We start from the raw sequence: 57671 nt of genomic DNA, 5'->3' as shown, positions 1-57671 counted from the left end.
GACAGGTTGTGAATCTGGCGGATTTTGCGCATGTCTATCGCGGCCGCGAAGCCAACCCGAACCTGATCCTGCGCCATGACGGCGTCGAAGCCTTCAGCCTTGGGGTTGCCGGGTTGTCTACCGAGAACATCGTCGAAGTGGGCCATGCGGTTGACGCGCGGATCGACACCCTCAAGGCGTCCATCCCACTGGGTGTGACCATCGCGCCGATCTATCAGCAGCATGTGGTGGTCGAAGAGGCGTCGAACGCCTTTCTGGTCAATCTTGCCATGTCAGTCAGCATCGTGATCGTGGTTCTGGCGATCTTTATGGGCTGGCGCGCGTCGGTTGTGGTTGGCGCGACGCTGTTGCTTACCGTGGTCGGCACCCTGTTCTTCATGGCGCTGGGATCGATTGAAATGGAGCGCATCTCGCTCGGCGCACTGATCATTGCGATGGGGATGCTGGTCGACAACGCCATCGTGGTGGCCGAGGGCATGCAGATCAACATGCAGCGCGGCCAAAACTCCCGCAACGCGGCCACGGATGCCGCCAGCAAGACCCAGATTCCGTTGCTTGGCGCGACGGTGATCGGCATCATGGCCTTTGCCGGGATCGGGCTTAGCCCGGATGCCACGGGCGAGTTTTTATTCTCGCTCTTTGCGGTGATCGCCATCTCGTTGCTGCTATCTTGGGTGTTGGCCATCACCGTGACCCCGCTTCTGGGCCACTATTTCTTTCGCCAAGGCGCGGATGGTGGCAGCGGCGGCTATGATGGGGCGATTTTCCGGGCCTATGCCGGGGTTTTGCGGGTCAGTCTGCGCCTGCGCTGGCTGGTGTTGGCGTTGTTGGTCGGCACCACTGTGGTGTGTTATGGTCTGTTCGGCCAAATCAAGCAGCAGTTCTTTCCCGACAGCAATACGCCCTTGTATTTCGTCAATTACAAATTGCCACAAGGCGCGGGCATTCATCAGACATCCGCGGACCTGAAGGTCTTGGAGGACTGGCTGGTCGACCGGGACGACGTGGTGTCCGTCACCTCATATTCCGGCATGGGTGCGTCCCGCTTCATGTTGACCTATGAAAGCGAAGATCCCAATCCCAGCTATGGCCATCTGATCGTCCGCGTGGCGTCGCTTGATGTCATGGAGGGGGAAATGAACGCACTTGAGGCCTTCGCGGAACAAGCCGTGCCGCAGGGCGAATTCCGCGCCAAGCGCTTGGCCTTTGGTCCTGGTGGCGGCGCGCCGATTGAAGTGCGCTTTTCTGGGCCTGACCCGGCCGTGTTGCGGGATCTGTCGGATGAGGCGGTCGAACGGATGCGCGCCGCATCGCCGAATATCATCGCGCCGCGTCTGGATTGGCGCGAGAAGGAATTGGTGCTGCGCCCAAATTATGCCGATGACCGGGCCCAAGAGGCGGGCATCTCCCGCAGCCAAATTACGGAAACGTTGCAGTTCGCTACCGATGGCACGGTAGCCGGGGTGTTCCGTGAAGGCGACCGTCAGATCCCCATCGTGTTGCGCACAGCGCCGGACGCGGGGGTCTCTTTGATCGACCATGTGATCTATTCCGAAAGCGGCGACAGCTTTGTGCCGATGGAACAGGTCACCGATGGGTTCCGGTTTGAAGCGCAGGACACGCTGTTGCTGCGGCGGGATCGGGCCAATGTAATCACGGTCGGCGCCGATATTCCCCGGGGCGTGACCGCGACCGAGGTTCTGGCCGAGGTACAAGCCACAATTGAAGCGATGGACATTCCCGAAGGGTATGCCATGGCGTGGGGGGGTGAATATGAAAGCTCGTCCGATGCGCAAGCATCACTGGGCAAGCAATTGCCGCTTAGCCTGATTATCATGGTCCTGATTTCAGTCCTGCTGTTCAACGCGCTGCGCCAACCGATCATCATCTGGCTTTTGGTGCCGATGTCGGTCAACGGGGTCAGCCTTGCGCTGTTGGGGGCGGGATTGCCGTTTACCTTCACCGCGCTTCTGGGGCTGCTGTCCTTGTCGGGCATGCTGATCAAGAACGGGATCGTGCTGGTTGAAGAAATCGATCTAACGCGTGAGGCAAACCCGGACATGCCGTTCGAAGAAGCCATCGTTTCTGCCTCGACCTCGCGGCTGCGGCCAGTGTTCTTGGCGGCGGCAACGACAATTCTGGGGATGCTGCCGTTGTTGTCGGATGCGTTTTTTCAGTCCATGGCGGCGACGATCATGGGCGGGTTGGCGTTTGCCTCAATCCTGACCATGATCGCAGCGCCTGTGCTGTATTACATGTTCTTCAAACGCACCGCGTTGCGAGAGCAGGCCGCTTTGGTCGCGCCGGTCTGACCAACGACCGGCCTGGCCAAGGCCTGCCTCAAACAGAAAACGCCCCCCACCTGGGACCAGATGGGGGGCGTGATATATGCCGGTTGAGGGATCTCGCACGTGAACAGGCTGCCGTCCGGCTGGATTAACCGCCGCGTATTTTCCGCCTGATCACTCACGCACAGGGCCGGATTGATCGACCCGGATCAATCCTTCAAGGGAATAGCCCATGCCCTGCGCACGTGCTGCCAGCGCGTCGAAGGTCTCGGGGCTGATCACTTTATCCCGTGTCAAAATCCACAGATAACGCCCACTCGGCTCGCCAACGATCGACCACGCATAGTCCTCGGCGTGATCCAAAATCCAGTAATCGCCTTTGAACGGGCCAAAGAAACTGACCTTAAGCTTGGTACTGTCGCCCGGATCGGCCAGCGTGGCGACACCTTCAGTAACCTTTGGTTTTCCGTCTTTGACGCAGCTGTTCAGGACCGAGATTTTGCCATCGTCGCGCAACGCGTATTCTGCGGACACATCCGAACAGCCGCGCTCGAACGAATGATCGAACCGGGCCTGTTCGTACCACGCCCCAAGATAACGATCCAAATCGACGGGGGTGCGAGGCTCTGGAACCGTGGTATTTGAGACGGGCGGCGACTGAAATGCGGCACAAGCCGACAGAAATCCTGCAGTCAGCAGAGCAGCAAAAGGTATTAAACGCATCGGGTCATCTTTCTGAACCACGTCAAGGCTCTGAAGAAACGCGGTACAGGGGAAACTGGTTCCCCCTGAGTGTGTGCCTCGCGCATCATTGGACTGCGGCTTTTGTCAGGCCGCCAAGATCGGGGCAAATGCCTTGCGACCTTCCAGATCCATCACCGCCAATTGGTCGTCATTCAGCCAAGGCTCGGTGGCCCGCAGCCATGCCGGACGCGCCGTGAGCGCCGCCCACCACTGGGTCATGTTGGGGCAGGTGTCGGTCCACAGTTGCGACAAGCCAACACATTGGGTGCGGTACACATAGGCCGCGACAGCGATGTCCGCCAATGAGTACTGTTCACCGGCCAACCACGGGCCTTTGGTTTCCGTCAGTTCAGCTTCGATATCTTCTGCCATCTGGCGTAGGATGGCCAGCGCGGCACCAACCCGGGGTGAGTTGACACCGTTATCGACCAGATCGCGCCGTTTCGCCGCCGCGTCGGGATCGGGCATTCTGGCATAAATGGCGTCGCGGTCTGCTGGCGTTTTCGCCAACATCGGCAGACGACCAAATGAAGCGAAACTGACAGTATTGGCTGCCGCGTGCATGGCTAGGCCTCGCAGGCACCACTGACGGGCGCGGGCGGCCCGATAGGGATCGGACGGGATCAGACTTGGTCCGGCACTTTGCCCGGCCACATAATCGATGATGATGCTGGATTCGACAAGGACGCGGCCCGCATCGATCAAGGTTGGCACGACCCCGGCGCGATTGAGCGTCATGTATTCGGGGTCATGCTGGTCGCCGCGGCCAAGGTTCAGTTCGACACCTTCCCAAGGCAGCTCGGCTTCCTCAAGGGCCAGACGTGCCTTGATAGAACACACGGAATTTCCGGCATGGTACAGCTTAAGCATCGGTTTTACCTTCAATTTGAAAATGTCAGGGACGGGAATAAAATCACCGTCAACAAGGCGACGCCCATGGTCAAGGCGAAGGGCAGGGCGCCAAGGAAGATTGTCTTCAGTCCGATCGTCCGATCTTCGAGCGAGCCTTTGATCACGAAACAGGCGATGCCAAGGGGCGGGGTCAACAGACCGATTTCAACCCCGAGCACCGTCACAATTCCCAGCCAGACCAGATTGACATCGTAGCTGAGGAACGCCGGGATGAACAACGGAACCAGCAGCAGAATGATCGATGTGGAATCCAAAATGGTGCCGAGGAAGATCATCAAGGCGACGTAGATCAGCAGCACCATGGTAAAGCTGGCCTCCATCCCGGTCAGCTCTTGGGCGAGCAAAGACGGGATGCCAAGCACGCCTAACATTCTGGAATACATGCTGGCCGCAATGATCAAGAACAGGATCGACGCGGTGATCCGGCCAGTATCTGAGGCCAGGCGCCACAGTACGGGCCACGACAGTTTGCCTTTGACCGCCGCAATCACCATGGCAGCGAATGCGCCCGCTGCACCGGCTTCGGTTGGGGTAAAGACGCCGCCGTAAATTCCGCCCAGAACCAGCGTGATCAGCACCACGGTTGGCGCCAGCAATGTGAGGGATTTTATAAGCCCCAAGCCCACCGCATCATCGGGAACGACGGCGCGGCCGGTGAAGCCGGGGGCGAAGCGGCACAAGGCCAAGATCAGCACGCAGTAGAGAATGGCCAACACGATCCCGGGCAGTATTCCGGCGGTGAACATATCGGCAATCGAAACTTCGGCGATCAAGCCGTAAACGATCAGCAACACCGAGGGCGGGATCAACATGCCTAAGACCGACGACCCGGCCACCACGCCCACGGAGAATTTGGCTGTATGCCCATAGCGCATCATCTCTGGCACGGCGATCCGGGTGAAAATCGCGGCCGAGGCAATCGAGATGCCGGTAATCGCCGCGAAGACGGCATTTGCGGCGACGGTGGCAATGCCCAATCCGCCATTCAGTTTTCGGAACGCAGAATTGGCGACTGTGTAGATGTCTTTGCCCAATCCCGCCTCGTTGACGAACATTCCCATCAGCACGAACAGCGGCACCACCCCAAAGGAATAGGACGCAATCGCATCCTTCGTGACCAGCGTGGACAGCGACAGGGCCACCAACACATTCCCTTTGTAAAACCACAAGGCAACGAACGACACCGAGGCCAATGCGATCGCGACATGCATCCCCAGATAGATCAATGCGATCATCACGATCAGGGAAATGGAACCAAGTTCAAGTCCGCTCATCAGTGGTCTCCGCAATGAGTAAAGTCTGTCCGAGCGCCGCCGCATAGCTGCGGGCAAGGTAGTTGAGACATCCAAGCACCGCGCCCACGACGATGCACAGCAGCGCGGGCCAGATCGGGGCGGTGAACAGGCCGGGATTGCCGGTGAACAGGTTGCGGTCCACCGCGTTGGTGAACTTGAACCACATGCCATAAGCAATCACCGCCATCACCGCCGCGCCCACCAATGAAAAGGCGGTGTCGATGATACGCCCCAGCATCGGGTTGCGTGCCGCGAGGCTGTAGAACAAGCCGTCAGATCGGATGAAGGCCTCGGTTTTGATGGCGTTGGGGATTTGCAGAAACACCAACCCCACAATTGCCAGTTCGACCAATTCAGGCACACCAGCAATCGGGGCTGAAAAGGCGCTTCGCATGAAGATGTCGCTACAAATCAAGAGCATCTGGGCGACGACCAGCGTAGTGCCAGCCGCTGCGCAGATCCTGTTCGCATAGGTCAGGATCATTTCAAACTCCGGGTTCCGGCACCGCCCGGCGGTGCCGCCGTTGCTATTGGGCTGCCCAATCGCGCAAGACCGGCTGGTCTGCGGCGCGCATCGCGGCGATATAGGCTGCAAGGATCTCACCACCCGGCGCACCGGTGGCCGTCACTTCTTCGGCCCATTCCTGCGCGATGTTGTCCATGCCCCGCGCCCATGCCGCACGGTCGTCGTCGGACACGTTGATGATCGTTGCACCCGCCGCGTCGATTGCATCCAGCGCCCGCTCGGCTTCGGCCATCGAATAATTCGCCAGCCCCTTGCGATAAACCTCTGCCGCGGCGTTCATCGCGGTCTGGACTTCTTCGGGCAGGCCGTCCCACATTTGCAGGTTCATCGTCAGCGCCATGGAGTTGACGCCGCCGAAGTCCACTTTGACCACGGTTGGCGCGGCTTCATAGATCTTGAAGGATTCAGCCGCAGTCGCCCAGACGATTGTGCCGTCAAAGATCCCGGTTGCGATGCCATTATAGAAATCGGCCAGCGTCGAGGACACGCCGATTGCGCCAACACTTTCAACATAGCGCAGGTTCATACCGGCCCCGCCCAGCTTCAGCCCGGCAAGGCTTTCCGTTCCGGTATAGTCGCCCTTGAGGAAAATCTGATAGTTATCGACCGCCGCCAGACTGGTCAGCATGTGTTGGTTGTTGTCGGCCCACACCTGCTGCATCGCGGGAAAGGTTTGCGCCAGATCGTTCACGGTGGCGGAAATCAGGTCAATATCGGTCGACACAAACGGCGTTGCATAGGCAATGTCATATACCCGCAGGCGGTCGGGGTGGAACACAGTCTGGACCACGCCAATATCGGCTAGCCCGCTTTCGATTGCTTCAAGCTCGCCTTTCGGTGAGACGATCGCGCCGCCCCATCCATAGGTCCAGTCGATCTTGTAGTTGCCTGTTTCGGCGAGATTTTTGTCAACCTCAGGCACGAATATCTCTTCGAACTTGCCGACCCATGTGGCCGTTGTTGGATAGCCGGAAACGGTCGTAAGCCGGATTGTTTCTTGCGCCGCCACTGCCGTGAAGCTGGCAAGGGCCAAGGATAACGTCGCTGTAAATACCGCGCGTGTCATTCTGTTTCTCCTCCCATGTTAGTATGGAGCAGACTATTTTGCTAATTGCAAAAAATCAAGAAAAACCGTAATACGGATCAAGTGTACTGCATGGCGGTACGTTGTTGCAGCGTTGAGGAGGGAAGTCATGGTCTGGCGGAATGCAGTGAACGTCTTGGGATCAGAAGCACAGGGGCTGGTATTCGATGCCGTTGACGCACCCGCAAACCAAGTGTCCGCGTTGACCGATAGTGGCGCGTGCCGGATGGTGGCGTGGTCGGTATCGGGGTTTCAAAAGGTCGGGGTGCTGTCGAATGCGGCCACCGGGCGCGCGTGGCGGATGGCCAGTGACGAAGGCCCGAACCTGCACGGATGGGACGCCGCACCGCCGCCTTTGGGCTTTTTGTCGGTCGGGTTTGCCCTGTCGTTCGCCGAAGAAATTCAGGCATTGGCCCGGCTGCGTGGAATTGATCTGGGCCGGTTCGGGATCAGCGTCGACAATTTCTATTCCGTTGACGGGAAAATGCGCGACAAGACCATGCATGGCGGTGCCTTGCCGTTTACCGTCACGGTCACGCCGGGCCAGAACACCGGCCAGACTTTGGACAACGCCAGCCTGATGGCATTGGTCAGTGACGCGGTTCATGTCGCCTCGGTCGCGGGGGCGGTGCGCGAGCAATGGCAGGGACAGTTTCGCGGCTATCTGAACCAGCGTCCTTTGGCGCTGTCGCACCCGGCGCCGGTGTCTGCGCCGGTCGCAGACCCGCGCCCGATTTGTGAGGCGCAGGGGGCCGGGCGCCCGGTGTCGCACATTCTGACCGCCGGCAATTGGTCGCGGGCGTCCACAACCGGCCACCCCTTGCACGTCTCGGCGGGCGGAATGGTGGTGCCGGACGCGCCGCTTGACCTGTATCAAGAATTGCGTGCGCCCTGTGGCAGTGGATGGCGGTTCCTTGCCGGCGGGGCCGACGCGCCTGATGCTGCGTCTTATGTGTCCGCTGGGATCGGATTTTGCTTCATGACGCAGCTTGAGATCCTTGCCGGTTTACTTGATGTCGATCTCAACTCTGTCCGCTTGGTTCAGGACACGCGGTTCGGCCAAGGCGGCGCATCCTCGGGGACAGGCCAGCCTGCCACGTTTGCCCCGGTAGAAACCCATATTTTCGTGGAATCGGACACGGCTAGCCCCGAACAGGTGGTTGAATTGATCGACTTGGCAGAACGAGCATGCTATCTGCATGCGCTGTGCCGGACCGCGCTGAAACCGCTGGTGCGCATTTCAGAAACGCAAATCGAAACGAGCTAATGCCATCCGATAAGCCAGAAAAAGTGTCGCGCGGGATCGGCTCGGTCGAGACGGGTGGCGCCATCCTGCAGGCGCTATCCCGGCATGGACGGGCGATCAAACTGACGGAACTGGCCGGATTGGCCGGTCTATCGGCGGGACGCCTGCATCCCTATCTCGTCAGCCTGCGCAACACCGGTCTGGTGGAACAGACGCCCGATGGCAGCTATCAGCTTGGTCCCTTCGCGCTTGAGATCGGATTGGTGCGCTTGCGCCATCTGAACCCGGTCCGAGAGGCGATCCCGCGGGTTGCGGCCCTGTCGCAGGCCCTTGGGCTGAATATCTCGGTCGCGGTGTTCGCGCCGCACGGGCCGACCATTGTTTATATTCAGGAACACATGGATATTTTGCATTTCAATATCCGTGTCGGCGGCGTTTATTACATGACGATGACCGCCACTGGCATTCTGTTTTCCGCACTTTTACCGGCCTCGATGACCTCTGATCTGATTGAAGCAGAATTTGCCAGCCAAGAGACAGGCGGGCGGCAGGATTGGTTCCGGGTCGACCGCGACACCTTTGTGCAGGAAACCGCCTTGGCCAAGCACCAAGGCTATGCGGTGACGATCGACATGCCGGTCCCCGGGATCACGGCGATTTCAGCGCCGGTTTACGATTACACAGGCCGGGTTCAGCTGTGTATTGCCGCAATCGGCCCGCGGGCATTGGTCGATGTGCGCAGCGATGGTCCTGTGGTTGCCGCCCTGTGCGCGTTCACGGCCAAGCTGTCGCACGATCTTGGGTTTATCGTTGGCGCCTGACCCGATGGGGGCTGTGGTGGTGCCAGCCTCATAAACCATCAGCCGGGGAGAGGGATGAAGTCGTCTCGATCATCCACGGGCAGATCGAACAGGCCGGTCCCCCAACGTCCGGCGCGCCAGTCGTCTTTGGCGGCCTCGATCTTCTCTTTGCTGGACGCGACAAAATTCCACCAGATATGCCGGGGGCCGTTCAATGTGGCGCCGCCAAGGGCCATCAGGCGGGCGCCCTGATCTCCGGCGGCGACGGTAATTTTGTCACCGGGGCGGAACACCATCATCTGTCCCGCGCCGAACTCCTGTCCGGCGATCGAAACCGAGCCTTGGGTGATGTACAGGCCGCGGTCCTCGTGATCATCGGGCAGCGGCATCCGTGCGCCCGCGGCCAGCACAACATCCAGATAGAATGTCTCTGAAAACAGTGTCGCCGGCGCGGTCTCGCCATAGGCGGTGCCAAGGATCAAGCGGGCATTGACCCCGTCGGCCTCAATTTCAGGTAGTGCGTCCTTGGCGTGGTGTTCGAACATCGGTTCCATGTCTTCGATGCCGTCCGGCAAGGCCAGCCAAGTCTGGATGCCGAACAGGCCGTGCGGGCCGCGCCGCCCCGCCTCGGACGTGCGTTCGGAATGAGACACCCCCTTGCCGGCCACCATCCAGTTCAGCGCTCCGGGTCGGATGATCTGATCCGTGCCAATGCTGTCGCGATGGTGAAAGTCCCCCTGATAGAGGTAGGTCACCGTGCCCAGCCCGATATGGGGGTGTGGCCGCACGTCAATGCCCTGTCCGGTCAGAAATTCGGCCGGACCGGCCTGATCAAAGAATATAAACGGCCCCACCATCTGTCGCTTGGGGGCGGGCAGCGCGCGCTTCACCTCGAACCCGCCAAGGTCGCGGGCACGTGGGATGATCAAGGTCTCAATGGCGTCAACGCCGATGTCGTCAGGGCAACCGGGGGTGAGTGCAGGGTTCCAGCTCATGGCATGTTCCTTCCTTGGCTGCATCAACTATGCCATTGCAGCGCAAATCCCGATAGAGCCAAGACGTTCAGCAGGACGGAACCGGATGTTCACCTGAGGTGAGCCTGCGCGACTTGTCGGATTGCGCCGCCCCCACCTGCAGTCGCGCACCCATCTTAAAGACATGGACCTGCCCGGGCCGTCCGGCTGAGATGCCGTCGCTTCTGCTCGCGCGTCAGGCTTTGGCAGACCCAAAGGCGAAAATGTGTTGGGCATCCCGCATCGCCAGACCCAGCCGGCCGCATCCTTGGCGGCAGGCTGGGTCCACCTTCGACGGAGGAAACGCGCGTCCCTTAAGTGAGGGCGGGCGTGCCGAGAAACGCCTCGATCAGCGGGGCAATGGGCAGGCCGGGGGCGAGGTATTGTGCCCCCGGAAGCGGGCGCGCATCTGGAACCTGCGGGTGATAGATCACCTGCATTTTCGCCGCATGTCCGGCAGTGGCGCCGGTGCGGCTGTCTTCGATCACAATGCAATCGCCGGGCGCGACGCCCAGTCTTTGCGCGGCAAGCAAATATCCGTCCGGGGCTGGTTTGCCGTTGGCCACATCGCCGCGGGTGACCACGGTGGTCAGCAGCGTGTCGAGACCCGTTGCGCGCAGGCAAAAGGTGACCTCGTCGGCAGTGGAATTCGACACCAGCGCCATGGGGACGCCCCGCGCAGCCAGTTGTTCCGCCAGCGCGGCGGTTTCAAGCCGGGTGATGGCGCGGGCGTGGCGTTCGAAGTGGCGGTGCTTGAGGTCGGTCCACTGCGTCAGTGTCATCGCCGTCTCTGTGGTCCTACGAAGCGCGGCAAAGACCGTATCGCCGCTGGCGCCCAGCAACTCGGCATGCAGGCCCTCGGGGACCGTGAGCCCTGCTTCGGTCAGGGCGCTGAAAAATGCCGCTTCATGTGCCGGTTCGCTGTCGATCAGCGTGCCGTCCATGTCCCAAAGGATCGCGCGAAGGGGGTGTGTCATGGCTGGGTGTCCAGTTCGGAAGAGAAGGTCATTGGCGGTCTGGTACAGCGCTTGGCGGATCGGTGCCATGCGATTGAACGCCCCGGTGCTCCACGGCGTCGATCATCGGTTTTTCGGGGCCTCGCTGCTGCTGGTTGCGCGGGAGGCCATCCTTGCTTTATGGATCGCAGGTTGAAGGCGCGTGCTTTGCCCCCGGAGCTAGGGTTCAACCCCGCCGACCTGTTGCAGACCCTCTACAATGGCCGTGACAATCTGATCCGTCGGATGGAATTTCTGAAGCGTGGCGGCGGGATCGCGGGCCAGCAAAGGCCAGGCTTGCGCCATTGCCGCAAACGCGTCGCTGGCCGCAGTGTTGTCGCCAAGCTTTGCATGGCTGATCGCCGCCAGTGCCAGACCTATGGCGGATCCAAACTTGGCCGAACGGTCCGCAGCCGCCAAGGCCCCGGCATAGTTTCCATTGAGATAGGCGTGAACAGCGATCAGGTGAAAATACCATCCGGGCGGGTTGGCGCTGCGGTCAATCGCTCGGGTCAGCAGAGGGATGCCGTCGTCCCAATTTCCACGCACCGAAAGTTGCCAGCCAAGTTGGGCAAGCGTTGCAGGGTCGTTCGGGTTCAAGGCCAGCGCCCGGCGTTGGAACTGTTCAGACTGGGCAAACTCTCCGGTTGAGAAGGTGATGGCGGAAAGGGCGCTGAGGCCACGGATGTTGTTCGGGTCTAGCTTGAGCGCGCGCTCGGCGGACGCATAGGCCGCACGCATCCGGGCTGGGTTGTCGGCAGGCGGTACCATTTCCTGACGGACAGCGTCGAGTTCGATCCAGCCGAGCATCGCCCAAGCGTCGGCGTAATCGGGGTCATTGGCGACGGCATCCAGCAAGCAGGCTCGGGCCGGTTCATACAAGACATCCTCGAATGTACGGCGGTATTCATAGCCGCGCAGCACACAGAAATAACTGTCCAGACTGGGGGTGCCCATCTTGGACAACCGATCGAAAGTGGCCTCATTCACCACACCAAAAGTTTCGCCGAGAACGGTTGCGACTGTCGATGACAGATCGCTGCGCAGCTTGAACAGATCGTTTGGACTTGGCACCCGATCATAACTGCCGCTCCAGACGATACTTCCTGAGGTGGCATCGACCAGTTGCGCCACAAGGCGGACTCTGCTTGGGCCGGTGTGGATGCTGCCGCGCAACACGAAGGCGACCCCGATGTTGCGTCCAAGCGTGACCGGGTCGGCGTCCGGGTCCTGTCCAAAACTGTCTTGCGCCGAATACAGCCGAAAATCGGGCGAGCGCATCAGGTCATAGATCAGGTCTTGGGTGATCGCGTTCGCAAGCAGCTTGGTATCATCGCTGCCATCCAGTTTTTCAAAGGGCAAAACGATGATCGCAGAGCCGTGCGGTTCGGCCAAAGTCGGTGGGTCTTCCCGCAGAGAAAGCCACGTGACCGTCGCCAGCCCGAGGCCCAGAATGAGGGTTAGGGCTGCAATTCGGGTGCTGGGTTTGCGCCAGATGCGGGCGGGTGGTGGGGCAGGTTCGGGCAGGTCCTGCACCGGTGCTGTGGGCGGCTCGGTGCGCGGCGCAGGGTCGGCTAGTGGCGCGGGCACCGGCGTGGGGGACGGATCCTTTGGCTCGGCCGTGGTCTCGGGCATCCACCAGACGAAATCTGCAACATAAGCCCCTTTTGGGATCGTGATCCGCACCGGATCCTGCATGCCGACATCGACGTAATAGGTGTCGAGCGACCGGCGCAAGCGCCCGGCCTCAAGCCGGACAACGGGATCGGATGCGGGATCGAAACTCTCGTCCCGGCCCAAGACGGCCAGCGCGACAGAATACCCTTTGATTTGATGCCCGCGTCCGGCGAGCGTCTCTTCGACAAGATAGCGCAGCAGATCGCGCCGCCGCTGGCTGCCGCTCAGCGCCGCACTGTTCAGGATGCGGTCCAACTGCGCGCGCACGTCTGCTGCCGCAGGCCCGGCGGTGGGCAGCGGGGCGCCTTGGTCGGACTGGTTGTTTAAGTTGGTCACCGAAGCCCCATCCCGGCGCAGCGCCGCTTGGGGTTCTGATTAGGCGACGAGCGCATGCAAAGTAAAGCACTCTCGCCCCGATGCTGCGGCAGGCTAGGGGTCTGTCCAGAGACACGCACAAGTATCTGAACTGTTGCGCAGACAAAAGACCGTCACCGGTGGGCCCCTGCGGGCGTTGATTGGGGCCGCGCCAAGGCACTGCCGCTTAATTCACATATGGGGTGAACCGCCAGAGGTCAGGCCTCTGGGGGGGGGCACATGATGCTGTGAAACGCGTGGAACCATCGCCCGAGCCGCGTGTTGACTATCCAATCCGACGCAACGCCCGATGCTGGGAGAAAAGCAATGGCCGACGACGATCCTTCGGTGCCGCAAAAGCGCCCTAATCGCCCAACCGATTTCTATGGCAACCCCAGTTATGAATTTGATCACCCCGGCAAGGATCTGCCGCCACGTCCGATTGGCGTGCGCGGCGCCCCGCAGCCGGACCGCCGCGCCGGACCGGAGCAACCCGATCTCGGGCCCAAGGATCGCGCCGCGCCGTCGCCGCAAAGTTACTACATCCATGACGCAGTCGGACCGGCGAAGTTACGCCACGCGCCCACCGATCCAGATGACGGCGTCCCAGATGACGGCGGACCCGATGACGGCCGCGATCCGCCGGAGGGCGGCAAGACAGTTTGACCACCCCAGATCACTCAATTCGCAAACGAGGGTCCCATGCCTGACACATCCAAGACCGAAACGCCCAAGCCCAAGAAGGCGGCGTCCAATTCCAAATCCCAGCGCGCCACGCAACCGGCGACGGATGTTCCGTTCCCTGAGCAGGGCCACGGCGGTGAAGTTCACCAACAAGCGGAGAACCAATCTGAACGCCTGACCACAGCGCAAGGCGTGACAATCTCCGACAACCAGAACACCCTGAAGGCCGGTGCGTCTGGTCCCGCGCTGCTTGAAGATTTCGTGATGCGCGAGAAGATCTTCCATTTCGATCACGAGCGGATCCCCGAACGGGTCGTGCATGCCCGCGGCTATGGCGCACATGGCGTCTTTGAATGCACCAAGGCGATCCCGGAACTGACAATGGCCGCGCCGTTTCAAGAGGTTGGCAAGACTACAGAGGTGTTTACCCGGTTCTCGACGGTGGCGGGATCGAAGGGTTCGGCGGACTTGGCCCGCGACGTCCGGGGCTTTGCGGTGAAATTCTACACTAACCAAGGCAATTGGGATTTGGTTGGCAACAACATGCCGGTTTTCTTTATTCAAGATGCGATGAAGTTTCCTGATTTGGTCCATGCGGTCAAGCCAGAGCCTGACACCGGTTTTCCCCAAGCCCAGTCCGCACATGATAATTTCTGGGACTTCATCTCGCTCACGCCAGAGTCGATGCACATGGTGATGTGGACCATGTCTGACCGCGCGATCCCACGGTCATTTTCGACGATGGAAGGCTTTGGCGTCCATACGTTCCGCTTTATCAACAGCGAGGGGAAATCGACCTTCGTGAAGTTTCATTGGAAGCCAAAGCTGGGCCTGCAATCGAAGGTCTGGAATGAGGCGCTGAAGACAAACGGTGCCGATCCCGACCGGCATCGCCGGATCATGTGGGAAGAGATCGACACCGGCAATGCCCCTCGCTGGGATCTGGCGGTGCAGACCTTCGATCAGGAGTTCGCGGACAGCTTTGATTTCGACGTGCTGGATCCGACGAAGTTAATCCCCGAGGAAGTGATCAAGCCCGAGATCATTGGCACCATGACCCTGAACCGCAACGTCGATAATTTTTTCGCCGAGACCGAACAGGTGGCATTCTGCACTCAGAACGTCGTGCCCGGCATCGATTTTACTGACGATCCGCTGTTGCAGGGCCGAAACTTTTCTTATCTCGACACCCAGATCAAGCGGCTTGGCAGTCCGAATTTTACAAAAATTCCGGTCAATCGCCCAAAAGGTTGTCCCGTTCACAACTATCAGCAGGACGGCCACATGCAGACCTCGGCTCGCGCCGGGCGGGTGAATTATGAACCCAATGGCTGGGAGGAAGGCCCGCGCGAACATCCGCTAGAGGGCTATGTCAGTTATCGTCAACCCATCGAGGGCGATAAGCAGCGGTTGCGGCCAGAAAGCTTTGCCGACCATTACAGTCAAGCGCGGCAATTCTATATCAGCCAGACCGAGGTCGAGCAGCAGCACATCCAAGCGGCACTGGTCTTTGAACTGTCCAAATGTGAAATGCTGGGGATTCGGCGGCGCATCGTGTCCCACTTGTTGAATATCGATCAAACTTTGGCAGAAGGGGTCGCTGACGGGCTTGGCATTGAGGACTTGCCAAAGGCCGCGCCAGCGGCGCAACAACCGCGGACTGATCTGGACCCATCGCCGGCGTTAAGTATTGTGAAAAACGGCCCCGACAGCTTTGCCGGGCGCACGCTTGGCGTGTTGGCCAGCGACGGTGCCGATGCGGCGACACTAACAGCGCTAAAGGATGCTGCGGCCGCTGAAGGGGTCATGATCAAGCTGATTGCGCCAAAGATTGGCGGCTTTACCGACAGCAACGGCGACAAGCACCCTGCCGATGAAAAGGTCGATGGAGGCCCGTCGGTGTTGTTCGATGCTGTGGCCATCATCTTGGGCGATGCGACCAGCAAGGCCGTTGCCGCGATGCCGCCAGCGCAGGATTTTCTGAAGGATGCGTTTGTGCACTGCAAATTCATCGCGACGGCGGCCCCGTCGGCGCGATTGGTGGAGGCGTGCGGGCTGACCGATAAACTTGACGACGGGTGCGTGTCGCTGACGGATAAAGCCTCGGCCGCAGCGTTTATCAAGCGCTGTGCGGACCTTCGATACTGGGACCGCGAAGCCGCGCTGTGGCCTGCCTAGAAGGTCGCGGGTTTGGGGCCGGCCCAGCCGGTGGTTTTAGAGAGCCCTAGGCCGCTCCGAGACGGGACATAGACGCCAAGCACTATGCATGGCGTCTATGCCGTTGCCGGAGGATCGATCGGGACCGCGCCCGTGCTCTTCAACCCTGAACTCAGGACGTTTCATGGACATCACTGCCTTCTTTGGTCTCGAGCCGTATCACATCCTGCTCACCGTCAGCGGAGCAGCACTTGTGGCCGCTTATTGGTTGCCGCGCTTGGCAAGCAACGAAAAACCCGCCGCGCCACCCTTATTGATCCTCTTTGGCATGTTGATATTCTGGCTGGTGCCAAATTTGCCCCGCGTTCCTGACCCGCGCGAAATGGCCCGGCCTTGGGAACTGGTCAGTGAGTTGACAGTGATCGTTGCGTTGTTTGCGGCCGGCCTTAGGATTGATCGGATCGGGCCGTGGGATAAATGGGTGCCAACGGCGCGGCTGTTGTTGATCGCCATGCCATTGACCATCGCGGGCGTCGCGGTTCTTGGCGCGACGTGGGCGGGCTTCACGGTCGCCGGGGCGATCCTACTCGGCGCTGTATTGGCCCCAACTGACCCGGTGCTTGCAAGCGACGTGCAGGTCGGGCCGCCACACGAAGGCGGGGAAGAGCTCGTTCGCTTTACCCTCACCAACGAATCCGGTTTGAACGACGGTCTGGCCTTCCCGTTCGTCTATCTCGGGTTGCTTGTCGCCGCGCAGGGCTTGCACCCCGGCGTCTGGGGGATGGAGTGGCTTTTGGTTGATGTCCTCTATCGGATCGTAGTCGGCACCGCGATGGGGGCGGCTGGCGGCTGGGTTCTTGGCCAGGTGCTGTTTGTGGTCCCGCGCGACTCTGCGCTAGCAAATACCGCCAGTGGGGTCGTATCGCTAGCAGGTGTGTTGCTGTGCTATGGCTCGACCGAGCTTGTCGAAGGCTATGGGTTCATCGCCGTGGCCGTGATGGGGTTGGTGTTGCGCCGGATCGAAAACCAACACCGGTTTCACCGACGCCTGCACGACTTTTGTCAGTCCATTGAGCAGACCTTGGTTTCGCTGTTGCTGATCGCGTTCGGGGCGGTGCTGCCTGCATTGCTGCAAGACCTGCGTTGGTCAGAAGTTTGGCTGGCCATCCTGCTTATTTTCGCGCTCCGGCCACTGGTGGGCTGGCTGTCGTTGACCGGAACGGAGTTGAACGGACGCGAGCGACAGGTCGTCGCCTTTTACGGCGTGCGCGGGATCGGATCGGTCTACTATCTCAGCTATGCGACCAGTCATATGGAATTTGCCCGGGAAGCCCAGCTTTGGTCGGTGGTGGGCGTGACCATTCTCATTTCTACGATAGTTCATGGCCTGTCGGTCGGTCATGTAATGAGCGCGCTTAAGCGGTGACTGTGCCACCCGCTATCAAAGGTTACGAGTACAGGGTAGCAGGGTTGCCATGCCGCGCATTAGCTGGATGGCGCAAACCGAATGTGAACCGCCAAACCGTTTAATCCGTCGACTGTGAGAGTGCCGTGGTTCTGGGCCGTGAGTGCCCGGATCAGCCGCCAGCCCAATGAATTCGACCGCTCGGGGCGGGCAGTTTTATCGGCGAGGCCAACGCCATCATCTTGCACCGACAGGAACAATTCGCCATTCGGCGCGTCGGACAGATCAACCGCGATCGCGCCAGCGCTGCGGCCGGTGAAGGCATGCTTGTAGGCGTTGGTGATCAATTCGCCCACAATCAGGCCGATATCGACCGCGACCCGGCCATCTAAGTGCAAGGACGGGCAATTAACTTTAATAACGACGCGCAGCCCGCTAGTGTTGAACGCTTTTTCTGTATTACGCGCGATGTCATCCAGCAATTCTTGCGCCGGCACAGACCCCGCATTCGTGGCGCGTTGCATCACCTCATGCGCCTTGGCCAGTGATCCGACGCGGGTTTCCAACTCGCCAAGAATCTGCCGGGTCTCGTCGGCAACCGCTTGGACCTTACTCATCCGGATCAGAGCGACGATCAGGGCAAGGTTGTTGCCGGTGCGATGGTGAAGCTCCTTCATCAATAGATCATGTGCGGCGACAGAATCCATCAATTCGCGGTTCTGCTCGGTCAAGACGGCCTCGGGGTCGCTTGCGTTGAGGCGTGACAGGGCGTCGGACGCCGAGGCAATCAGGGCCTTGCTGTCGAACGACGCGAGAGAGGAGGTAAACGCCACATCAATCCGGGTGCCGTCCTGTCCCGTGGTGACATCGAACCGGGCGGCAATTCGCTGTACGCCGCGCAACCCCAGACCAAGGCCTGCGCCGTGACCCGGAACCGTCCGATTGGCGGTGTCGCCTGATAGGCGTTCTTGCGGAATGCCGGTGCCGTGATCAAGGACACTGACCTCTAACGCGGGTCGACCGCGAAGCACCCCATAGGAAAATCGGGCGCGTCCCCGGTTGCCATGCTCGATTGCGTTGCGGCCCAGTTCGACCACTGCGGTCACGGCGCGGGTCTTTTCGAAGGTGCCGAATTTCAACGCCTCGCTAAGCGCCATGGTGACTTCGCGCAGGCGCAGGATGTCCGCGCTTTCTTCAAGGCTTACCGATGTCAGGACCGAAGTGTTCATGACCGGGGCTCGGCCTTCAGGCGGGCGACAACGATACTTGCATCGTCGCGGCCCCGAAACGCCCGGTCTAACAGGAATGCCGCGATCAAAAGCGGGCTGCGGCCCAGGAGGCCCGGGGCAAAGTTCTTGTCTCGCAAGGTTTTCAGCCCGTCGCTGTGCAGAATGAGGATATCGCCGGGAGCGAGTTGTATCGTGTCTTCAAACCCATGGGTGGCTTGCCCGCCAATCCGGCCATCGCGCACCGCTAGCCGCCGAATGCCGGTCGCGCCGATGCAAAGGGTCGCGATGTTGCCAAGGGCGGAATAGGCCATGGTCAGGTCGGCCATATGAATTCGGATCATCGCCGCAACCGCGCCACGATGTCCGACCAGATCAGCGCTTAGGGCGGTGATTGTCGCCGCCGGATCCGCAGCGTGATTGGTCGCGCCCTGGATCAGTTCGGCGGCGGCTTCGGCGGCCCGGCTGCCGTGTCCCAAGCCGTCACAGACCAGCACATCGGTCGCTTCGGGCGTTTGGCGCAACATCCAGTCGTCGCCGCATACGCTTTCGGCCGGGTGGCAGACCCGCAGGCCTTCAATGTCCAGCACGGCGGCATTGGGCGGGGAATTCTGACGGTCGAAGGTACAGACGATGGTGGTTCCGTCAGCGGCAGACGAGAAGATATCGAATGTGTCCGACAACCGACGGATCGCGCTCAGACCCAAACCCGCCGAACCCGAGGAACTTTCGCCATCTTGAAACATCCGGTCCATATCCCCGATACCGGGCCCATGGTCGGTGAAGACGAGGACGATTTTTTCAACGCCCGGGGCGTGAATGACCTCGATCAGGGCCCGGCCTCGCTCGGCATAGCGCAGCACGTTTGTTGCCGCCTCGGTGACGACGATAGCCATTTCTTCCAGCCGTCGTTCGGGCAGGTCAATGCTGGTGGCATAACGCCGGGCCAAACGCCGCAACGCGGCAATGGCGCTGCGGTCATCGATTTCGATCCACTTTTTCAAACTTTGACGCCCATCCTGACACGCGTTCCTTTGCCCGCTTCGGTGATGATTTCGAACCTGTCCGCCAACCGTTTCGCACCGCCCAGCCCGCGCCCCAATCCGCCCGCTGTCGTGAAGCCATCGACCATGGCTTGCGGGATATCTGCGATGCCGCGCCCTTTGTCGCGACATTCCACCATCAGATAGGCCGAGGCAAGATCGAAGCCAATGGTGATTTCGCCGCCGCCGCCATGCACAATCGCGTTGCGCGCAATTTCACTGACAGCGGTGGCGAAGCGGGTGGTTCTGATCGCCGAAGCCCCGCGCGATTTCAAGGCGCGGGCCACCGCTTGCCGCGCCATGACCACGTCGCGGCTGGTCTGCAGAGAAATGCTTTGAACCGCCACATACGCAGAGGGATCCGTTGGATCACCCACGCCGCAACTGGGACAAGGCATGGGTCAGGCTGAGGGCGGTGCGAGTTTCCGGCAAATAGAGGCCAAGTTCAACCAAGGTGACGGCCACCGCTGGGCGCATGCCAACCACGTAGGTCTCGGCGTCCAGAAGCCGCGAGATCCCCGCCAGTTGCGCAATCACCCGCCCCACGAAGGTATCAACGATTTCCAATGCGCTGATATCAAGCACGACACCGCGGACATTCTCTTCGGCAATCCGACGCGATAGGGCGTCTTGCAGGTCGATGATCTCGACATCGCTAACGTCGTCCTGGATGGACACCAACAACGCATTTTCCACCAGATGAATGGCCGCGATCCCGGACATGTCAGTGGTCTCGGTTCTTTTGGATCGTATAGCCGACCTTGCCCAGAGCATCGGCCAAAGCGGTGCGAATGCTCGACCGGGTCGAAACGGTACCCACATCAATGCCAAGCTGAACCATGGTCTGCGCGATCATCGGACTGATGCCACTGATGATACATTCCGCCCCCATCAAGCGCACCGCCGCAGCGGCCCGCAGCAGGTGCTGCGCCACTTGGGTGTCGACGGTGCTGACGCCGGTAATATCAAGGATCACCACTTCGGCTTGCCGTTGCAAGATGGTTTCCAGCAGGTTTTCCATGACCTCTTGGGCACGAGCGCTGTCAAGCGTGCCAATCAGCGGCAGGGTCAGAACCCGGTCCCAAAGTTCGACCACCGGGGTCGACAGTTCAAGCATTTCTTCGCGCTGCCGCTCGATGATCTGCTCGCGCTCAGCGATGAAGACCTCGTTGGTGTAAATGGCGAAGGCATCAACCAGACGGGTGACCATGAGCACGTCGAAAATCAGGCTTGACGGATTGTCGGGCAGGGTCTTTTGCAGCTGCGCGAAAAGCGGCACTTTCAAGGCCAGCACAAAAGTGGCCATTTCCGTCGGCGTCACGCCGCGGCTGACGCGTTCCTTGGTGACATCGGCAAGGACAGCCCGCAGATCTTCCCATGCCGGGTCGGCCAGATCAAAGTCATCATCGGTGACCCCAGCGCGTACGCCTTTGGCAAAGGCCTTGAGCAACTCGGCATTCTGCGCCCGGCTTTCGCTATCGGAAAACAGATCAGAGCGTTTGACGCCTTCCTTGACCTGTGTTCCCAGCCATTGCTCGACAATGGCGGAAAATTTCGTTTCTAGGATCGTCAAAATCGTGGCGGTCGCTGCTTGCGGCATGCGGGTCTCCTATGCGGCATTGCTGGTGCCAAAGGCACTGTGTGCGAAAAAATGTCAATTCCGACATTGCGTCGACTGGGCGGGGGATCGCCTATTTTGTGATTGTTTGGCATTTTCATAAGGCTCATGTCCAAAATGACGCCGGACCAGCCTTCTTGCGATGCTGGCGGGAACGAGGGGCTTGGTTGATCGGCGGCGTGATGCCCTTATCGCGCGCTGCTGTTCGCGCCCACCCGTCCAGAACGCCGGATATTGTGACATCTGAAAAGCCTCCGTTTCCGGGAACCGAACCCGCGCGATTGGGTTGTAACGGTGTCGCCCGCACGGGCCGACACTGCGCGACACTATCGATAAATTTTCTACGATCAGCGCCTTGGGGGTGTTCGGTGATGCTTGGATTGATGGCAACGTTCGGGTGTTTGGGCGTGGCAGTCGTATGGCCCATGACTGGCGTGCTGATTTGCGCTGCAGTGTTCATCCTTCAAGTCCTGTTGATGGGCTTGAGGCCAGTGGCGGCGCGCGTACCGCCGCCAATCCGCCGGATGCCAGAGACGATGGGCGCACCTGTGTTTTCGGTTCATGTCGCCACCCATTCCGAGCCACCGTTGCTTGTGATCCGAACCCTGCGGGCGCTGCTTAAGCAAGATTGGCCGGCCCAGCAGTATGAAGTGATCGTCATGGACAACAACACGCGCGATCCCGCGCTGTGGAAGCCAGTCGAAGCCTTTTGCCAAGGCTATAACGCGCGTCTTAAATTTCTGCACCAGATGGACGTTCAAGGGGCAAAAGCCGGGGCCTTGACCATCGCCCTGTCCCATTCTCGGCCCGACGCCACCCACATTGTCACTGTCGACGCCGATTATATCGTTGCACCAACCTTCCTGTCCGCGGCCGCCGAAGCCTTGGCCCGGACCGGGGCAGATTATGTCCAGTTCCCGCAATCTTATGCCGGCGCACAGGGTGTTGCCGCCGGAGTAGATGCCGAATTGGAGGAATATTTCCGTTCCAACGCGCGGGTCGCGGACGGGGCCGAGGCGGTACTGCTGACCGGCACCTTATGCGTAATATCCAAACAGGCGCTTCTGGCTGCGGGTGGATGGTCTGGCGCAACCACGACGGAAGACGCTGAAATGGGCGTGCGCCTGTGCAATGCTGGATTTTCGGGCCGGTACATTGACCAAGTGGTGGGGCAGGGGTTGCTGCCATTATCCTTCAGGGATCTTGAAACCCAACGTTATCGCTGGTGCAGTGGCAACTTTCAGACTCTGCGTCTGCATCTGTCGACGATCCTGAGCCGAAACAGCACCCTCAGCATCTCGAAACGGCTTGTCCTCGCCTCGCAACTGACCGCCTGGTTTAATCTAGCCTTGGTCCCGACAGTGCTGATGTTGACGGCGCTGCTGACCGGAGCGGGCCCGTCTAGTATTGTGGTGCTGGCCGCCGGGGTGGTGTTTCTAAGCTTTCTTGACATTGTATTTTGTGTCTTTGGTCGCGGTCTGCGTGACGGCCAGTCAGGGTCGGTGATGTGTCAGGCCCTCGCCTGCCGTCTGGCCCTCGCGCCCAAATCTGCCAGAGCCACGTTCGATGCCATGCTGGGCGGGGGGCTGTCCTTCGTCGTGACCAATAAATCCGGGGCGGGTGGTCATGGGGAAGGCTGGGTTCCAATCGAGCACCTGACCCTGTTCGGCACGGCGCTGGTCCTTCTGATCGCGCAGCCATCGGGCAACCTGCTGGTGGATGCGGCTCTGGTGATCCTGATGCTGCCGCTTCCTGCGGCCCTTTTCACCGAAACCCGCCTGCGCGCCTATCGCGACGCCGTCCTTCCACTGCAATTGAAAGCCGTGCCATGACCCAAGATCCCATGTCCCCCTTGGTCGATATCATTCTGCCGACCTATAATCGTGCGCATGTCATCACCAACGCGATCCGCGCTGCACTGGACCAATCTTGGTGGAATATCCGGGTCACCGTCATCGATGACGCCAGCACGGATGATACCGCAGTCGCGGTTCGGCCCTTTTTCGGCCACCCCAAATTCAACTATATCAAGCTTCGGCACAACCTTGGCACGGCGCAGGCCAAGAACGCTGGGATGCTGTTGACCACCGGCGATGCGGTCACCTTTCACGATTCCGATGATTTGCCGCATCGCGACAAGGTTCTGCATCAAGTGCGGGTACTGACATCGCGGGATATTGGGGCCGATGCTTGCCTGAATTGGGCCTTGGCGGGAAAGACCGCCGGGCAACGACTTGAGGTGGGGGCGGCGCTGACCCATCACGATTTGATCTTGCCGGACGGACGCCGGGTTGAGGTGCGGCGGGATCTATCGCTGTTCGACGATGTCTTTCCGAACCTCCAAATGGGCTCGCAGGTGCCGGGTGAATGGACCCATATCAACTCTGGCTTGTTTCGGTCAGAGGTGCTGTCTCGGCTCGGTGGATATGAGAACTGCATCGAAGAGGATCGTGAGTTTCGCAACCGGCTGATCCTGAACGGCGAGATCATCTGGGTCATCCCCGAACGCTTGCTGACCAAGATCGAGTCGCCCGATAGCCTGACGCAATCGGCGGCCTCAGACTATGACAGCGAGCGGCGCAAGGCGGATCGCCAGTTGGTGTGGGACAAGGTCGGAGAGTGGCGGCGCACCGGCAAAGTTGCGCCGGTGATCATGGATATCGCCGAACTGGGGGTCGTGTTTGTCAGCAACCCGCGTCTGTTGGGTGCGCGCAGCATCCCCGCCACCCCGCGAACCCGCGCAACCGTGTCGGATATTTTGGTACCCAATGCCGCCAACTTGGCGGCGGCGCAGTGATGGGGGGACAAAAGATGGGCCGCATTGCCTTTGTCGATCCGTGCTGCACTGCCGGGTATGACCTGCCTGACCTGTCGCGTGGGGGGCTGGGTGGCACCGAAGCGACGATTTTGCGTCTCGGCGCGGCGCTGCACGATCAGTTTGACATCACGCAGTATCAAAATGGACGGTTCTGGCCGCAGACATCCTATGCGGGACGTCTGCGGCCTTTGGCCGAAGCGTTTGAGGGTCTGACTGCTGATACGATTGTGGTGATCAACCGCTGGAAGGTGGCATTGAAGCTGCGCAAGGCCTATCCGGACACGCCGATTTACCTGTGGCTGCACGTGTTTCCGGGCCGCCACAATCGCAAGATGGGCGCGGCGTTACAGCGGGCCGGGATCACAGTAATTTGTGTCTCGCATAGCCACGCTCGGCACGTCACTGCGTTTCTTGGCCAAACGGGTGGCCCCCGGGTGACGGCGATCTACAATCCCATTGCCGATGATCTGTGCGCCGACGCCACGCGGCGGGATCCGAACCGGCTGTTATTCGCCAGCTCGCCGCATAAAGGGTTGGCCGAGGTGTTTGGCCAATTCGCCGAACTGCGCCGCAGCATACCGAGGCTGAAACTGGCGGTGGCGGATCCCGGGTATTTGCGGTGGGATGTCGGTAGGGTGCCGCTGGGGGTGACCTTCCTTGGGTCGCTGTCGCATGCGGCTTTGGTGGCCCAGATGCGCAAATCGCTGTGCCTGTTTTGTCCGCAAACCTCCTTTGCCGAAACCTTCGGCCTTGTGCTGGCCGAGGCGAACGCCGTTGGCACCCCGGTGCTGGTGCATGCAGGGCTTGGCGCGAATGACGAAATCGTCGGAGGGGCGGGCCAGCGGATCGACGGCTGCAATCCGGCCCAGATCCTCGACCGGATCTCATTGTGGCGCGATGCGCCGCCAAAGGTCAGTACCAATCCGGAGTTTCGCCTGAGCCGCGTCGCGCAGGCGTGGACCCGACTTTTGCGCCACCCAGCGGCCCAAACGCCACAGCACCACGACATGATGGTATAAAACAATGACAGTGTTTTCCCGTTTTCGATCTCAACCGGCGCCTCCCCCCAGTGATCTCGCGCTGGAACCGTCTTTGTTGCAAGCCTTGTCCGTGGCCGCGCGCGGCGAAGACCGCGGTGACAGCCCGATCGCCGCCTCGGTTGATTTATTGCGCGAGGCGGGCGTGCTGTCCGGGGCCTGGACCCTAACGCCGGACTGCACCGCACGGGCGCTGATGCGGGTGGGTGCGGCGAACCTCAGCATGGGGCGGCTGCTGGAAGGGCACATCAACGCCGTGCAACTGATTGACCTTTACGGGGCGTCGCCGTTGAAAAGCGCGGTTCGCCACCAGATTCTGAACGGGGCGTTTTTGGGTGTCTGGGGCGCCGATGGCGAGCCGCCACTGACCACCGGGCCGGGTGATACCCAGTTGAGCGGAGGCAAATGCTTTGCCTCGGGCCTTGGCGCGGTCACCCACGCCATTGTCACGGTGAATTCAGGGCCGCAGGTCCGGTTGGCGCTGGTAGAGGTATCGGACACGCAGCGCGCCGATGCTTCGGCATGGGATATGCTGGGCATGAAAGCAACCGCGTCTGGGCGCTATGACTTCACCGGCGTGCCGGTGTCCAGCTGTGAATGGCTCGGCGGGCCGGGGGACTATCTGAAAGAGCCGTACTTTGTCGGCGGAGTTTGGCGGATCGCCGCATTACAGATTGGCGCCGCAGCAGGGTTGCTTGACTGCGCCGCCGCCCGACTGCGGGCCATGGACCGGATGCAGGCAGAGGCACAAAAAGCGCGCTTGATGAGCGTGCTGACGCGGGTCTGGGCCGGTATGGCGCTGGTTGAACGGGCGGCGGTCGCCGCATCAGAGCCGGATCGCTCGGCAGATCAGATCGTCAGCACATCGATCTCGGCCCGGTTGTTCACCGAAGAGGTGGCATTGGACGCCATCCGCGCAGTGGAGCAAAGTCTAGGCCTTGTCCATTTCACCGGAACGTCTGAGACCGGGCGCAGGGCCCGTGACCTGTCGGTTTATCTGCGGCAGGCGGCGCGGGATGCGTTTCTACAAAGGGCAGCCGAAGTCGCGTTGGGGCAAGATGCAGCCCTATGGGGGGTCTTTGAATGACCCTCGAGCGGACACAATCCCTGCCTGCGGGTTTTGATGGCCAGCACAGGATCGTGGTGCTGGCACCGCATCCAGACGACGAGTCGCTGGCTTGCGGCACGCTTTTGGCGCAGGCCTTTTCCGGTGCGGGTGGCCATGTGATCTGCATGACCGACGGCAGCGCCAGCCATCTCGGATCTGAGCAATGGTCCCCAGTCCGGCTGGCGCGGACCCGCAAAGCAGAATTGACGCGGGCGATCCAAGAATTGGGTGGCACGGCCAATGATCTGACATGGTTGGGATGGCCCGACAGTCGGCTGCATCAGGTCGATTTTGCCGCCGTCGCAGCGGATCTGGACGAGCGGATCACGGCATTGGGTGCGCAGCATGTCTTTGCGCCAAGTTCTGACGATCATCACGCGGACCACAAGGCAACCGCGCAGATTGCGGCGCATCTTAGGACCCGCCGTCCAGAGTGGTCGTTCTACAGCTATCCGGTCTGGAGCCGGTGGGACGATCCAGATTTCGACCGGGCCATCCACGGCTACGCGCCTCTGTTCCTTGCTGCCGCACCACGTAAGGCCCAAAAAAATGCCGCCATTCAGGCGCATCAGTCACAGCTTGGGCACGTCATTCCCGACGACCCGGATGGCTTCGTCATGAGCCCGGCCTTCGTCGAAAAATTTGTCGCCGAAGACGAAGTGTTTTGGAGGACGCCATGATGGGCGTCGGGTTAGACCATTTGCAGGGCCTCTACGCCAACTCGCATGATCCGTGGGGGTTTGAGCATAGCGCCTATGAACAGGCCAAGTTCAAAGCGACCCGCGCTGCCCTGTCCCGGCACCGGTATCAGTCCGCGTTCGAATTGGGATGCGGCAACGGTCAGCTGGCCCGGCACATGGCTGAGATCGCCTTTCGATACACCGGGATGGATGCGGTCGGCAAAGCCTTGGATGCCGCTCGGGTGGCCGTGCCGACAGGGCGGTTTGTGCGCGGATTTTATCCGTGCGACCTGCCCGATGACCGGTTCGACCTCGTGATCTTGTCCGAAATCCTGTATTTCCTCGATGAGGCAAGCCTTCGACACCTGGCGTCAGACATCGCGGGAAAATGGCCTCTGGCAGAGGTGATCTGCGTCACATGGCTTGGCCGGTCCGGCCATGATTTGCAGGGGGCCGATGCCGTTGCTCTGTTTACTGGGGCGCTGGACACCCATGGTTTTCAATGTTGCCGCCAGACCGAAAGTTACCGCATAGACCGTGGATTGCCGAAAGGTTCAGCATGACGCAGAGTACAACCAACGACACTGCTATCATCATCCCGGCACGGGACGAGGCGGATCGGATCGCAGCCTGTTTGACCGCTTTGGCAGGGCAAATGTCAGGCCGTGTGCGTGTGGTTCTGGTGGTGAATAACACGGTCGATGACACAGGGGCGGTGGCGCAACGCGTCGCGGCGCAGCACCGGATCGACTTAGACCTTCTGACTGTGGACCTTCCCCCGGATCAAGGTGTCGGTCTGGCCCGTCGAATTGGCTGCGCCCATGCCCGTCGCCAGATGCCGGGGCTGCGCTTTTTGTTGACCACGGATGCCGATTGCATCGTCACCCCCAACTGGGTGGTGCGCAACATTGCCCATCTGCAATCCGCCGACTTGGTGTGCGGCAGGATCGACGTCATCGCACAAGAGGCCGCAATTCTGGACAAGATGGACCGCGTCGCGGCCACCCGCGAGGGGGAGTATCGCCGTTTGGTCCAACAGGTCTTTTCCCGATACGCCGCGGGCTGCGCAGACATTGACGGCACGCACGGTGACGCCGCAGGAGCCAGTCTGGCCCTTCGTGCCACGTGCTATGATGCGGTCGGTGGGTTTGAACCGATCCGGTGTGGGGAGGATCGTCAAATCGCCCGAGCCTGCCGCGCCTCTGGCTATCTGGTGCGCCATGCAGACGATGTGGTGGTGCATGCGTCCTGCCGCCTGACTGGCCGCGCCGCAGGGGGAATGTCTGAAGCCCTGACGCTGCGCACAACCGGGACCGATTATTTCATCGATGACAGCCTGCCAGAGGCGGAGCGGTTGATCCAGTATGTCGCCTCTGGAACGCTGCCGACATGGCCACCTTGCGTGCCCGGCAGTGACCGCGTCCATGTGCGCGGGCTTCCGCGCAACATCAACCTTTTGAAAGAATTTCTGGGGGAAGGGTCGTCGGATAGACCCAAAGCGCAGGCGGTCTAATCGCACTGGACGCGCACTAAAATAGCAATGCCAGATTGAAGAGCTTTTGGTCCATTCAACAGGTCAAATGAAGCGGAGCGGCCTTCGGTGGAAGGCCGCTCCCGAACAGTCGAGGGCGTATCAGAGCCAGTAGTTCTGGGCCCGGTAATGGTCGTGGGTGCGTTGTTCCCAATCGCGGTCGGCATGCCAGTTTTCCTGACGTTCCGGCGCGCCCTTTACATCCTGCTCAGTGATGTCGGTGACAAAACCGTTCTTGCTGAGGTCATAGTGCAGCTTGCTCCACGGCACCGGGCGATGATCTTCACCGATGCCCAAGAATCCGCCGAAGCCCATGACGGCATAAGCAACTTTCCCGGACTGCTTATCGATCATCAGATGGTCGATGGTCCCGATGTGGGAACCGTCGCGGCCAAACACTTCTGTACCGTTGACGTCCGACGAAGAAACTAGGTTGGTTTGCGTAACGTGGTCCATTTCAGGTCCTCCTTATGTTGTGGTGGATCAACTTCAAGCTGGTGCGGAAGTTCCTGAAGAATTGGAGGACACTCGCGACAACGTGGAAGATCGGCGATGTTTCGCGCATCCGAACTGCGCACGTCTTACAGTGCGCACCAAGGTCTCGGTTTGTCGAAAAGGCCTCACGGGGCGGCTGTAAATATTGTGTGTCGAAGTGTGACCGCGCGCAAAAGGAGGCGCCATTCCGGCCGAATAAAAAAGTGATGTCAGCGCGACGGAAACCCACCGCAGCCGCGTTCAATGGGTCAAAGGCTTTGACAAGGACACCTCTTCGCATGCGCAGACTGTTAACATTGGTCGTGGCAACCGCCACTTTGGCCGGGGCCTATGTGGTGACCTTCGGGGTGCCTGCACCGCTTTTGGCGATGGTCACGTCAGAGACGGGCACCTTGAGCACAGGATCGCAGGCAGGCAGCACCGAAGCCCCATCTGGCGTCGCCACGGGCGGACGGCCCGGCGGCGGGCCCGGGGGGGGCCGGTCCAGAACCACGACCGTGGTGACAACCGCCCTTGAAATGCGGCCCTATGACAGCATTCTGAATGCGATTGGCACGGCGTCGGCACGGCACAGCGTCGATGTGCGGTCGGACACGGCAGGCACCGTCATCGAAACCCACCTATCGGCCAATCGCGACGTGGAAGAGGGCGACGTATTGGTGCGGTTCGACGCGCGGACCGAGGCCCTGAACTTGGTCATCGCGCAGGCCGAACTGGAACAGACACAGGACATCGTGGATCGGTATGAGCGCCTGCGCCAAAACGGCAGTTCGACGGTCACCGATGTCACCTTGTCGGAAGCCCGCATCGCCCTGCGACTGGCCGAGGCCGCAGTTGAACTGGCCGAGGTCGCGGTGGAAGACCGCTCCATCCGCGCCCCTATCTCTGGCCGTCTTGGTCTCAGCGATGTGGACGTCGGCGATGCCTTGACCAATGACAGCTTCGTGGTCAGCATTGACCAGTCAGAGACGCTGGTCATCAATTTTGAATTGCCCGAGCGGGCGATTGGCTTGCTAGCCGAGGCGAAAGAGGTTCTCGCCTCGACCTCTGCCTTTACCGGGCGGGTGTTCGCGGGTCAGATCGTCTCATTCGACAGCCGGATTGATCCGGTCACGCGCAGTGTCACTGTGAAGGCCGAGATCGACAATGCGGACGGGCAATTGTGGCCGGGGATGACCTTTGCCGTGCGCTTGATCCAGCAAAGCGCACCATTGCCGATGCTGCCCTCGACCGCGATTACGTGGTCCCGTGACGGGTCCAGCGTCTGGATCGATGCCGACGGGGTCGCGCAACAAGTCCCGGTCACGATCCTGTTCCGTCAGGACGAGAGCGTTTGGTTGGACGCCGATCTTCCTGAAGGGGCGATGATCGTCTCCGAAGGGGCGCAAAAATTACGGGCGGGCACGCGTATTGCAACCACCAGCAAAGCCCCGGCAGGGGGGCGTCGCCCCGGAACCACGCCAGCGACGGCCAGCGCCGAACCGCAATCCCAACCGCAAGCCACGTCGACGGGGCCGTCATGACCAAGCCACACCTCATCAAAAGGACATCGGGGCTGACCGATCTCTTCGTCGCGCGCCCGATCTTGGGCATCGTGATCAACCTTCTGATCCTGATCGCCGGTCTGGCCGCTTTGGTTTCGGTCGATGTGCGGGAAATGCCGGATGTCGATCAGCCGGTTTTGTCGGTGCGGACCACCTATGACGGGGCGGTGCCGGACACGGTTGACCGTGAGGTCACGCAGGTTCTGGAGGACGCGCTGAGCGCCCTTGATGGCGTCTCGTACATGGAGTCGGAATCGACCACCGGATCCAGCCGGATCACCATCGATTTGTCCGATGGCACCGATGTCGACGTTGCCGCCAATGAAGCGCGCGAGATTATTTCCAGCACCTTGCGCAATCTTCCCGACGAAATCGACGATGATCCGACGGTCACGAAAAGCGACAGTAACGCCGACGCCATCATCCGTCTGGCCCTTGTCGGTGATGCCACACTTGAGGACTTGACCCTTTTGGCCGAAGGCGTGGTCTATGACACGCTGTCGACCATTGACGGCATCGCCGAGGTCACCGTGCGCGGCGACCAGTCCAAAGAATTTCGGGTGACACTGGATATGCCTGCCTTGCTGAGCCGGGGCATGACAATCTTTGATGTCTCGGATGCGTTGGCCACCTTGCGCGACGACACGCCGCTTGGCCAGCTAGAGACCGCGTCGCAGACCCTTGCGCTGCGGGTCGGCAATGCCGATGTGACCGCCTCCATGGTGGGGCAGGTTCCTATTGATGCCAATGCCCGCGTGTCTGATGTGGCCTTCGTTCGCCATCTGCCAGAAGATGGCGCCGTGGTCTCACGGGTCAACGGCCAGTCGGCGGTCGGCATTGACATCACCCGCCAATCGGTCGGCAACACCTTGTCGATTTCCAAAGATGTCGGCGTCGCCGTGGAAGCGTTGCAAGGCGCGCTGCCCGACGGCATTGAACTGATCGTCACCTCGGATGACGGCACGTTTATTGAGGGATCAATCAACGAGGTGGCCATGTCGATCGGGCTGGCCACGATCATCGTCGTTGCGGTGATTTATGCCTTCCTGCGCTCGCCCCGGGCGACGCTGATCCCCGCAGTGACCATCCCGGTGGCCTTGATCGGCACGGTCGCCGCGATCTGGATCATGGATTTCTCCGTCAACACCATCAGCCTTTTGGCCTTGGTGCTGGCCACCGGCATGGTGGTCGACGATTCCATCGTGGTGATCGAAAACATCGTGCGCAAACGTAAACAGGGCATGGGGGCGTTCGCTGCGGCGGCGTCCGGTACGAACGAGGTCTTCTTTGCCGTGATCTCGACCACAGCCACCCTCGCGGCGGTGTTCATCCCGATCTCTTTCCTGCCCGGTCAAGCAGGCGGCGTCTTCAGCGAGTTCGGCTTTGTTCTGGCCTTTGCTGTTACCTTGTCGTCGATCACCGCGCTGACATTGGCACCGGTCATGGCGGCGTTTTTAGATCCAGGCAAACCCGGCGCTGGACCGGCCGTGCCGGTCAAGCCCAGCTGGGCCGCCCGCGCGTTCGATCATGTCATGGATCGGGCCATCCGAATGCCGATCATCGTGCTGGCCGTCGCGGGCGGCTTTGCGATCATCGCTGCCGGGGCCGCCGGGACCTTGTCCTCCAGCATCACGCCGACCGAGGACCGGGGCTTCTTCTTGATTCAAGCGCGGGGCGCTCCGGACACCACGATCGCCTATCTGGATACGCAGGTTGCGTTGATCGAGGATATCCTGACCCCGTATCGCGACAGCGGCGAAGTCACAGCAGTCCAAAGCATCATCGGCGTTGGTGGCGGAACCAGTGCGTTCATTATTGTGCGGCTTCCCGACTGGGATGCGCGCGACCGGTCGCAAGCCCAGATCGTGTCTGAAATCAGCGAGAAATTGACCATGGTGCCCGGCGTTCAGGCCAGTGCCCGATCAACCAACAGCCTGAACATTCGCGGAGGTGGACAGGGCCTTCAGTTTGCGGTGACCGGAAATGATGTGCAGGCCATGACCCAAGCGGCAGCAACCCTTGTGGCGGCGATGGGACAGGATGACACCTTCTTCAATCCGCAATTGTCCAACGATTCCGTGCAAGCACAATTCGAGGTGCGGGTCGATCCTGACATGGCGCGGGTGTTTGGCCTGACCGATGCGGAAATCACCAAAACCGTTGGCGCCATGATCCAAGGCACCACCGCCGCCACCGTGTTCAGCGACAATATCGAAACGGATGTGACCCTCGTTCCGGGCGGTCCCCCCATTGACGACCCCTCGGATCTTGACTCGATCCAGTTGCGCCTGCCCAGTGGCGCCTATGTTCCCCTATCGGCCGCGGCGACGCTGGTGCCAGTGGTCAACCAATCGATGCTCGAACGGCAAGGCGGATCGCTGGCGGTTTCGGCGCAGGCGAACCTTGCCGAGGGGGTTGATCTTGGCGCGGCAATGGCGCGGCTTTCCGAGCTTGCAGCCGAGACGCTGCCGGATGGAATGGGGCTGGTGTTTACCGGGGAAGCCGCCAGTCTAAGCGACAGCCAATCGTCGATGTATCTGGTCTTTGGCGTGGCCTTTGTTGTGGTCTTCCTTGTGCTGGCGGCGCAGTTTGAAAGCATTGCCAGTGCCGTTGTGATCATGCTGACGGTGCCGTTCGGGCTTGCCGCGGCGCTGTTGGCGATTTCCCTTAGCGGTGGGTCGTTGAATTATTACAGCCAGATCGGACTGGTGATGCTGATCGGCGTCATGGCCAAAAACGGCATTCTGATTGTAGAATTCGCCAATCAGTTGCGCGAGGCCGGTCAGGATATCGACAGCGCCATCCGGGATGCGTTGCGGCTGCGGATCAGACCCGTGATGATGACGATGGTCTCAACGGTGTTTGGCGGCTTGCCATTGATCCTGACGTCGGGTGCCGGCGCCGAGGCCCGTATCGCCGTTGGCTGGGTGATTGTCGGGGGCCTTGGCTTCGCCACCGTGTTCACCCTGTTTTTGACGCCTGTGTTCTACCGCTGGATTGCCGTCTGGGGCTCAGATCCCGGCATGGCGTCGAAACGGTTGCGGCAAGAACACGATGCGATGACCGCGCCTCGTGCCGGTGACGGTGCAACCGGCGGGGCCGCCATGACTTGATGTTGCCGCCGCCCATGGCCCGAGGGTCGTGGGCGGCGGGATCAGGCGTCGCTGACCGTGACCATCGGACGGGCACCGCCCAGATCCTGAAACGCAAGCTGACGGCAGGAAAACACCAAGATCTGCTGATCCTGCGCCACCCGAGTTAGGGCGGTGAACATCTTGATGATCCGGTCGTCATCGGAATAGACCAGCGCGTCATCCAGCACGATGGGCATCCGCCGGCCCTGTTTGGCGAACAGGCGGGCAAATGCCAGCCGGGTCAGGATCGCGATTTGTTCCCGGGTGCCGCCGGACAGATTGTCCAGCGTTTCATCATCCAGATCGCGGGTCAGTCCTGAGGGCAGCAAGGTCTTGCTGTCGAAGCTAAGGGTTGCGTTGCGGTGCAAGATTGACAGAAGTGGAGTCAGTTCGGCCTGAACCGGTCCGAAATAAGTGTCGCGCGCGGCATTGCGTTGTGCGGACAGGGCATCCCGCAGGCACGTGAGGGCGGCAGCACGCCGCGCCAGCCCCAATTCGGTGGCCTGAGCGGACAGCAATTTTCCCTCCAGTTCGCTGCACCGTTCTTCAATGCCGTTTCCAGCCCGCTCTTCGATTTTCGAGGACAGTTCAGCCAGCGTCCGGTCGGTTTTGGCGCGAAGGGCGGCGGTGCTGTCGATTGCGTCGGTGGCCCGGGTCAATTCGGCCTCTGCGGTCGCCAGATCGCGGGCATCGGTGGCCAGTTCTGCGACCGCCTCTTTGGCCGCGGATAGGGCTGTATCGGTTTGGGCGACGGCCAACAGCAGGGCCGTGCGCCGGGCCTCTCGATTGTCTTCGGCCCCCACCGCGCCACGGGCTGCGTTTAAGGCCTTGTCGGCGGCGGCGACGGCGGCATGACTGCGAATGCTGACGTCACGGGCCGCGGCATGGGCCTTTGCCGCACGGCTATGGGCCTGTTGTGCGTTGGTATCGGTTGCCAGGGCTTCCGACAGCGCGGAATCCAGATCGGCCAACGCGGGCAAGGGGGCGTCGTCGGCCAACTTTGCGGCCAACGCGGCCTCGGCCAAGGCCTGCCGCAGCGCGTCGATGCCGTCGGGGGCCAGCAGGTCGAGCATGTCGTCGGCGCCAGAGGCAGTGCGCGCCGCGTCCTGTCGCGCAGAGGCCAGTTGGCGGGCCTGATCCAGCGTCTCGGCCCCGGCCAAGGCCAGAAGCTCGATCAGACGGCTTTGGGCCGTGGCCAGTTGGTGTTTGGCGGCGCGTCCACTGGACGGCGCCCGCAGTGTCATGCGGCCGACGCCCGGGATGTCGATCTCGGACAAGGCGTCCAAGGCAATGGGGTGGTCTGCGGGCACAGCCGCGCCGTTCAGCCGCAACTGCACCGCACCGGTATAGGCCATGCTGAGGGTGGTGGACTGGGCCTGAACCGTTGCCTCAAGGGTCTGAAGCGCTGCGCCTGCCTTGTCCACATCCGCCAACCAAGCCGACGTTGCCTTCGATGCTGTCACGCGGGCGCGAGCGGCATCGCGACCGGCCATTGCCGCGGTGGCTTTGGCGATGAGGTCCGTTAACCGTGCCGCGTCACCTTTGGCTTTGCGGGCGTCGATCTGCTGGCGGGCGGCTTCTAACTGCTTGCGGGTTGTGGCCACGGCTAGGGCGCTGGCGTCCTGAGCAGATTGCGCCGTGTCGTGATCGGCGCGTCGGCGGGCCACGATCGCATCTGCATCTCGCGCGGCCTGTTTTGCGGCTTCGGCCTCTGCTTCGGCCGCGGTCAAACTGTCTACAGCGGTGAGGAACCCAGAGAGTTCGCGGGTCGCGTTCTTCGCATGAAGCGCTGCCAGATCCTGCGCCCCGCGTGCCGTGGCCATCTTTTGGGACTGCGCGGTTGCGGCATCCATTGCGTCCTGCGCCTGTTTGCGCGCGGCCTCGCGGCGGGCTTTGGCGACCGGATCATCAAGGCGCGTCAGTGTACTTTCGGCCTGTTTGCGCGCGGTCAATGCCGCATCAAGGTCGCGAACCTGTTCGGTCACCAGTGCCAAGTCTTGTTCCAGTTGCGCAACATCTTCTGCTGCGGTTTTCCACGCCCCCGATTTTTTCCCGGTTGCCGTGGTAATTTCAGACAGATCCTGCGCCACGCGGCGCATCACCCGGTCCATACGGCGGCCCCCGGTCATCGCGTCGATTTCTCCCGCCACTGATGACAGAAGATCGCGGCGTGTATCGATCAAAAGCGCCTTTTCCGCTGCGGCATCCGGCTCTAGACCGACCAGCCCTTGCCGGACCCATAACAGCCCCGCCGGACCGGTGCCGTCCTGACCCAAGACCTCTTTGATCCAGCGTTCGGCCTCGTCATCCTGCGCCACGATCGCCGCATCTGATTGCCGGATAATTTTTGCGCCCTTGCGGGACAGAAAGCGCTTTTCTACCCGGAAAACACCTTGGTCGGTTTCGACTTCGGCCGCCACTTCGACCGCACCGCCCGCATAGGGCTGTAAGGATTTCACCGTCTTGGCGGTGGCGCTGTACTTCTCGAAAAACAGGGCGTGGATTGCGTCGAAAAAGGTGGATTTTCCAAACTCATTGGCCTCGGAGACCACGGTGAGGCCATCACCGATCCCGGTGATCGAGGCGCGTTTTCCGGTAAACTTGCGCACATTCGTCAGATGCAGGGCGAGAAGTTTCACTCAATCCTCCAATGCATAGCTGAAGAGGAGAGACAGCGCGGTCTGAGCCGTAGCCCGGTCCTCGGGGCTGCGGGATTGGTCAGTGGCGTCGCGCGACAAGCTTTCGGCAGCGGCACGTAATGCGCCTTGGGCGTCGATCACATCCAGATCGTCGGTGTTATGGATCAGTCCAAGGCCGCTCAGGTCGTCATGCTGCCACAAGAAGTCAGGTGCGGCGGCGGCGATCGCCCGTTCCAGTGTCACCCGGTCCGGGGCGCGCGCCCGCCCGGTGACAACCAGATCAAGCAGGGTCCGCGCCCGATCGGTCACAGATGGCAGGACAGCGGCAAGCATCGCCTCTGGGGTCACGCCTTCGGTCAGGTTGATCACACTGCGTTGCCATCGCATCGTGCCGGTGGGCACTGGGGTTACCCGGGCCGGAGCCGTCGGTCCGGCGATCTCGACCAAAAGGGCCGATGGCGTCTTGTCGTGCTTGAAACCATCCGCTTCGGGCGCGCCAGAGTACCAAGTCTCGGGGCCGATCTGCAATTGGCCGTGCCAATCGCCCAATGCGAGGTAGGCAAGGCCTGCCCGGCGGGCGCGGTTTGGCGGAATGACCGCAGAACCGCCATCTTCGCTGCTGTCGAAATCGGTCACGGATCCGTGCGCCAAACCGATCCGAAGGGCGTCGCCGGTCGGGGCAGTATCAAACCATTCCGTCAGATCCCGTCCCGGATGGCGGTCAGTGGGCGGTGCTGGCAATAGGGTGACGTCATCGGACAATGAAATCGGCGCCGGTTCGGTGGCAAGGATCACATTCTCAGGCGCATCCAGTCGGATCTGTCGCCACAATTCTGTCGCATTGGCGTGGTCATGGTTGCCGGGCATCAAAACCCACCTCACATGGGCTGCCTCGCGCATGGCGTTCATGGCGTGGCGGACAATGCGAGGGGCAGGGGTGGTTTGATCGAACGTATCCCCGGCCAACACAATGTGGCTTGCGTGATGCGCCCGCGCCAGATCGGCCAGCACATTTACGGCTTGCGCCCGCGCCTGTCGCAGCGGGACCCGGACATCTTCGGGATAGCGCCCAAATGGTTTGCCAAGATGCAGGTCAGAGGAATGTAGAAATCGGATCACGCGCGGTCATTTCTTAAAGTCAGGATGGCGGGGTGGGCGGCAGGTCCGGATGTAGATCGTCCGGCTTGACGTGCTTGGCGCGTAGCTCATCCGAACGAAGCCCACCCACGTCACCGCAGGGAAAGGTCAGTGTGGCTGCTGCGCCGATCCATGACAAGCCCTCGCGCAACCGCATGTGTTGGCCTAACCTTCCGTCACCCTGCAGATCGGGCAGCCCATTCGTTACAGACCTAGACCCCGCGCTACGTGGCCAGATGTGCGCCAGTGTTTCACGGTTCTGACCCGGTGCGAAAGCCGTCATTACCCTACAATTGTAGGATTGGGTGATCTTCTTTTGCGGTAAGGCGCGGGATGCCGCGCTGCTGATCGGGCCACGCAGATCGAACGACGATCCGGCGTGACGTGTGACCCTGTGTGCCGCCATAATTGTCCGGCCTCAACATCGTCCCAAGGCCCGCGAGGTGACCATCCCGTCCAAAGCGTCAGAAGCGCCGGGTCCACGTCATCTGCCATCGACTGTTTCGCCGTCGTTGCCGCGGAAGACGCCCGCATCCGGCTGCCCTTGAAAAAACTGTCCATCCGAACATACCGTCGGTCTTCCAAAACCTGTAGGGAAGCGGTGTAACAGACTTTCCAACTGGGAGAACCGCCGCGTGCCTAATGCTCTCGTATCCCGACGGGCCGAATTCCCGGATGCGCTGCGAATTGCCCGCGCGAAAAGTTCTCCGGGGTTGGGTCCACGGATGGTGTTTTTCAGCGGGGGAAGTGCGCTCAACGACACGTCGCGTAGTCTTAAAAACTACACTCATAACTCCGTCCACCTCATTACCCCGTTCGACAACGGCGGTAGTTCTCGGCGATTGCGCGATGCCTTCAACATGCCAGCGGTTGGAGATCTGCGCAGTCGTTTGATGGCCTTGGCGGACGAGACGGAGTTGGGACAGCCCGAGATTTATGCGCTGTTTACCCATCGCCTACCGGAACGCGCGACCGAGCAGGAGTTAAACCGCGAATTTGATGCATTGAGATCCGGCCAGCATCGGCTGATGAAAGCGGTGCCTCAGCCCATGCGCGGATTGATTTTGGCGCAGTTGCGCGTATTTGATGACCACAAACCAAAGGGGTTCGATTTCTGCCGTGCCAGTGTCGGCAACCTGATCCTCGCGGGCGGCTATTTTGCAAATGACCGGGCGCTGGAGCCCGTGTTGTTCCTTATGTCCAAGATGGTCGACGTTCTGGGCACGGTCCGGGCTGTGGCCGACGTGAATTTCCACATCGGGGCCGACCTTGCGGATGGGAGTAGGGTCCTTGGTCAGCGCCAATTGACCGGCAAAGAAGAAGCACCGTTGCGCCACCCAATCAAGCGGTTGTTTCTAACGGACATGAAACAGGAAGTTCCACCCTCTGCAGTCCGACTGCCGAAACGCAATCGCAAACTGATCGAGCGGGCCGATCTGATCTGCTATTCTCCCGGCAGTCTATATTCCAGCGTGATCGCGGCGTTGCTGCCCGAACTGGTCGGCACCACAATCGCGGCGCAGGATGTCCCCAAAGTCTATGTGCCCAGCTTGGGAACTGACCCGGAGTGCCTGGGACTATCACTCCTGGATCAGGTCGACGCGCTTTTGTCGGCTCTGCGCCGCGATGCCGGTTCAGAAGTCCCGGCAGTGCGGTTGATCAGCCATATCCTCTGCGATGCAAACAGTGTCGACGCCGATATGGCCCGTCAGATCGGGCGAGTTCATCATATTCAGGTTCTGCGCCTGACCCTTCGCAAGAAGGAAAGGCCCGACTTTTATGATCCGGTTCTGCTGTCGGATGCGCTGATCTCCATGACGTGACCGTTGGAAGCGCGGTCAAATCTGCTGCGAAGGACCCGCCCAGTTTGGGCAAAACCGCAACAAAGTTGGCGTCGAGTCAGCTTCGGTTAAGGTCCATGGTCTAGACATCATCCGGAACACGACTGAGTGCGGAGCGACCATGAACCGGATCCCACAGTTCAGCACCAAGGATACGGGCTTGAGCGATATAGCGCTGCACGTGGCACGGCACCTGAAACGTGCCGCGCTCGCGCCAATTTGGATTGCGGTGATCGTTAGCTGTATCGACCTTGTTCTGTTCTCAGTCCTGTTTTGGTTCGTACGATTTTCCCTCGCACCCTTGACCTATTTTCAAACGTTCCAGACCACCGTATGGGCCCTCTGCGCCGCAGGTTCGACTGTCGCGTTGCTTGGGGCAATCGGCGGCTATCGCGTTTCAACTTTAAAAAATACCATTTATTCGATAGGCTACGTTATTATAGCAGGTGTCGTTCCTTTTGGCATGGTGGCGACATTCGATCTAGGGCCGCCTCAACCTGACCACATTGCCGAAGCTGCCCTTGCTAGCGTTTGCCTCACGATCCTTCCGGGAAGATACCTTATTTCTCGGGCGCTGAGGTGGGCATTGGAATCCGGACTGACTGAACGCCGGGCGGTCATTGTCGGTGGCGGGTCCAACGCAGAGCATCTGATCCGCGGCTTGGTGCAGCGGCCTGAAAATGATATACGGATCTGCGCGATTTTTGATGATCGCCAAGGCGAGCGGTCACCGGATCTTGTCTTGGATGTACCAAAAATCGGCCATTTCAGCGATCTGCTTCGCTTCGCCCGTCAGGCTGAAATCGACCTCATCATCATTACCCTGCCACGCACGGCCGAAGCCCGAATTGCCGCGCTTTTGACCATGTTCAGGGTTTTGCCGATACCGGTCCATTTGTCGTCCTTCAGCAACGATCTCAATTTCCGCGATCGGACAAGCCGTGAGATTGATCTGATCGATTTGTTACCGCCAAGTTTTCGCCCAGAGCGGCGGTTGGCAAAGCGTAGCTTCGATCTGGTGATCGGATCGTTGGCCCTATTGCTTGCGGTCCCTGTTATGATCGCGATTGCGCTTGCCATACGGCTGGACAGCCCGGGCCCTATTTTGTTTGGTCAAGTTCGTCACGGGTTTAACGACTTGCCGATCAATGTATTGAAATTCCGCACCATGTACGTCGACAGTTGCGATCCTGGCGCGCGCAGGGTGGTCACGAAGGGCGATCCACGTGTCACTTGGGTGGGCCGGGTGTTGCGCAAAACGTCCTTGGATGAACTTCCCCAGTTGTTCAATGTGCTGACAGGATCGCTGTCTCTGGTTGGTCCGCGCCCGCACGCCGTCAATGCCCTGTCCAGTCGGCAGGAGCAGTTCAACGAGATTGTGGACGGTTACTCGGCGCGTCATCGTCTGCCGCCCGGGATTACCGGTTGGGCGCAAATCCACGGCTTGCGCGGCGAGATCGATGACCCCGAGGCATTGCGCGCCCGTTTTGCCTATGACCTGTTTTATATCGAAAACTGGTCACTTTGGCTGGATGTTAAAATCCTGCTCCGCACGCCGTTGGCGCTTCTGGATACGCGGCATGCCTACTGACGCTGAGACGACACCGGCGTCGATGCTAGAAAATAACTCCCGGCTTCCAAACCCCCGCAATGCGCGTGTCACCGGTAAGGGCGACCACGCATCGAAGCTTTTCGACGATCCCGAATTCCGGAAAATTTGCGAAGCTGACCGGGCGTTCGATATTTGACAGTATTTGGGACACCCCGAATCGGGACGGCTCAGCCCCTGCTTTGAACGGCCTGCCGGGTCCGAAGACTACGCCAGATAAAGGCGAGTAGAAACAGGGCGGTCAGGGTAAGCACGATGGTGGGCGCCGGGGCACTGTCGAGGACGAAACTGAGATAGGTACCCAAAAAGGTCGAGAGCAGCGTCACTCCGGTCGCGACCATCAGCATGACCTCAAATCGGCGCGTCAACAAAAAGGCGATCGCCCCCGGCGAAATCAGCAAGGCCACCGCCAAAATGATCCCGACGGACGACAAGACGGCGACGATCGTCAGCGACAGGATCGCCAGCAGCCCGTAATGAAGCAACTGTACCGGCAGGCCGACTGCTTTGGCCTGTGCCGGATCGAAGGCATGAAGCAGAAAATCTTTCCATTTCGCGGCAAGTATAGCCGTTACAACCGCCGAAATTATGCCCGCAGTCAGAAGGTCGGCACCGCTGACCCCCAGCATGTTGCCGAACAGGATATGGTCAAGGTGCTGATCGGTCTCGACCGATGTGAACAAAATGATCCCCAGTCCGAACATGCCTGAAAAGACCACGCCCATGACTGTATCCTGTTTGACCCGGCTGTTGTCCTTCAGAAATCCGGTCAAAAGGGCGCAGGTCATCCCGGCTCCGAACGCCCCGACAATCAAAGGGATCCCAGCAATATAGGCCAAAACAACCCCTGGAAGAACCGCGTGGCTGACCGCATCCCCCATCAGAGACCAGCCTTTGAGGACCAGAAAGCACGACAAAAGTGCTGTGGGAAACGAGATGAAGGCGACGATAACAAACGCGTTCACCATGAAGGGGAACTGGAACGGCAGTAGCAGTGTCTCGACCATGGTCATTGGGCGGTGTCCTCAATCAACGCGGCCTTGGCTCGTTTGCGGGCGGCGCGCAGACCATGTTTGGGCGCAAAGAAAAACGCGGTCAGGAACAGAGCCGTTTGCAGGCAGATGATCACCCCCCCGGTCGCACCGTTCAGGAAGTAACTGGCATAGGCGCCAACAAAGCTGGTGATTGATCCGATCAGAACGCTGAGCAGGATCAGACGGGGGAACCGGTCGGTCAACAGATAAGCGGTGGCCCCCGGCGTCACCACAAGGGCGATGACCAGAAACGCGCCCACCGTCTGCATCGCTGCGACTGTCGACGCCGAAAGCAAGGTGAAGAACATGATCTTCAGTGCGCCCGGTTTCAATCCGATCGACCGGGCGTGGCTTTCATCAAAGAATGTGACCATAAGGTCTTTCCACTTGGCAAGCAGCACAACCAGAGAGACCACCCCGATCAGCACCAGTTGCAGCGTATCCTCGGGCGAGATCGCAAGGATATTGCCCATAGTAATGGTCTGGATGCTGACCGCCATGGGGTTCAGAGAGACCATGAACAGGCCCAGGCCGAAAAAGGATGTAAAGATCAGCCCGATAATGGCATCTTCCTTCAACCCGCTTCGTTGGTTCAGGAACAGCATCGCTGCCGCCGCCAAACCACCGGATAGGAAGGCTCCAAACGCGAAGGGCACGCCCAACATATAGGCGCCGGCCACCCCCGGCACGATCGAATGACTCAGCGCATCGCCAATCAGGGACCAGCCTTTTAGCATCAAGAAGGCCGACAAGAAGGCGCAGACCGCGCCCACCAGCGCAGACACCAACATGGCATTCGTCATGTAGCCATAACCAAAGGGTTGCAGCAGAAGATCGATCATTTGGCGGGGCGCTTTCGGTCGTGATCATAGATCACCAAGGGGCGTTCGTCGTCCGACAGGACGTTGACCTGACGTGGGTCATCATCATCGTGCAAGTCCGACCCGCCAAGCGAGAAATGCCGCAACACGCCACCAAAGGCACGTTCCAAGTTCTCACGCGTGAACACGGCTTCGGTCGGCCCATAGGCCAGCACGGTGCCCTTGACCAATATCGTCCGGTCGCAGAATTCTGGAACTGAGCCTAGATTATGCGTAGAGACCAGCATGACCCGGCCTTCGTCGCGCAATTCCCGCAACAGAGCGATGATTTGATCTTCGGTCTTAACGTCGACGCCTGTAAAAGGCTCATCCAGCAGGATCACGCGGCCATTCTGGGCTAGGGCGCGCGCCAAGAACACGCGTTTGCGCTGACCACCGGACAATTCTCCGATTTGACGATGCCGAAAGTCCAGCATATTGACGCGGGACAGGGCATCAGTGACCGCCGCGTGGTCGGCGGTTCTTGGGCGCCGGAAAAAGCCCATATGCCCATACCGTCCCATCATAACCACATCCTCGACCAGCACCGGGAAGGTCCAGTCGACCTCTTCGGCCTGCGGCACATAGGCGACAATGTTGCTGGCCAAGGCCTGCTTCACGGTCATACCCAAAACACTGATCTCACCCTTCGATGTGGTAACAAAGCCCATGAGCGCTTTAAAAAGGGTGCTTTTTCCCGCGCCGTTGACGCCCACCAGCGCGGTAATCGTGCCGGTGGGGATCTCAAAAGTGGCATTTCTCAGGGCGGTATAGCCGTTTCGGTAGGAAACGGTTACGTCGTGGGCGGCAAGGCCAATTACTGGGGCGGTCGCGGATCCATCAGCCATTTTGCACATTACTGGTCATCAAGTGTTAAACCCTTCACAACAGTTTCGGATGTTACGCGCAACAGATCAAGATAGGTCGGAACCGGCCCGTCCGCGGTACTCAGGCTATCGACATAGAGCAATCCCCCGAATGCCGAGCCGGTTTCACGAGCCACCTGCTTGGCCGGAGCCGGGTTGACAGTGCTTTCGCAAAACACCGCGGGGACCTGATAGGTGCGTACCCCGTCGATCACGGCGCGCACTTGTTGCGGCGTTCCCGTCTGATCCGCGTTGATCGGCCAGAGATACAATTCCTTAAGGCCAAAGTCGCGCGCCAGATAGCTGAACGCCCCTTCACAGGTGACCAGCCAACGCCGGTATTCGGGGATTTGGGCGATCTGATCTCGAAGCGGCGCGATGGTCGCGGCGATCTCGGCCTTATAGGCTTCGGCATTTTGCTGGTAGGTTTCGGCATTTCCCGGATCGTAGGTCGCCAGCGCATCTCGGATATTATCGATATAGATCAGGGAATTGTCCAAAGACATCCACGCGTGCGGATTGGCTTTTCCTTCATAGGACCCTTCCGAAATCGCAATCGGATCAATGCCATCGGTCAGGGTCACAGCCGGGATGTCGCGCAGGTTGCCAAAAAATTGTTCGAACCACAGTTCCAAGTTCAGGCCGTTCCAGAAGATCAGGTCCGCGTCCTGCGCCCCGACAATGTCGCGCGGCGTTGGGGAATAGCCGTGGATCTCGGCCCCGGGCCGGGTGATTGAGACGACTTCAGCCTTATCCCCGGCAACATTTCGCACCATGTCGGCGATAACGGTAAATGTGGTCACCGCCTTGAACGGTTCATCGGCGGCTGCCGCCGTGACCGACAGTGCCACGATAGCCGTGGCAACCCATGCAACCCTTGTCGTCACTCTTTTGCTTTTGTCGGACATCGAAAAATGGCCTTTCGGGGAATTCTAAATATTCTGCCGCCTATATATGAGAATCATTCGCAAGAAGCAACGCTTTTGAGAATGAATCGCAAAAAGGGTCGATGCCTCGGTCGGCGGCCTTCTCACTGGCGCATCGGGTCCATGAACGGTAAGCGACACCGGAGGTTTCTGGACGGAGAGAGCCCGTGACAATCGGCACCGTGACCATTTTGATGTGCACCCGCGATGGCGCGCCGTATCTGCCAGCACAATTGGCTTCCTTCGTGGCACAGACCCACGACGATTGGGCGCTTTGGGTTAGCGATGATGGCTCCCAAGATGAAACGTTGCAGATCCTAAAGCAGTTCCGCACCGATCACCCGAACCGCGACATTCGACTGCTGGAGGGGCCACAGCAAGGCGGCACCCGAAATTTCCTCTCGCTCCTCTGCCATCCAGACCTTGGCGATGGGACAATCGCCCTAAGCGATCAGGATGATGTCTGGATGCCCGAGAAACTGGCCCGCGCGGGGGCAGCCGTGACCGCCGGGGCGCAGGCCTATGCGGCACAAAGCATCGTCACCGACGGTCATCTGACACCGACCGGACAGATCGACAATGCGGCGCGTGGCGCGTCCTTTAAAAATGCTTTGGTCCAGAATATCTTGCATGGTGCGACAGTGGTACTGACCCCGGCAGCCCTTGATGTCATCCGCCGGGCAGGGCCCCGGATCGACGCGCCGTTCCACGACTGGTGGATTTATCAGGTCCTGACCGGATGTGACGTGCCGTTGACCATCGATCGCAATCCGGTGCTGTATTATCGGCAACACGCGGATAACGTGCTAGGTGCAAACCAAGCCTCTGGGGCACGGCGGCGACGTGGCGGCCTGCTGCGGGGGGGCACCTATCGCACGTGGATCCAAAAGAACCTCTTGGCGCTGGACGGCATTCGTAGCGATCTGTCCGCATCCTCACAAACCGTTCTGGAAGAGACCCTGGCCGCCCAAGCCTTGCCCGGGATGCGACGAATGCAGCACTACCGACGCCTTGGCTTGCACCGCCAGACATCCCGCCAGACCGCTTTGCTGATGGCGCTGACCGCGTTGGGCTATGCCTGAGACAACACCTCGGAATTCCCCGATGGCGGTTCATTTGGGCGATCTCCCAAAATTTCCACCAGAACCGACGCGGCCAAATCCCCTGAACTCAGCGGCAGTACGAAGCCATTGGGCGCGGCGCGCAACGCTTCAGCTTGAGCGCCAATATCAAAGCCATAAACCGGCAGGCCAGTGGCCAGCGCTTCGTGGGTGGTGAAGGAAAAGGTCTCCGGCCAGATCGACGGCACCAACCAGCAGGTTATCCCGTATTGCCGCACCAGAGCGGGAATATCTTCGGCCTGATAGCGCCCATGCACCGTCGTTGTTCGCGCTTTTGGAAAGGCCGGGTCAAGCCTTCCGATCACAACGAGTTTCGCAGCACGAGAGGCGGCAAGCCGGGTCGACAGGGCCGACACGACGGCGCCGCCTTTATGCATGCCGATATGCCCCAGAACTCCGATCACCGGATGCACGGGCCGTTCGTGAGGTGTGATAAATGTCCCAGACAGGCGTGGCACGGAATGTGGCCGCAACACGGTCTTTGCCGCATGGTGCGGATAGGCGGCCAAGACATGATTACGGCTGTCTTCCGAGAAAACCACAAGTTCATCGGCACGGGTGAGCAAGGGGTCCCAAGCTGCGCGCCAATCCGAAAGCGAAAGGCGTTGGCCGCTTGGGGTTTTGAAGTGATGAGCATTGTCGGCGCTATCCACCGGCGGCACCCCGCAATACCGTCCCTTGGAATCCAGCAGGTTTTGTGCCGGGCTGATCGGGAAGAAATCGTGAAACAACACTTCCAGACTGTCGGATGATGTCCGCAGTAGGCCGGTCAGATGCGCCGGAATCTCATGCGCCAATGGGTCCCCGACGCCACAAGAATAGATGACACGGCGGCGCTGAATCGGGTCCAGAAGCCGTACGACATGGGCAAAGTCATAGGTTGCGCCACGTGTCATTCCGGCGGCACAATGCAGCTCCACCACCCAACGTTCAGCGCCGCCGACCCGAAGGATGACAACCGCGCCGATGCGGGCAATTTCATCTTGGATGCGGGTTTGAAGATAGGTTTCGGCCCCGCCGTCCATGGAATGGGCCAGATAGATCGGAACCGCGTCGGTTGCGGCAGACGCGGCCCACGCGCAGGCTAACGCCAGACGCTGCGTTAACAACGGATCATTCCGGACAAACTGTTGCACTGCACGATCATAATCGGGGTAACGGGCCGACAAGATCTGAACGTTATCTGCCAGCAACTGTGCCCGCTCTTCGGATCCGAAGGACGACGCGCCACGATGTTCGACAAAAAGCGCAGGCTGGCAGCAATGCCGCCCACCCAAGGCCAGCGTCGCGCGGCACCAGTCAACCTCTTCCCCGTACCCCCGCCCGAACACGCGATCAAACTGCGGCACCTTGCGCAGAAAGGCGATGTTCATGCCCATGCAAAATCCCACACCAGTGGGCAGCAACGGTCGATCACGCGGCGGTCCCAAGCGTCGGGCAACGGCGTCGATCTGGTCAACACCATCGCTTGCAAGCGGCGAGGCGCGACCGAGGATAGGAACGGACAGGATCTCGGCATCGTTGGACATCGGGGTCACGGACGCGACGCCGGGGTCCGTTAGGATCGGATCCAGCAATCGCGAGGCCCAAGCCGCAGGAACGAAAGCGTCAGAGTTCAGCAAAATAACATGACCATCGAAGTCGATCGCCTGCCGGAAACCTTCATTCACGCTGGCGACGAAGCCCAGATTGCGGGGGTTCTCTATTAGCACAACCTGTCCGGGGTGGTCGCTATTCTGGGCCTCGGCCCAACTGCGCAGAAACGGGCGGACCCGCGGATCGGTCGAACAATCCTCTATCACGAACAATCGCCACGGCACATCGGTATGTTTCTGAAGGCGGTCCAGAACGCCCGGCAGCAAATCAAACGCGTTATAAACTGGCAAGATCAGGCTGACAGTTTGGCTCAACGCCGACGGAACCGCAGCGCCCTCACCGCCAAGGACATCACCATCAAGCGCCAGTTGCGCCACGTTTTCCGCGAAGCCCAAACCGCGCTTGATCTGCGCGCGCGCGGTCCGGTCCTTCGTCAATGTCCAGCGCAGGACCGGCGGCACAAGGGTCACCAGCGACTGCGCAAATGGCAGCCATTGCCGCCGCAAGGCCGCACGTTGCGCTGCCCCGGTGACTTCGGGAAGAGGGATCTGGATGGTGTCGTCGCCATCGACGATGGTCAGCCGCGGCGCGCCGAACGCCACGGGAAGGTCGAGACGAAATGCAACCGGGGTTTGCCCCCCCACTTCGCCAAGCGGAGCCGTTGCGTGGCTTGTGCCATGATGCAGGGTGATGGCCTGACCCGTCGCTTGGCCTTCAACCCAATAGCGGCCCCGGCGCACCCCCGCCCGATCCAGTTGCCCGATGACCCGTCCATCCACGTCGAGAAGCGAAAATCCCGGGTACTCGATGGTTGCATGTTCGTCGGCGAAGCGTTCGAAAAGCCGGGAGAATTGGGTCAATTGCGGCGCCTTTTCCTCATGTCCGAGATCAACTGGATGGTTCGCGGCAGAGCTTTATCTAAGCATTGTCGGAGACCTGCCGCAAGAATGCCCTGAGATTTGCATGACAGCCAAGCGAATGGCCGTCGCCCAGAGTTGCGGTCGGTGCGTTTAGAACGTTAGGGGGCCACGCTCGGATTTCGTCGGCGAAAGGTATTGTCCAACACAAGAAGGTCATCCAGGACCGCCGCAATGTTCGCATCGGTTACGGTTCCTGCGGTGGCCGGATGTTCGCCCAAATCGGGGTCCATACCAAGCGCCTCTTGCGCCGTCGCCAGACCGCCAAGAAGATCGGCCATAAGGACCTCACGGCTTTCCTGCCCTGAATAGTCGGCTTCGGTGATGACTTTTCGATCATCATACGCCGCGGGATCCCACCAACGCGGGTCATTCTCGATCATCTCCCGCTCTTTGGCGCCAACAAGGGTCAGGAGTTTTCGGGTTTGAGCTTCGTTTTTGGCAAGGAGGGACTTCACGATATTCTTGGGGATCACCCAAGGTGCGCTCTTGCCGCTGAAGGTGGTCCACCGTGCGACGCTGAACTCCACTTGCGGCTCATGTGGGCCAGGACGATACTGCTGATTGCGATGGAGAAAATACAGCATTTCCGGTGACAGCCCCACGTTATTCCGCTTCTGGGGGATCGTCGGCAGATCTAGCAGATCGAAGAACTGATCGACCACGTTAATGGAAGTCAGCCTGACGGTAAGCTGATGTACACCGGGGACGGTTTGCCAGCTTTCAATCATGTTTGCCCATTCCACATTGTGGAGTGAGCGCGTGGCCCAGCGTTCGACCGGGTGGCCCGTCCATGCCCCCCATTGCCACCAAGCGCTATTGAGCCAATCCATCGGGGGCCGAAGAAATAGGATGACATGCGGATGCAGTCCGGACGATTCCAGAAGTTGATTGTCCCTGAAGATGTCGCCCCGCAAAGCCCAGCCCTCTGACGACAGGATTGGAAGCTCTCCTTGGTCGGTGATTTTTGCGATCTTCGGTCCAATTCCCGCAAACATCGACAATGCGTCCACGCCAGGCCCAATATCAGGCGACGAACAGTATCCGAAAACCGACTTCGCCCCCATTTGGGTGAGCTTCGGTCCGGTTACCAATTTTCCCGAGCGGTCCGCGCAGGCGTACCGATACATTGTGCCGTCGCTTGCCGTGAGATCGGGATGTTGCGTTAGCAGGGATTGCAGGGAACTACTGCCACATTTTGATGCGCCGATGTGCAGAATTGAATTATTCATCAGCGGCATCCTTTGGTTCCTTTAATTGGACTGTCGAAGTTGAAGTTAACGCACGTACCAGACCGTCCGCGTCATTCACAAGCGCCAAAGGCAGGACACGCCCATTGCGATTGTGTCGCAGCGCATCGGCCTGTCCCCCCAAGTCGAACCCGTAAACCGTCAAGCCAGAGGCAAGCGCCTCGTGTGTGGTATATGAAAATGTTTCCGGCCAGATCGACGGAATGAACCATCGATTGATGCCGTATTTGGCAACCAGCGCCGGAAGATCTGCAATCTTATAATCGCCATGCACGGTCACGCTGTCGGGAGGCGCGTAAGCGGGATCGACATTACCAATGATCACCAATCGTGCCGCGCCGGCCTTGTTCAGCTCCGCCCCAAGGCGCTGCAACACTGCGGCGCCCTTCTGAAGCCCGATATTGCCCAAGACCCCGACGACCGGGCGACCTGGCTTCGGCGTGATGGCGGGGACAATCTGAACATCGTCATGCGGGCGCAGATCAATGCTGACATCCTGCCCTTGCAAGGCACCGGCCACGATTGCTTGACTGCTCAGCGAAAACACAATCAGGCGCGTCGCCGCTGTCAAAAGCGGATCCCACGCGGCCTGCCATGCAGCCGCGTCCAATGGTTGGCCTTCTAGGTCGCGCAGTGGTCGAGGGCCATCGAAGCTGGGGATCTCGTTCAGAAGGCAATAAGATCGGCTGAGTGGCAGGAAATCATGGAACAAAATATCCATCTCATCCTGTCCCGGTCGGAACAGTGCCAACAAAAATTGCGCAATCCCGCAAGGATCGGGGTCGCCCACGATGCAGGAATAGATCAGGTGCCACGCCGGAACCGGCCGCAATAGGCCTGCGACCAGATCGAGCTCGTCTGTGCCCCCGGCGGTGATATGGCCAGAACTGTGGACCTCGATGGTTATACGCATCCGGCCGCCAAAGCGCAGGACAATGGCCGCGCCCTGTTCGGCAATGTCCTTGGCGATCCGGCGTTTAAGGTAATCCTCGGCCCCGCCGCCAAGGGAATGCGCCAAATAGACCGGCGTAAGGCCTTCACCGCAGCTTCCGGCCCACGCCACCGCAAGCGCAAGTCGTGCCGAGGCCAGCGGATCGGTCAGGATGAATTCTTGCACTTCTCTGTCATAGGTCGCGTAGCGTTCCGCGATGACTGCGTTGTTGCGTGCCACAAGCGCCAACTTCTCGGCGCTGCCGAACGACTCACCGCCGCGGTGTTCGACGAATAGGTTCGCGATCCCGACATGCCGCCCCCCTTTGGCCCGCGCCCGTTGGCACCAATCGACCTCTTCCCCATAGCCACGTCCGAATCCGGTATCAAACTCGGGCAACGCGGTCAGGAAGGTCGGATTGATCGCCATACAAAAGCCGACACCGGTCGGGCTGACGGCATGGTTCGCCGACGGGCCAATCTGTTGCGCCGCAAGATCGATTTTGTCGCCTTGCCCCGCCTGAAGGTTGGTTTTCTGGCAAATCACCGGCACCGAAAAGATTTCCGCATCATTCGACATCGGCGTGACCGTGGCGATGCCTCGGTCGGCTTGAATGGGCGCCACCAGTCGGCTGGCCCACCGTTCGGGCACGAATGCGTCAGAGTTCAGCAAGACGACCGGGCCGGAGCGCGACGCCGCGCAGGCAAATGCCCGGTTGACGCTGCGAATAAAGCCAAGGTTTTCCGGGTTCTCCAGCAAGGTGATCCGGTCATTGCCTTGCCGATGATCTTCGGCCACCCAGTCACGAAGAAAGGGCCGCACGCCCGGATCACTGGAGGCATCTTCGATCACAATCAAATGCCAAGGCAGATCGGTGTGCCGTCGCACCCGATCCAAAACCTTCGGCAGCAAATCCAACGCATTGTAAACCGGCAGCACAATCGTAATTTCCGCTGGAAATTCGACCGCCCCTCCGGCCGGGACCAGCATGTCCGGGTCTAATGCGATACTGCGGTCGGCCCTCGGGGCGCGTGGCAACAGCCGGTCCCGCGCTCGGCTGAGATGGCTGCGGTTTCGGGTCATCACCCACATGACAAGGGAGGGCAGGGCGCACATCAGATCGCCCATAAAGGCAATGGCAATCCTTAAACTTTGCAAGCTCAGCTTGGGCACCGACGGCACGATCACTTGATAGAAATAGTAGCCCTCCGGCAATTTCGTCTCAATCACCGCGGACGAGGACTGGGCGGGCACGGCGGCAAAAAAACCAAGTTTTGCATCGTCCTTGGCTTGCACAGCCTGCGACACATCGGATCGCGCGAACCGGTTTACAGCAACATGTCGGTCCTTGTCCGAGACGACTGCAATCTCATCTGCCAGTGACCAACCTTCGATGAACAGCATACCTTGGCGCAAGCTCAGAAGATCAACCTGCCCGACATGTTGTCCCGTGCGATCAATCAGCTTTGGGCCAAGGTCAGTCTTCGAGGACCGATATCTCCAATACTCTGCAATTAAGGTTTTGAATGTTCTCAGCACGACACAGCCTACTATGCTTAGTTCTCAATGGAGTGCGGCCATAAGTTCCGCCTGTCACCAATTGATTTATTCGCGTCTATACCGGCCTCTACTCAAGGGCAAACAGTTCGTGCAGAGTGCGCGGAACCTTGGTACGGCATGTTCATTGATCCTAACGTCTGGGGGCCGCGCTCAATGCATGTGGCGTTCTCGCATCAGAATTTCCCGGCCCAGTTCGGTGCCTTTGGCGCCTATCTTGCAAGCATTGGCTGGCGCGTAACATTTTTCACCGGCGCGGTCGGTGCGACGCCACCGCCCGGGTGTCAGATGGTACATATGACGCCGCATCGCGATCCGTCGCAGACCACCCATCGCTTTGCTGCAAGTATGGAAAAGGCGATGATTAATGCACAGGCCTTTGCCAATGCCGCCATCGCCGTCCGCCGTCAGGGGGCAACGCCGGATGTCGTGGTTGGGCATTCCGGATGGGGATCGGGCACCTTTGCCAAATCCGTATGGCCCGAAAGCAAATTCGTGGCCTATGCCGAGTGGTTTTATCGCTTTCCGCCAGTGGATGACACCGGCGAGAGTGCAGCGGCATCTCCGGAAGATGGCCGCGCCCATGCCTTGACGCGCAACACACCAACCTTGCTTGATTTGGCGCAGGCCGATTTGGCATTTTGCCCAACCCGGTTTCAGGCGGATCAATTTCCAGTGCAGTTGCGGGACCGACTACACATCTTGCACGATGGCGTGAATGCGGCCCGAATTGTCCCTGATCGGGGCAGTCGCCGCGGGGTCGCGGGGCTGCCCTTACCGGACGACGCCGAAATCGTGACCTATGCCACCCGCGGCATGGAGCCCCATCGTGGTTTCCCCGAGTTCTTGCGCGCGGTTGCCCAACTTCAGACCACCCGCCCGCGCCTGCATGTGGTCATCGGCGGCGAAGATCGGGTTGCCTATGGACGCCGCTTACCCGCCGGCGACAGTTGGAAACGCCGCATGTTGGCAGAACTGGATCTGGATCTGTCCCGGGTGCACTTCACCGGCTTGATGCCGTGGTCCCAATATCTGGCCGTGCTGCAATCGAGCCATGTGCATGTGTATCTTACGGTACCGTTCGTGCTGTCTTGGTCCTTGATCGAAGCCATGAGCACGGGGTGTTCGTTGGTCGTGTCGGACACCGCCCCAGTGCGCGAAGCGCTGGATGATGGCGTCTCGGCCGACATGGTCGATCACACGAACATCCCGGAACTGGTTGCCGCGATCGCCCGGCAATTGGACGATCGCGCGCGAGCATTGGCCTTGGGAGATGCCGCCCGACAAGCAGTGCTGCGCCGATACGATCAGCGTTGGATCTGGCCGGCCCGCGCAGACCTGCTCGAGCGATTGGTTCATGGCTGATCAGCGCTGATCGTAATAATGCCTAGCCACGTGCTCGGCCTCGGCAAAGAACAACCAGCGCGACATGCCGACGCCAGCCACGTGGCTAACCACCGCCAGACCCCACGCAAACCCGCCTGAGCCGCCAATCAGCAGCAGCAGGACCGGCAGGCCGGACATCGTGATTATCGACGCGATTCTAAGAAGTTGCGCATGTTTGCGTCCGACCACATAGACCATTTCGGTTAGCAGATAATTGCTGCCTGTATGGGGCGGAGACATTTGGCGGATGTCGCCAGAGCCGTCCAATCCGGTGGCCGTGGCCAAGCTGGTCTTGCTTTCGCGGTACAGGCTGTCGCCAATGGTCCAGACCATGATCTGCACACCACCCGCAACCAGCAGGAACCAGAGCGCGGCAACGGTGACCCCGGTCAACAACGCGCCGCCCGCTAAGGCAAGGGCGACAAACAGGATCGGCGTGCCGGGCTGGTGCCAGCGTGGAACGGTCTTCAACTGGGTATAGATCATCGATGTGGTCAGGACCGTAAGCAGGGCGCAGAACGATCCCAGAAATCCCAACCCGTAAAGACGGGTGCCGAAGAACACCAATGCAAACCCAAAGACCGCCATGAGAACAAGGGTTAAGACCGAAGCGATGGCCTCGCGGCTGAGCCAACTGGTCTGCCATTGCGTGAAGGCCAGCAGGGCGCGCTGGGGGTTTCCGAGGTGGAAGGTCGAAGCGGCAAGGCCACCAACGGCCAGCAGATAGGCGAGGGCGAACATCCCAAAGGCAGACCAGCCGGTGACTTGGGGAAACCCGACGCCAAGCCAGATCAACAGACCAAAGCCAAGGCCAGACAGAACGGTGAACACAATTACAGAAGGCGACGGGTGCATCTTTATAAACTCGTTATATCATGGGGTTATCTTTGTCAGCGCGCGGTCGAGCCAGCCCAGAAGGCCGTCTGGTGTGTCGATCACCGGGTCAAGAAACGGGGCAAGGATATCGATCTGGGTGGTACTATCACGGGGACGCGGCGGCAAGTAGCGGTTGACCGGTTTGGTGTTCTGCTCGGGCATCAGAGCAACGCCGCCGCGATCTTCCACCAAGCGGCTGATTTTACTGGTTGAATCCCCTAGATCGCCGAAATGACGGGCCCCGGCGGGGCAGGTGCGGACGCAGGCCGGTTCGCGGTCTTCGGGCGGCAGATTTTCATTGTAGATCCGGTCGACGCAGAGGGTGCATTTCTTCATGACGCCCTCAACGGGGTCCATCTCGCGGGCGCCGTAGGGACAGGCCCATGCGCACAAACCGCAGCCTATGCAACTGGATTCGTTGACTAAAACGATGCCGTCTTCGGCGCGTTTATAGCTGGCCCCGGTGGGGCAGACGGTGACGCACGGCGCATCCTCGCAATGCAGGCAGCTTTTCGGGAAATGCACGGTCTGGGCGGCACCACCATTGCGGGGGGTAATCTCGTAACTGTGGACGCGGTTCAGGAAAACCCCTTGCGGATCAGCGCCATAGGGGTCGGTGTCGGCCAAGGGTACGCCGTAATTTTCGGTGTTCCAGCCTTTGCAGGAGACGACGCAGGCATGACAGCCGACGCAGGTATCAAGGTCGATGACGAGGCCAAGTTTGACCGAAGATGGCGGCGGCAGGCGGGTCATACTTCCCCCGAAATCAGGTGTCGGATTTCTATCGGACTTTCGTCGGACTTTTGTCGGACCGTGCGCAGGGTCATGAGCGCGGGCCTTTTTTGCCCACCATTTGGCGCAGCAAGCTCGGCCCGACCCCGACCGGCGAGGCGAGCGGCGCAAACACCGGCTGACTTTCTGATGGGGCCGCGACCTTTTCAATCCGCACCCGCAGGTCGAACCATGCCGCCTGTCCGGTGATCGGGTCGGAGTTGGACCAGCGGTGGCCATCGCCTTTCGGCGGCAGCAGTTCCGAGATCAAGTGGTTCAACAGGAAGCCGCGGGTGGCCTCAGGGGCGTTTTCGTCCAGTGCCCACGCGCCTTTGCGTTTGCCGATGGCGTTCCATGTCCAGACCGTGCGCTCGTTCAGGGCCGCCTGAAGCGCCACCGGGACGGTGATTGTCCCATGCGGCGAGGTTAGTTGCGCCCAGTCGCCGTCCTGAAACCCATGTTCGCGCCAGAGGCCCAATGGCACGTAAAGTGGGTTCACCCCATGGATCTGGCGCAGCCACGCGTTCTGACCGCCCCAACTGTGATACATCGCCATCGGACGCTGGGTCAGGGCGTGCAACGGATAGGTGGCAGGATCGCCCGCATCGGGAGCATACCAGATCGGCAGCGGATCCATGGTCTGGCGGATCTGGTCGCGCAGATGCTCGGGCGGCTGGCGGCGGCCCACGCCTTCGGCGGCGCGTTGAAATTTGCGCATCGGTTCGACGTAGAGTTGGAACAGGTAGGGCGCGGGTTTGTCATAGAGGCCAAGGTTCACCGCCCAGTCCTGATAGGCCGCGTTCCACGGTTTGAAATAGCGGGCACCCTCGGGGATGTGGTGGACGCAGAAGCCGCCATTGTCGATGTAGCGTTGCAATTGCTCGGGGTTCGGCGAACCGCGCCCGGTCTGATCGCCGCCCTCGCCGCGAAAGCCCATCAAGGGGCCGATGCCGGGGCGGCGTTCGTGGCGGGTGATGTAATCGGCGTAATCGGTGTAGCGCGGCTTGCCGTCGTCATCGGTGAAGTTGGGCAGGCGTAGGCGGTTGGCCAGATCGATCAGCACCGATTGAAAGTCGCGCACCCCGGCATGGCCGGGACGGTCGGGCGGCACCACCGGCCAACGGATCGCATCGGCGGCGGCATCCGGTTCGCAGATTGGCCGGTCCAGCAGCGAAATGCAGTCATGCCGTTCCAGATAGGTGGTGTCGGGCAGGATCAGGTCGGCATAGGCGACCATTTCCGACGAATAGGCATCGGAATAGATGATGCGCGGGATCACGTATTCGCCGGTCTCGGTCTTGTCCGTGAGCATCTTGATGGTGCCAGCGGTGTTCATCGACGAATTCCACGCCATGTTCGCCATATAGAGGAACAGGGTGTCGATGGTGTAGGGATCCCCCGCATGGGCGTTGGAGATGACCATGTGCATCAGCCCATGCACCGACAGCGGATTGTCCCACGTGAAGGCCTTGTCGATCCGCTGCGGCAGGTCGTTCTCGGTCAGCAGCAGGTCCTCGGGGCCACGCGGAAAGCCCAAATGCGGGCCTTCGAGGGGGCGGCCCTTCTGGACCCCGGCATGGGGGGTGGGATGGGCCTCGGGCGGTTTTGGATAGGGCGGTTTGAACCGAAAGCCCCCGGGCGTTTCGACCGAGCCGAGCAGGATTTGCAGGATATGCAGGGCGCGGGTGGTCTGAAAGCCGTTGGCATGGGCCGAGAGGCCACGCATGGCGTGAAAGCTGACCGGGCGACCGATCATGGTCTCGTGCCGGTCGCCGCGAAAATCGGTCCACGGATGCGGCAGTTCGATCGCCTGTTTGAACGCGACATGGGCCAGCTCGGCGGCGATGCGGCGGATGGTGGCGGCGGGGATGCCGCAGCGCTCGGCCACGGCCTCGGGGCTGTAGTCCGGCGCGATATAGCGTTCGGCCAGCACCTGAAACACGGTGCGTAGACTGGTGCCCGCCCGGCGCAGGCGACCGCTGAGGTCGGGCTGCACGCCGGGGGCGTCGAAGGCGGCGGTGCGGCCAGTTCTGCGGTCGATGACCAGCGGTTTGCCGTCCTCGTCGCGCAGGAACAACCCGTCTTCGTCCAACAGGACGGGTGCGTTCGTGAAGCGGGCGAGGTAGTCGAGATCGACTTGGCCCGCGCGCAGCAACTCGTGCACCAGCGCCAGAATGAACAGCCCGTCAGTGCCCGGCGTGATCCCGACCCATTCATCAGCGATGGCGTTATAGCCCGAGCGCACCGGGTTGATGCCGATGACCTTGGCGCCGCGCGCTTTCAGCTTGCCGAGGCCCATTTTGATCGGGTTGCTGTCGTGATCCTCGGCGACGCCGAACAGCAAGAACAGTTTGGTATGCTCCCAATCGGGTTGGCCGAACTCCCAAAACGCGCCGCCCATGGTGTAGATGCCAGCCGCCGCCATATTGACCGAGCAAAAGCCGCCATGCGCCGCGTAGTTGGGGGTGCCAAAGCTTTGCGCCCAGAAGCTGGTAAAGGATTGCGACTGGTCGCGGCCGGTAAAGAAGGCCAGCTTTTCAGGGCCATTGTCGCGCAGCGGTTTCAGCCAAGAGGCGGCGGTTTTCAGGGCTTCGTCCCAACTGATCTCGACAAATTCGCCCGAGCCGCGCGGCCCGACCCGTTTCAGCGGCGCACGCAGGCGGGCGGGCGAGGTGTGCTGCATGATCCCCGCGCTGCCCTTGGCGCACAGAACGCCCTTGTTGACCGGGTGGGCGCGATTGCCTTCGATATAAGCGACGCGGCCCGCTTTCAGGTGAACATTGATGCCGCAGCGGCAGGCGCACATGTAGCAGGTGGTCTGGCGGATGTCGTCCGAGACCGGCGGCGAGGTGTCGAGAACAGGTTGCGGCATGGCGAGCCCCTTGTGTCACGGGGATAGGTTAGGCGGATCCGGGCGCGGGGGCGAGTCCCGATCTGACG

46 protein-coding genes (1 of these 46 running past the window's edge) are annotated in these 57671 nt (G+C 60.5%); 19 read left to right on the top strand and 27 right to left on the bottom strand.

All coding sequences use genetic code 11. The annotated features are described in order from the left end of the window. A protein-coding gene (locus BV911_RS12990; RefSeq protein WP_086054053.1) for an efflux RND transporter permease subunit crosses the window boundary here: on the top strand, positions 1-2312 show its 3' portion. It extends 742 nt beyond the left edge of the window; 2312 of the gene's 3054 nt are visible here — the last part of the coding sequence; its start codon lies beyond the left edge, outside the window; it ends in the stop codon at positions 2310-2312. A 150-nt stretch (positions 2313-2462) separates the two neighbouring features. Here the strand turns inward: BV911_RS12990 and BV911_RS12985 are convergent, their stop codons facing one another. The 5 genes from BV911_RS12985 to BV911_RS12965 all read right to left on the bottom strand — a co-directional run bounded on the left by BV911_RS12985 (position 2463) and on the right by BV911_RS12965 (position 6831). Further along, on the bottom strand, positions 2463-3011 hold the full coding sequence (locus BV911_RS12985; protein ID WP_086054052.1) for a lipocalin family protein: 549 nt from the start codon (positions 3009-3011) through the stop codon (positions 2463-2465). Between the two features lie 105 nt (positions 3012-3116). Continuing rightward, positions 3117-3902, bottom strand: coding sequence for a glutathione S-transferase family protein (locus BV911_RS12980; protein ID WP_086054051.1), 786 nt, complete (start codon positions 3900-3902; stop codon positions 3117-3119). 11 nt (positions 3903-3913) lie between these two features. Continuing rightward, the gene (locus BV911_RS12975; protein WP_086054050.1) at positions 3914-5218 is read right to left on the bottom strand and encodes a TRAP transporter large permease; all 1305 of its coding nucleotides are present in this window, start codon (positions 5216-5218) and stop codon (positions 3914-3916) included. Further along, positions 5205-5723: a TRAP transporter small permease subunit gene (locus tag BV911_RS12970; protein ID WP_086054049.1), complete on the bottom strand. Its 519-nt coding sequence runs from the start codon at positions 5721-5723 to the stop codon at positions 5205-5207. The genes BV911_RS12975 and BV911_RS12970 overlap by 14 nt, the downstream gene beginning before the upstream one ends. Before the next feature lie 43 nt (positions 5724-5766). Beyond that, complete coding sequence (locus tag BV911_RS12965; RefSeq protein WP_086054048.1) at positions 5767-6831, bottom strand: C4-dicarboxylate TRAP transporter substrate-binding protein; 1065 nt, start codon at positions 6829-6831, stop codon at positions 5767-5769. Between the two features lie 127 nt (positions 6832-6958). On the opposite strand from BV911_RS12965, the gene BV911_RS12960 reads away from it, so the two are divergent. Beyond that, positions 6959-8116 carry an OsmC family protein gene (locus tag BV911_RS12960; RefSeq protein WP_086054047.1) on the top strand — a complete coding sequence of 386 codons (1158 nt, stop codon included), beginning with the start codon at positions 6959-6961 and terminating at the stop codon, positions 8114-8116. Continuing rightward, positions 8116-8916 (top strand): IclR family transcriptional regulator, encoded by an 801-nt coding sequence (locus BV911_RS12955; RefSeq protein ID WP_168184071.1) that lies wholly within the window; start codon positions 8116-8118, stop codon positions 8914-8916. The genes BV911_RS12960 and BV911_RS12955 overlap by 1 nt, the downstream gene beginning before the upstream one ends. Positions 8917-8954: 38 nt before the next feature. Here BV911_RS12955 and BV911_RS12950 read toward each other — a convergent pair whose 3' ends face one another. From BV911_RS12950 to BV911_RS12940, 3 genes are all read right to left on the bottom strand, one after another. Further along, the gene (locus tag BV911_RS12950; protein WP_086054045.1) at positions 8955-9890 is read right to left on the bottom strand and encodes a pirin family protein; all 936 of its coding nucleotides are present in this window, start codon (positions 9888-9890) and stop codon (positions 8955-8957) included. Positions 9891-10222: 332 nt separating this feature from the next. Beyond that, complete coding sequence (locus BV911_RS12945) at positions 10223-10885, bottom strand: HAD family phosphatase (protein WP_168184070.1); 663 nt, start codon at positions 10883-10885, stop codon at positions 10223-10225. 198 nt (positions 10886-11083) lie between these two features. After that, positions 11084-12916: a hypothetical protein gene (locus BV911_RS12940; RefSeq protein WP_086054043.1), complete on the bottom strand. Its 1833-nt coding sequence runs from the start codon at positions 12914-12916 to the stop codon at positions 11084-11086. 345 nt (positions 12917-13261) lie between these two features. On the opposite strand from BV911_RS12940, the gene BV911_RS12935 reads away from it, so the two are divergent. The 3 genes from BV911_RS12935 to BV911_RS12925 all read left to right on the top strand — a co-directional run bounded on the left by BV911_RS12935 (position 13262) and on the right by BV911_RS12925 (position 17201). Further along, positions 13262-13600 carry a hypothetical protein gene (locus BV911_RS12935; RefSeq protein WP_086054042.1) on the top strand — a complete coding sequence of 113 codons (339 nt, stop codon included), beginning with the start codon at positions 13262-13264 and terminating at the stop codon, positions 13598-13600. Between the two features lie 36 nt (positions 13601-13636). Further along, positions 13637-15796, top strand: coding sequence for a catalase (locus tag BV911_RS12930; protein WP_086054041.1), 2160 nt, complete (start codon positions 13637-13639; stop codon positions 15794-15796). A 163-nt stretch (positions 15797-15959) separates the two neighbouring features. Further along, positions 15960-17201, top strand: a complete 1242-nt coding sequence (locus tag BV911_RS12925) for a sodium:proton antiporter (protein WP_086054040.1) — start codon at positions 15960-15962, stop codon at positions 17199-17201. Between the two features lie 59 nt (positions 17202-17260). Here the strand turns inward: BV911_RS12925 and BV911_RS12920 are convergent, their stop codons facing one another. Genes BV911_RS12920 through BV911_RS12900 form a run of 5 tightly spaced genes read right to left on the bottom strand, consistent with a single transcriptional unit; the run spans position 17261 to position 21049 of the window. After that, positions 17261-18409 carry a sensor histidine kinase gene (locus tag BV911_RS12920; RefSeq protein ID WP_086054039.1) on the bottom strand — a complete coding sequence of 383 codons (1149 nt, stop codon included), beginning with the start codon at positions 18407-18409 and terminating at the stop codon, positions 17261-17263. Further along, entirely contained in the window at positions 18406-19410 is a 1005-nt protein-coding gene (locus BV911_RS12915; protein WP_168184069.1) for an ATP-binding protein, read from the bottom strand. The genes BV911_RS12920 and BV911_RS12915 overlap by 4 nt, the downstream gene beginning before the upstream one ends. After that, positions 19407-19796: an ATP-binding protein gene (locus BV911_RS12910; protein ID WP_240512242.1), complete on the bottom strand. Its 390-nt coding sequence runs from the start codon at positions 19794-19796 to the stop codon at positions 19407-19409. Before BV911_RS12910 ends, BV911_RS12915 begins: the two co-directional genes overlap by 4 nt. Positions 19797-19818: 22 nt before the next feature. Next, positions 19819-20172, bottom strand: coding sequence for an STAS domain-containing protein (locus BV911_RS12905; protein ID WP_086054036.1), 354 nt, complete (start codon positions 20170-20172; stop codon positions 19819-19821). Position 20173: 1 nt separating this feature from the next. Beyond that, complete coding sequence (locus tag BV911_RS12900; protein WP_086054035.1) at positions 20174-21049, bottom strand: STAS domain-containing protein; 876 nt, start codon at positions 21047-21049, stop codon at positions 20174-20176. A gap of 389 nt (positions 21050-21438) precedes the next feature. Between BV911_RS12900 and BV911_RS12895 the strand changes: the two genes are divergently transcribed. From BV911_RS12895 to BV911_RS12865, 7 genes are read left to right on the top strand one after another with little or no spacing between them, the layout of a single operon-like run. Beyond that, on the top strand, positions 21439-22899 hold the full coding sequence (locus tag BV911_RS12895; RefSeq protein ID WP_168184068.1) for a glycosyltransferase family 2 protein: 1461 nt from the start codon (positions 21439-21441) through the stop codon (positions 22897-22899). Further along, entirely contained in the window at positions 22896-23864 is a 969-nt protein-coding gene (locus tag BV911_RS12890; RefSeq protein ID WP_086054033.1) for a glycosyltransferase family 2 protein, read from the top strand. The genes BV911_RS12895 and BV911_RS12890 overlap by 4 nt, the downstream gene beginning before the upstream one ends. Before the next feature lie 14 nt (positions 23865-23878). Beyond that, complete coding sequence (locus BV911_RS12885; protein ID WP_168184067.1) at positions 23879-24904, top strand: glycosyltransferase family 4 protein; 1026 nt, start codon at positions 23879-23881, stop codon at positions 24902-24904. A gap of 4 nt (positions 24905-24908) precedes the next feature. Further along, complete coding sequence (locus BV911_RS19580) at positions 24909-26009, top strand: acyl-CoA dehydrogenase family protein (protein ID WP_086054031.1); 1101 nt, start codon at positions 24909-24911, stop codon at positions 26007-26009. Beyond that, positions 26006-26710, top strand: a complete 705-nt coding sequence (locus BV911_RS12875) for a PIG-L deacetylase family protein (RefSeq protein WP_086054030.1) — start codon at positions 26006-26008, stop codon at positions 26708-26710. The genes BV911_RS19580 and BV911_RS12875 overlap by 4 nt, the downstream gene beginning before the upstream one ends. Then, on the top strand, positions 26707-27273 hold the full coding sequence (locus BV911_RS12870) for an SAM-dependent methyltransferase (protein ID WP_240512241.1): 567 nt from the start codon (positions 26707-26709) through the stop codon (positions 27271-27273). Before BV911_RS12875 ends, BV911_RS12870 begins: the two co-directional genes overlap by 4 nt. Further along, positions 27270-28223: a glycosyltransferase family 2 protein gene (locus BV911_RS12865; protein ID WP_168184066.1), complete on the top strand. Its 954-nt coding sequence runs from the start codon at positions 27270-27272 to the stop codon at positions 28221-28223. The genes BV911_RS12870 and BV911_RS12865 overlap by 4 nt, the downstream gene beginning before the upstream one ends. A 120-nt stretch (positions 28224-28343) precedes the next feature. Here the strand turns inward: BV911_RS12865 and BV911_RS12860 are convergent, their stop codons facing one another. Then, positions 28344-28697, bottom strand: coding sequence for a PRC-barrel domain-containing protein (locus BV911_RS12860; RefSeq protein ID WP_086054027.1), 354 nt, complete (start codon positions 28695-28697; stop codon positions 28344-28346). 317 nt (positions 28698-29014) lie between these two features. Between BV911_RS12860 and BV911_RS12850 the strand changes: the two genes are divergently transcribed. Both BV911_RS12850 and BV911_RS12845 read left to right on the top strand, forming a co-directional pair. Further along, positions 29015-30259: an efflux RND transporter periplasmic adaptor subunit gene (locus BV911_RS12850; RefSeq protein WP_086054025.1), complete on the top strand. Its 1245-nt coding sequence runs from the start codon at positions 29015-29017 to the stop codon at positions 30257-30259. After that, positions 30256-33393, top strand: coding sequence for an efflux RND transporter permease subunit (locus BV911_RS12845; RefSeq protein ID WP_086054024.1), 3138 nt, complete (start codon positions 30256-30258; stop codon positions 33391-33393). The genes BV911_RS12850 and BV911_RS12845 overlap by 4 nt, the downstream gene beginning before the upstream one ends. Before the next feature lie 41 nt (positions 33394-33434). Here the strand turns inward: BV911_RS12845 and BV911_RS12840 are convergent, their stop codons facing one another. Genes BV911_RS12840 through BV911_RS19575 form a run of 3 tightly spaced genes read right to left on the bottom strand, consistent with a single transcriptional unit; the run spans position 33435 to position 37347 of the window. After that, positions 33435-36053 carry an AAA family ATPase gene (locus BV911_RS12840; RefSeq protein ID WP_086054023.1) on the bottom strand — a complete coding sequence of 873 codons (2619 nt, stop codon included), beginning with the start codon at positions 36051-36053 and terminating at the stop codon, positions 33435-33437. Continuing rightward, positions 36054-37172, bottom strand: a complete 1119-nt coding sequence (locus BV911_RS12835) for a DNA repair exonuclease (RefSeq protein ID WP_086054022.1) — start codon at positions 37170-37172, stop codon at positions 36054-36056. Positions 37173-37191: 19 nt separating this feature from the next. Beyond that, positions 37192-37347 carry a hypothetical protein gene (locus BV911_RS19575; RefSeq protein WP_168184065.1) on the bottom strand — a complete coding sequence of 52 codons (156 nt, stop codon included), beginning with the start codon at positions 37345-37347 and terminating at the stop codon, positions 37192-37194. A gap of 478 nt (positions 37348-37825) precedes the next feature. Here BV911_RS19575 and BV911_RS12830 point away from each other — a divergent pair, with 478 nt between their 5' ends. Further along, positions 37826-39013, top strand: coding sequence for a GAK system CofD-like protein (locus BV911_RS12830; RefSeq protein ID WP_240512240.1), 1188 nt, complete (start codon positions 37826-37828; stop codon positions 39011-39013). Between the two features lie 139 nt (positions 39014-39152). Further along, the gene (locus BV911_RS12825) at positions 39153-40622 is read left to right on the top strand and encodes an exopolysaccharide biosynthesis polyprenyl glycosylphosphotransferase (RefSeq protein WP_086054020.1); all 1470 of its coding nucleotides are present in this window, start codon (positions 39153-39155) and stop codon (positions 40620-40622) included. Between the two features lie 188 nt (positions 40623-40810). Here BV911_RS12825 and BV911_RS12820 read toward each other — a convergent pair whose 3' ends face one another. From BV911_RS12820 to BV911_RS12805, 4 genes are read right to left on the bottom strand one after another with little or no spacing between them, the layout of a single operon-like run. Beyond that, positions 40811-41647, bottom strand: coding sequence for a metal ABC transporter permease (locus tag BV911_RS12820; protein ID WP_086054059.1), 837 nt, complete (start codon positions 41645-41647; stop codon positions 40811-40813). A 2-nt stretch (positions 41648-41649) separates the two neighbouring features. Beyond that, complete coding sequence (locus BV911_RS12815) at positions 41650-42516, bottom strand: metal ABC transporter permease (RefSeq protein WP_086054019.1); 867 nt, start codon at positions 42514-42516, stop codon at positions 41650-41652. After that, on the bottom strand, positions 42513-43382 hold the full coding sequence (locus BV911_RS12810; protein WP_139840084.1) for a manganese/iron ABC transporter ATP-binding protein: 870 nt from the start codon (positions 43380-43382) through the stop codon (positions 42513-42515). Before BV911_RS12810 ends, BV911_RS12815 begins: the two co-directional genes overlap by 4 nt. A gap of 8 nt (positions 43383-43390) precedes the next feature. Continuing rightward, entirely contained in the window at positions 43391-44308 is a 918-nt protein-coding gene (locus BV911_RS12805; protein WP_086054017.1) for a metal ABC transporter substrate-binding protein, read from the bottom strand. Between the two features lie 185 nt (positions 44309-44493). Between BV911_RS12805 and BV911_RS12800 the strand changes: the two genes are divergently transcribed. Next, positions 44494-45408, top strand: a complete 915-nt coding sequence (locus BV911_RS12800; RefSeq protein ID WP_086054016.1) for a glycosyltransferase — start codon at positions 44494-44496, stop codon at positions 45406-45408. Here BV911_RS12800 and BV911_RS12795 read toward each other — a convergent pair. From BV911_RS12795 to BV911_RS12785, 3 genes are all read right to left on the bottom strand, one after another. Further along, positions 45399-47903, bottom strand: a complete 2505-nt coding sequence (locus tag BV911_RS12795; protein ID WP_086054015.1) for a glycosyltransferase — start codon at positions 47901-47903, stop codon at positions 45399-45401. The two genes, BV911_RS12800 and BV911_RS12795, sit on opposite strands and share 10 nt — an antisense overlap. 158 nt (positions 47904-48061) lie before the next feature. Continuing rightward, complete coding sequence (locus tag BV911_RS12790; protein WP_086054014.1) at positions 48062-49201, bottom strand: hypothetical protein; 1140 nt, start codon at positions 49199-49201, stop codon at positions 48062-48064. After that, positions 49185-51680, bottom strand: coding sequence for a glycosyltransferase (locus BV911_RS12785; protein WP_139840083.1), 2496 nt, complete (start codon positions 51678-51680; stop codon positions 49185-49187). Before BV911_RS12785 ends, BV911_RS12790 begins: the two co-directional genes overlap by 17 nt. 138 nt (positions 51681-51818) lie before the next feature. Between BV911_RS12785 and BV911_RS12780 the strand changes: the two genes are divergently transcribed. Next, positions 51819-53063 (top strand): glycosyltransferase, encoded by a 1245-nt coding sequence (locus tag BV911_RS12780; RefSeq protein WP_168184064.1) that lies wholly within the window; start codon positions 51819-51821, stop codon positions 53061-53063. Here the strand turns inward: BV911_RS12780 and BV911_RS12775 are convergent, their stop codons facing one another. The 3 genes from BV911_RS12775 to BV911_RS12765 form a co-directional block, all read right to left on the bottom strand. Then, on the bottom strand, positions 53064-53939 hold the full coding sequence (locus tag BV911_RS12775) for a DmsC/YnfH family molybdoenzyme membrane anchor subunit (RefSeq protein WP_086054011.1): 876 nt from the start codon (positions 53937-53939) through the stop codon (positions 53064-53066). A gap of 18 nt (positions 53940-53957) precedes the next feature. Further along, positions 53958-54713: a 4Fe-4S dicluster domain-containing protein gene (locus BV911_RS12770; RefSeq protein ID WP_086054010.1), complete on the bottom strand. Its 756-nt coding sequence runs from the start codon at positions 54711-54713 to the stop codon at positions 53958-53960. A gap of 70 nt (positions 54714-54783) precedes the next feature. Beyond that, on the bottom strand, positions 54784-57603 hold the full coding sequence (locus tag BV911_RS12765; RefSeq protein ID WP_086054009.1) for a molybdopterin oxidoreductase family protein: 2820 nt from the start codon (positions 57601-57603) through the stop codon (positions 54784-54786). Positions 57604-57671 lie beyond the last annotated feature (68 nt).

It is taken from the genome of Pseudoruegeria sp. SK021 (assembly GCF_002119405.1).
Taxonomy (GTDB): Bacteria; Pseudomonadota; Alphaproteobacteria; order Rhodobacterales; family Rhodobacteraceae; genus Meridianimarinicoccus.
The sequence above is the reverse complement of the archived record's forward strand: the minus strand, read 5'-3'. Positions and strand labels throughout refer to the sequence as shown.

Excerpts from the sequence above, each read along its gene's own strand:
- BV911_RS12965 (WP_086054048.1), bottom strand. The coding sequence starts at position 6,831 with ATGACACGCGCGGTATTTACAGCGACGTTATCCTTGGCCCTTGCCAGC.
- BV911_RS12885 (WP_168184067.1), top strand. The coding sequence starts at position 23,879 with ATGGGCCGCATTGCCTTTGTCGATCCGTGCTGCACTGCCGGGTATGAC.
- BV911_RS12920 (WP_086054039.1), bottom strand. The coding sequence starts at position 18,409 with ATGAACACTTCGGTCCTGACATCGGTAAGCCTTGAAGAAAGCGCGGAC.
- BV911_RS12980 (WP_086054051.1), bottom strand. The coding sequence starts at position 3,902 with ATGCTTAAGCTGTACCATGCCGGAAATTCCGTGTGTTCTATCAAGGCA.
- BV911_RS12825 (WP_086054020.1), top strand. The coding sequence starts at position 39,153 with ATGAACCGGATCCCACAGTTCAGCACCAAGGATACGGGCTTGAGCGAT.
- BV911_RS12770 (WP_086054010.1), bottom strand. The coding sequence starts at position 54,713 with ATGACCCGCCTGCCGCCGCCATCTTCGGTCAAACTTGGCCTCGTCATC.
- BV911_RS12955 (WP_168184071.1), top strand. The coding sequence starts at position 8,116 with ATGCCATCCGATAAGCCAGAAAAAGTGTCGCGCGGGATCGGCTCGGTC.
- BV911_RS19575 (WP_168184065.1), bottom strand. The coding sequence starts at position 37,347 with ATGCGGTTGCGCGAGGGCTTGTCATGGATCGGCGCAGCAGCCACACTG.
- BV911_RS12810 (WP_139840084.1), bottom strand. The coding sequence starts at position 43,382 with ATGGCTGATGGATCCGCGACCGCCCCAGTAATTGGCCTTGCCGCCCAC.
- BV911_RS12870 (WP_240512241.1), top strand. The coding sequence starts at position 26,707 with ATGATGGGCGTCGGGTTAGACCATTTGCAGGGCCTCTACGCCAACTCG.
- BV911_RS12820 (WP_086054059.1), bottom strand. The coding sequence starts at position 41,647 with ATGGTCGAGACACTGCTACTGCCGTTCCAGTTCCCCTTCATGGTGAAC.
- BV911_RS12970 (WP_086054049.1), bottom strand. The coding sequence starts at position 5,723 with ATGATCCTGACCTATGCGAACAGGATCTGCGCAGCGGCTGGCACTACG.
- BV911_RS12900 (WP_086054035.1), bottom strand. The coding sequence starts at position 21,049 with ATGCCGCAAGCAGCGACCGCCACGATTTTGACGATCCTAGAAACGAAA.
- BV911_RS12815 (WP_086054019.1), bottom strand. The coding sequence starts at position 42,516 with ATGATCGATCTTCTGCTGCAACCCTTTGGTTATGGCTACATGACGAAT.
- BV911_RS12930 (WP_086054041.1), top strand. The coding sequence starts at position 13,637 with ATGCCTGACACATCCAAGACCGAAACGCCCAAGCCCAAGAAGGCGGCG.
- BV911_RS12845 (WP_086054024.1), top strand. The coding sequence starts at position 30,256 with ATGACCAAGCCACACCTCATCAAAAGGACATCGGGGCTGACCGATCTC.
- BV911_RS12875 (WP_086054030.1), top strand. The coding sequence starts at position 26,006 with ATGACCCTCGAGCGGACACAATCCCTGCCTGCGGGTTTTGATGGCCAG.
- BV911_RS12860 (WP_086054027.1), bottom strand. The coding sequence starts at position 28,697 with ATGGACCACGTTACGCAAACCAACCTAGTTTCTTCGTCGGACGTCAAC.
- BV911_RS12925 (WP_086054040.1), top strand. The coding sequence starts at position 15,960 with ATGGACATCACTGCCTTCTTTGGTCTCGAGCCGTATCACATCCTGCTC.
- BV911_RS12905 (WP_086054036.1), bottom strand. The coding sequence starts at position 20,172 with ATGTCCGGGATCGCGGCCATTCATCTGGTGGAAAATGCGTTGTTGGTG.
- BV911_RS19580 (WP_086054031.1), top strand. The coding sequence starts at position 24,909 with ATGACAGTGTTTTCCCGTTTTCGATCTCAACCGGCGCCTCCCCCCAGT.
- BV911_RS12950 (WP_086054045.1), bottom strand. The coding sequence starts at position 9,890 with ATGAGCTGGAACCCTGCACTCACCCCCGGTTGCCCTGACGACATCGGC.
- BV911_RS12890 (WP_086054033.1), top strand. The coding sequence starts at position 22,896 with ATGACCCAAGATCCCATGTCCCCCTTGGTCGATATCATTCTGCCGACC.
- BV911_RS12865 (WP_168184066.1), top strand. The coding sequence starts at position 27,270 with ATGACGCAGAGTACAACCAACGACACTGCTATCATCATCCCGGCACGG.
- BV911_RS12780 (WP_168184064.1), top strand. The coding sequence starts at position 51,819 with ATGTTCATTGATCCTAACGTCTGGGGGCCGCGCTCAATGCATGTGGCG.
- BV911_RS12960 (WP_086054047.1), top strand. The coding sequence starts at position 6,959 with ATGGTCTGGCGGAATGCAGTGAACGTCTTGGGATCAGAAGCACAGGGG.
- BV911_RS12790 (WP_086054014.1), bottom strand. The coding sequence starts at position 49,201 with ATGCCGCTGATGAATAATTCAATTCTGCACATCGGCGCATCAAAATGT.
- BV911_RS12805 (WP_086054017.1), bottom strand. The coding sequence starts at position 44,308 with ATGTCCGACAAAAGCAAAAGAGTGACGACAAGGGTTGCATGGGTTGCC.
- BV911_RS12945 (WP_168184070.1), bottom strand. The coding sequence starts at position 10,885 with ATGACACACCCCCTTCGCGCGATCCTTTGGGACATGGACGGCACGCTG.
- BV911_RS12895 (WP_168184068.1), top strand. The coding sequence starts at position 21,439 with ATGCTTGGATTGATGGCAACGTTCGGGTGTTTGGGCGTGGCAGTCGTA.
- BV911_RS12935 (WP_086054042.1), top strand. The coding sequence starts at position 13,262 with ATGGCCGACGACGATCCTTCGGTGCCGCAAAAGCGCCCTAATCGCCCA.
- BV911_RS12850 (WP_086054025.1), top strand. The coding sequence starts at position 29,015 with ATGCGCAGACTGTTAACATTGGTCGTGGCAACCGCCACTTTGGCCGGG.
- BV911_RS12985 (WP_086054052.1), bottom strand. The coding sequence starts at position 3,011 with ATGCGTTTAATACCTTTTGCTGCTCTGCTGACTGCAGGATTTCTGTCG.
- BV911_RS12775 (WP_086054011.1), bottom strand. The coding sequence starts at position 53,939 with ATGCACCCGTCGCCTTCTGTAATTGTGTTCACCGTTCTGTCTGGCCTT.
- BV911_RS12975 (WP_086054050.1), bottom strand. The coding sequence starts at position 5,218 with ATGAGCGGACTTGAACTTGGTTCCATTTCCCTGATCGTGATGATCGCA.
- BV911_RS12765 (WP_086054009.1), bottom strand. The coding sequence starts at position 57,603 with ATGCCGCAACCTGTTCTCGACACCTCGCCGCCGGTCTCGGACGACATC.